Genomic DNA, 57,671 nt, shown 5'->3' with positions numbered 1-57,671 from the left:
GCCCTGAGGTTACATACAGGTTTTTATGGCCGATATGCGGTGTAATCACCTGCTCATATCCCGCTTTCACCTGTGCCTTTTGCAAAAAGTTAGTCAGGCGCTCACGCAAAGCAGCTCCTTTGGGTAACCATAATGGTAAACCCATACCTACTTTTTCAGAGAAAGCGAACAGTTCCATTTCCTTACCTAATTTACGGTGGTCACGCTTTTTAGCTTCTTCCAGCAAATGCAGGTAATCAGTGAGCTCACTTGCTTTAGGGAAGGTAACACCGTAGATCCGGGTTAGCTGCTTGCGGCTTTCATCACCGCGCCAGTATGCGCCGGCAACGCTCATCAGCTTTACAGCCTTTATGAAGCCTGTGTTGGGGATATGCGGCCCGCGGCACAGGTCGGTAAAATTTCCTTGTGTATAAAAAGTGATGGAACCATCGGGCAGGTCCTTTATCAGGTCAAGCTTGTATTCATCACCTTTTTCGGTAAAATATTCAATGGCAGCGGCTTTGCTAACGGGCTTGCGAACAAATTCCTCTTTGGTTTTTGCCAGTTCAAGGATCTTATCCTCAATCACTTTGAATTCATCAGACGAAAATTCGCGGTCGCCAAAGTCAACATCGTAATAAAAACCGGTCTCAATAGCCGGGCCTATGCCGAATTTGGTACCCGGATAAAGCGCTTCCAAAGCCTCGGCCATTAAGTGGGCAGATGAGTGCCAGAAAGTGGCCTTTGCCTGTGTGTCGTTCCAGGTCAATAGTTTTACATGCGAATCTTTTTCAATTGGGCGACTTGCGTCCCAAACCTGGCCGTCAACTTCGGCTGCTAATACGTTTCGTGCTAATCCTTCGGAGATCGACTGTGCGATCTGCATGGATGATGTTCCCTTGTCATACTGACGTACGGAACCATCGGGGAGCGTAATGTTAATCATCTACAACTATGATTTAAAGTTTATAAAAATGTATTTTATTAAATCACCTACAAAGTGATCTGTTAGTTATGCCGCAAATTTAGAATTTTTTATGATGATTGAACCGATTCCTCCGGAATGATTGCGTCGTTTTTTATAACGGTCACTTTAACCCTATCTTTCCAAATCACCAAAAATTTAGCAATCACCATAAATCACCGGTTAAACATTCCCCTGCGCCATTGCCAACACATCAGTAATACTATAGGTTTTTATGGGCAGTTTATTTTATAGATATAGCTCTGTGGATGCATTAAACATGAAGTATATATCTACATGGTAATTTGAGAGTTACAATCCGTTATCCTGAATATATTTTATGATGTATGCTTTTACCACCGCTTTTTTATTAACATCCGTAATCAAATCATATAATGGAATTAATCCATCTTTTGCCACACCAATAAACCTCGCCTTTTCTTCAGTTGAACTACCAAACCAATCAGTGGGGTTAACGATTGTCTTATTGTTGACGATAATTTCCTTCAATTTCGATTGGTCTCCGCCAATTGCATAAAAATAAATCTTAGCAGACGTATTGGCGTTCAACGCAACCAAATCCATTGGGTCTAATTCTCCGGTAGAAAGTCCGAATGTTGTCTTAATGGCATATCTTAAACCTGTTGAGCTTATTTTCCCCCTATTTGTATTAGGCGCTTCAGCCTGGTAAACCGCATTAAGACGTGAACCCAGCGTTATATTTCTTAGCACATGTGTGCCGTATTTTTTCACTAATTCGGCAGCGGTTAATGTGTTTGCATCTTGTAAAAAAGTGCCGGTAACGTAACTATTCAGCGCATTGTTATAATCATTTATGATTTTCATTCTCTTCCATACTGCAATGGCTGAGTAATAACCGTAAACATACTTACTATTGAAGGCGTCAGTACCCGGAAAAGCACTTGCTATTGTGTTTTTAAATACTTTTAAACCGTTTGCTTCGTCAAATTGGGTTGATAGCTGATCAGCTAAATCTGTTGCGTTTTCTCCGCTGAAATTTTCCCAATAACTTGTTGTAGATCTGTTTAAATCAAATCCACCTGGATTACCCTTTGCGAACGATGGAATATTTATAACTGCCGATCTTACTGAAGATGCATCATTATATTGATCGGTTATATCATATCCAAACCCTAAAAAGTTATAGGTAGCGTCTCCTTGTACGTTTAAATCATTCGACAAATTACCATTAGTAATAGTAAGTTTAATATCTGTAGGGATTTTTCCATCATCCTTTTTTGGGATTTGGTCTGTACTTTTTTTACATGAACCCAATGCAGCAAGTAAGCCCAGCATCAATATTGTTCTTTTCAATAGTATAGTTTGTATTTTAAAAGGCATTATGGTATAATTAGTGGTAGTCGTTTTGTTCATTTCTGTTTGTGAGTGGTAGCTGATAATGGTTTCAGGTTAATAAATGGCCCTTAAGATTTGTGAGGGCAAATAAATACAAAAAAAGTGGTAAAGGAAATAGTTTCATTTTGATAAGTATAAGATTGGTTTTATTATATTGAGTAAGATATAAGTTTCACCATAAGGTTTAATCTTGAAACATTATATTTTATTCATGCAACTTGTATGCGCTTGTCAATAATTCCGAAATCGGGATTTAGGAATCGAAAATCAAACAGGTATCGGAATAAAAATTGCCGGAGGCCATTGATACTAATCATTCGGCTGGAGCAGGGCGATTGCCTGATATTTTGAATATGAGTGTGAGTTATAGTCCTATTTGCCGCAATTTGGTTTGTACTTATTATTAAAGACGACCTTATTATTAAAAACTTATTTAATTATCTCCTTAATTTCAGTTGTATTTCGTACTATTTCGTGAATGGTTTTATCAAGATTTTCAGCAACCAGTTTGAGCATATGAAGAACCCTTCCGTTCTCGGGATCAGCGGGATCGTCAAAATTAAATAAGTTAAACAAACCTAAAATATTTGCTACCGGCACCCTTACCTGGTGCGATTGCAAAACAGCGACTTTAAGCAGCTTATCATACTGAATCCTTAATTCTTCATCAATTGTTCTTTTTATTCTCTTTTCTTCAGCATCTCTTAACGCCCTGCTTATTTTGAGAGGCAATGAAAACAGTTTATCCTTTAGTGCATAATCAGTAACACCGTCTCTTATTAACTCAACAGAACGCTCTTCGCCTATAGAACCAGATACAATAATAAAAGGGATATCGGGAGTTTTAATTTGCTTAATCCGGAATGCTGCAACTCCATCAAATGCAGGAAGCGTATAGTCGGATAAAATTATATCGGGATTATAAGTATCTAATGCGATCTCATACGATTCGCGGGTTTGTACAACCTCACTTGTAAATAGTAGTCCGTTTCTTTTTAATTCTCGTTTAAGCAAATCAACATCACTCTGATTGTCTTCGAGGATTAATATTTTGTACACGCCATTCATGATACTTATGGTTTAGGGGAATCTGTTCTGTAAACAGGCGTCATGCTTGTCTACACCTGGTATTATTACGGGACGGCTAAATTTACATTAACGGGATGACGAATAAGTTAAATTTCATTAGGGCAGTTGGCTCAAAACCATCCAGTATAAGCCGATCTGTTTAATTGCATTAAAAAAATTATCACTTTCCACAGGTTTGGCAATATAGCTGTTTGCACCCAGCGCATAACACTTTTGAATATCAGGGTCCTCTTTTGAGGAGGTTAATATCACCACGGGTATGGACTTGAAATTTGCATCAGCCTTTATTTTTTCCAGCACTTCCAACCCCGAAATTTTTGGCATCTTCAGGTCCAGCAATATCAACTTTGGATTTTCGTATATATTCCGCAGTGCATAAATTCCCCTGCAATAAATAAAATCAAGGGCCTGCGCCCCGTCACTAACATGATGCAGATTGTTGGCAAACCCGCTTTTTTTGAGCGCTCTTATGGTTAACATCGCATCGTCCGTGCTGTCTTCAACAAATAAGATCTCTACGTTATTGTAAGGCATATTTTTAATTTAAGAATTGATACCAGGTAAGCTGAAGTAAAATTGTGACCCTTCATTTAGTTTCGATTTTGCCCAAACTGTGCCGCCATGCCGGTGCACTATTTTTTGCACAATAGCCAGGCCTATCCCGGTGCCCTCAAACTCTTCCTGCAGGTGCAATCGTTGAAAAACCCCGAAAAGCTTATCATAATACTGCATATCAAAACCAGCCCCATTATCTTTAACATAATATATCACGAGGTTACCTTTCTCATAAGCCCCTATCTCTATACAGGTCCTGGTTTTATTTTTTGAATATTTTATGGCATTCGAGATCAGGTTTATCCACACCTGTTTAATCAACGATGGATCGCCTTTTGCCGGCGGCAACACCTCTGTTGTAAATTCAGTTCTTTTTTCCTTATCCTCAAATAGCAACTCGTCTTTTACAGAATTTACCAATGATGTCATGTTGATATCTCCTAAGGTGACCTGCTTTCTACCCAATTTTGAAAATGCAAGCAGGTCATCTATTAACTGCCCCATTTTCTTTGAGTTACGCATAATAGAATGAAGGATTTTTGTGCCCTCCTGATCAAACTTGTCGCAATAATCTTCTTCGAGGATCCTGGCATAACCATTAATTGCTCTTATCGGCGCCCGTAAATCGTGAGATACTGAATAAGAAAAAGATCCCAGTTCTTTGTTCGCCATCTCCAATTGTGCAGTACGTTCAATCACCTTCTGTTCTAATTTTTCATTAAATTTCCGGACCTCTTCCTCCGCTTTTTTTAACTCCATATTAGCAATGATTAATTCGCCCGCGCGCTTTTCCTTCTCCTCATTTTGAAAAACAAGCTCCTTGTTAGCTATGATTAGTTCTGCTGCACGGTCCTCCTTCTCCTGGTTTTGAAAGGCAAGTTCCTTATTGGCTATGATCAATTCGGCTGCACGATGTTCCTTCTCCTCATTTTGAAAGACAAGTTCCTTATTAGCTATAATCAGTTCTGCTGCACGGTTTTCCTTTTCCGTATTTTGAAATGCCAATTCCTTATTGGCGATAATTAACTCAGCCGCGCGTTTTTCCTTTTCCCTGTTTTGAAAAACAAGTTCTTTATTAGCTATAATTAGCTCAGCTGCACGATTCTCCTTTTCCGTATTTTGAAATGCCAGCTCTTTGTTAGCTATAATTAATTCGGCCGCACGCTTTTCTTTTTCCTTATTCTGAAAAATTAATTCTTTATTGGCGATGATGAGTTCTGCTGCGCGATTTTTTTTCTCTTTAGTCTGAAACGCAAGTTCCTTATTGGCGACAATCAGTTCTTCGGCCCGTTTGCCTTTTTCCTTTGTTTGAAATGCGAGCTCCTTATCTGCAATTATCAACTCATTTGCACGTTTTCCCTTTTCTTCTGTTTGATAGGCGAGTTCCTTGTTGGCTATAATTAACTCTTCGGCCCGCTTCCCTTTTTCCTCGGTTTGATAAGCAAGCTCCTTGTCCGCGATAATTAATTCTTCGGCCCGTTTGCCTTTTTCCTCGGTTTGATAAGCAAGTTCCTTATTGGCTATAATTAACTCCTCAGCTCGTTTACCTTTTTCCTCGTTTTGGAAAGCCAACTGTTGATTTGCAATAATTAATTCGTTCGAAGTAGTTCTTTCGTCCATCTTTGTAAGGTGAGGATAAGGTGATCGTTACTTTATAACACGTAAAATATTATTTTGTTTTATGTATTAAATTAAAAATTTTTGCGCACAAAATAAATTTATTCGAAATATTATTTTGAATAAATTGCATAAACTTATACTATTCTTAAATGGAATATGTGGCTGAATTTATGACGTGCTCTTTAAGGTAATTCGTCTCCCCCCGGCCGGAGTAGTTGGGTTTTACAACGATATATTTATAAAGTCAGTTATCGCCGGCGATTAAATGTTTCCCCACCCCAATGCAAGCACATCGGCAATATGGTAGGTTTTTAAGGGAATATTGTTTTTGTCGATATAGCTTTGGAGGTGCATCAGGCACGATGCATCGGTTGAGATAATATAGTCAGCATCGGCGGCAATGGCGTTATCCACCTTTTGTTGGGCCATGGCTGTTGAGATGGCATCAAACTTAACTGCAAAGGTGCCACCGAAACCGCAGCAGGTTTCTCCATCCTTAATATCAACAAGTTCCAGACCCAGCACTTTTGATAAAAGCTGGCGGGGCTCCTCTTTGATCTTGCATTCACGTAATCCGGCACAGCTATCATGATAAACCGCGCGACCGTCCAGTTCAGCGCCGAAATAATCGAACTGGAGGATGTTTACCAGGAAATCAGAAAGTTCATAAATGTTCGACTGGATATTGCGACATTTATTATGGGAGGTGGTATTGGTAAAAAGATCATTATAATAATTTTTCACCATTCCGGTGCAAGATGCGGATGGCGATACAATTACGGTATCGGCCGAAAAATCATTTAAAAATTTACTTCCAACCGTTTTCGCATCATCCCAAAAACCCGCATTAAAAGCAGGCTGACCACAACAGGTTTGCTCCGGGTTATAAACAACCTCGCATCCCGCCTTCTCCAGCACCTTAATAGTGTTAAAAGCTGTTTCAGGAAATAACTGATCAATAAAACATGGGATAAATAACTCAACCTTCATCTTGCTCTGGATTAAACGCTGCTAAATTGCGGATTGCTCAATCTTTTTTTCAGCTTTCAGCAAAGAAAGCAATAAAATTAATCCTATTAAAAAGAAAACGCATAAAGCCAGGGCTGAGTTACGCATGCTGCCGGTGAGTTCCTCAATAAATGCAAAGCTGGCCATCCCTCCTACTATAGCCAGCTTTTCCGTAACATCATAAAAGCTAAAAAACGATGCTGTATCAGGAATATCCTGCGGCAGGTATTTTGAATAGGTGGATCTCGACAAAGATTGAATCCCTCCCATTATCATCCCCACAATTATCGCAAGGCCATAAAATTCAGTAACCGTACGGGTAAAATAAGCGCCGATACAGGCCGCTATCCAAATTGTTACGGTGCCAGCCAGCACCTTTATATTTCCGTAAATACCAGACAAACGCGACATTAACGTTGCCCCGCCAATGGCCACCAACTGGATAATTAAAATAATTTCAATCAATCCGCTGGTTTCCATGTGCAGCTCCTTTGCACCGAAGCCGGCTGCCACCAACATAATGGTTTGCACCCCCATGGAATAAAAAAAGAACGCAGGTAAAAAGCGTTTGAGTAAGGGCATCTGCTTTACCTTTGCCCACACATGTCCAAGTTCAATAAAGCCACCTTTTATAATATTGGAATGGCGGGGCTCGGCATTAGGGCTGCCTTTGGGTAATACACTGAACGGAATATGTGCGAAGCCTATCCACCATAAACCGACCAGCAAAAACGACAATTGCGCCGCATCTCCCGATGTTAAATGAAAGGTTTTAGGCATCAATACAAACACCAGGCATATTACCTGTAATATGACACTGCCGATATATCCGTAAGTGAACCCCTTTGCACTCACGCTATCCTGCATATCAAGTGTGGCAATTTCAGGCAGGTATGAGTTATAAAAAACGAAGCCACCGCTATAACCGATAGCAGCCAGCGCAAAACAAATAATGCCGAATTCAAGGTTGCTTTTATCGAAAATGAACAAGGCACAGCAGGCCAGCGCACCCAGCCATGTAAAGAAGCGCATAAAGATCTTTTTATTGCCCCGGTAGTCGGCAATTGAAGTTAAGATCGGCAGCAGCACCACCATCACCAGGTAAGCGGCAGCCAGGGCATAGTTAGATAACGCAGTATTAATGAACTGGCGGCCGAAAAAGGTAACGCGATCTCCGTTTTTTGGATTGGCTGTTATGGCCACATAATAAGCCGGAAATATTGTGGATGTTATAACAAGGTTATACGCTGAATTGGCCCAATCAAAAAAGGCCCAGGCCCGGATGGTTTTCTTATCGTTTTTAGGTTGCATTGTGAGTTAAAAGTATGGAAAAATATAAAGAATTATTAAACTTTTACAGATAACAATTCTAATAACCTATAAAACATTATCCCGGTAATAGTGTATTGTATATTACATCTCCACGCCATGAAGTTTAGAAGTCTTGCAATAATTGGGTTCATAATTGCTGTCATCCTCTTTATAAGCTGTAAAACCCATTTTGAAACCACAAAGAGTGATTATAAAGCGGTGGTCTCTACTGCAAATTTTAACCATGGTAAAAATCTTGTATTTAGTATTTGCGCCGGGTGCCATTATAATCGTGGCCTTAAAAAGTTGGCAGGCAATCCAATGGATGATGTGCCGGGGATCGCAGGCAAAGTATATTCAGCAAATTTAACCCAATCAAAGACAAATGGCATTGCTCCAAAATATACGGATGCCCAGTTGAAATATTTACTTAAGACAGGTATTTCAAGAGACGGGCGCTTTATGTCGTATATGCTGCGTCCAAACATGGCTGATGAAGATATAAATGACATCATCGTATTTCTGCGGTCAGACGATCCGGCGGTTAGCGCGGCCGATACTACCGTGGGGCTTACTCATTATTCATTTATTGGCAAAGCCTATCTTGGCTTTAAGGCTGATCCGGCATCCTACAGATCCAATGTAAAAAGGCCATCAGATAATGATCCTGTTGCATTGGGCAGATATTTGGTTGATAATGTGGGATGTTACCACTGTCACTCAAAGAGTCTGAAGTCATTAAATTCCATCAATCCTGAACAAACTAAGGGCTACCTGGCGGGTGGGGCAACGCTGAAGGGTGAACAAGGCTCGGAAATAGCAGCATCAAATATCACCCCCGACAAAAACACAGGAATAGGTAATTATACCAAAGCGGACTTTCGCCGGGCTTTAAAGGACGGTCGCTCCCCTACCAGAACGTTAAGACCGCCAATGGAAAAATTTGATCACTTAACAGACAAGGAAGTTGATGCCATTTATGCTTACTTAATGACTGTGCCACCAAAATATCACGCGGTTAAGCACATATAGGGCATTAACGTAAACAAAGGGTAAACTCAAACCAGGATTAATCACTAAAAGTAAGCTTCTTTCTGGACGATACTGCGTTCCAAAGCGTTCCATTTTTACACGTGGAACACCCGGAACACTATGAAACATGTTGATTATCAGTATATTTAGTTTTAGTGAGTTTAAATATCTGATAAGTAAGCGCTACGCCACCATCCATTATGCCGAACTCACATTAACTTAACAAATTGTCAATCCTGATTGCTATTTTTGGTTAATATAACCCTGGTACCTCTTAAATCAACCTAAAATGAAAACGTTTTTTTGCCTGCTTCTGCCTGCGCTATTATTGGCTAATACTGCTTTTGCGCAATATCCAACCGTTCCTTTGTGGCAGGGAGAGTATCATGGCACCTACAATAAAGCTACAAAAATTGAAAGCTGGAAGGGAATTCCCTATGCACAGCCGCCCGTTGGTGACCTGCGCTGGAAAGCCCCACAGCCTGTGTTAAAAGCCCCAGGTATTCATGAAGCTACAAAGTTCGCCCATATGCCCATGCAAAAGCGGGTGTTCAGCGATATGATTTTCCGGGCGGACACGATCAGTGAAGATTGCCTTTATTTAAATGTCTGGACACCCGGTAAATCGCCATATGACCATTTACCCGTACTGGTATATTTTTATGGCGGTGGCTTTGTCGGCGGCGATGGGTCAGAGCCGAGATACGACGGGGAGAGCATGGCTCAAAAAGGCATTGTCGTTGTAACAATCAGCTATCGGCTTGGCATTTTTGGTTTCTTTTCTCATCCCGAATTGACGAAAGAATCTCCCAATCATGCTTCCGGTAACTATGGTTTGCTGGATCAGGTTGCTGCGATAAAATGGGTTCATGAAAACATCAGGGCATTTGGCGGCGACGAGAAAAAGATTACGATTGCCGGGGAATCAGCAGGATCTATATCGGTGAGTGCGCAGATGGCTTCTCCCCTTTCAAAAAATCTTATTGCAGGGGCTATTGGCGAAAGCGGCGCAATGATAAAGCCTACGCTGCCCGCTATTCCTTTAGCGAATGCGGAAAAGAACGGCTCGAAATTCGCCGAAAAAATTGGTAACAAATCATTAGCTGATCTGCGTGCAATGTCTGCAACTGATTTGCTCGACGCGGCGTCCAAATATGGAGCATGGTCGTTAGCGCCAACCATCGACGGTTATTTTCTTCCTAAATCCCTCGTGGAAATTTTTGAGGCCGGAGAACAAGCGCATGTGCCATTATTGGTTGGCTGGAACTCCGCAGAGATTCCCTACCAGTCATTTACCGGCGGCGATATGCCTACTCCCGAGAATTATACCAAAAAGGTAAAGCAACAGTTTCCCGGTAATGCGGATGAAGTATTGAAATTATATCCCGGCACTACACAAGACGAGGTGATCAAATCTGCTACAGCATTAGCCAGCGACAGGTTTATCGCCTACAGCACCTGGAAATGGGCAGATTTACAAGCCAAAACAAGTGGTAAACCCGTTTACCGATACTTGTTCGCAACCCCGAGGCCACCGGAAGTAAATCCAACGAATAATCCGAATGAGGGGAAAATGCCAAAACAAATGGTTGGCGCATCACATGCGTCGGAAATTGAGTTTGCTATGGGCAACCTGCCCTACAACAAGGTTTACGCCTGGACGGCCGATGATTATAAGGTATCTGCAACCATACAACAGTACTTCGCTAATTTTATAAAAACGGGGAACCCAAATGGCAAACATCTGCCTAAATGGGAGCCAAACGTTAACGGTGGTGCTGTTAAATTTATGAATATTGATGTTACCAGTCAACTCCAAACTGAAACTGACCGCGGGCGATATTTATTCCTGGATAAGTCGTATGTGAAGTAAAAAACAGGAAGATATTCGATAAAGAGTATCTTCCTGTTTTTATCGCGATTTATTTAATGATCTTATAACCCAATCCAATATTAAAGGAAACAAATACGGCGCCCTGCTTTTGATTTGGGCTGTTCTGCAATTTATAGCTATCTATCTTCCAATCACCAGCATAAGCGTTAATATAATAGCCCGCCCGGATGCCTATTGGAATACTGCGTTCAACAGTAAAACAGTCCATTTTTTTAGACTTTAGTTTGATCCCATAATCGAAGCCTGCTCCCAATTCGATACCGAAATTTGGTTGCCAGAATGTTTTGCTTGCTGTGCTGTTAAGTAGTTCATCTGTAAAGTTGTTTGTGTTCCTGATCCCGGATTTGTCCTCAACCTTTAACATGGCTGCCGAGAAATTAACGCCAGCAAACGGATATAACCTGAAATCTGAATTAGTCGACACGTTATAACCCATTCGCCAGAATAATTGGTATTGATTATACCTAACCTTTACCCCGTCCATCTGTGAACTTGCAAACGGTGTAAATCCAATACCGTCCTCAACCATCCATTTGTTGAAAATATGGCTCATAGAGGCGTTTATCCAAATGTTGGATTGTTTTATTGAGGGAATCCCATTTGCATTCAGCGCACTGTTTAATTGACTGATATCTCCTTTGCGATAAGTAACCTGGATCTGCATTGCACCCTCGGGCTTGTGCTTCATCCATCCGTGAGTCTTAACTGTATCGGTGGTCTGCGCCATCCCTTTGGCGGATCCAAATAAAACCACGAGGAAGAATAGTGTTTTGGTAAGTTTTTTCATAAGATGCTTTTTAACTAACAATAAAAAAATGTAGTTCTTGTTTTAGGCAACTTACGATATTAAACAACCGATGGTTGTAACCCTTATGATTCTTTATCCGAAGCATAATGAATCCCGGCTATCTCCCTGATTTTATCCAGGGTTTCCATCAGCAACAAAGTATCCGCAAAAGGAATAACATCACTTTCAGTTAGCCCACGTTTTAAACAGGCATTCACATGGCGGGCCTCATATTGGTAACCAACCCCAGCCTCTTTTTCTACTTCAATAATTTCCTTGCTATCCACATATTTTGGATAGTACTCAACCGTGGCTGACGGCTCATAAAATCGTGAAGTCAGCCTTATTCGCCCCTCTGTCCCTGCAATATCGGCTTCAGTAGCAAGATTTGATGAGAAGGTAGAAAACAACTGCGCCATTGCACCGTTATTATATTTAAACAGGATGGCGCATTGTTCGTCAACACCGGTAGATGCCGGGGTCATACTTGCTTCTATCTTATCGGGCTTGCCCAATACACTCATCGCCATAAAAACATTGTAAATACCAATGTCCATTAGTGTGCCGCCGCCGAGAGCAGGGTCAAAAATGCGTGCGGGGACAGGTGGCGCAGGCTTAAAGCCAAAATTTATCAATACCGACCTTACGTCGCCCAGTAGCCCCTGCCCTATCATTTCGTGCAATTTTTTATAATGCGGGTGAAATACTGTCCACCTGGCCTCCATCAAAAATAATTTCCTTTCACGCGCCACATCAATCATTTCCTTAGCCTGACGGGTATTCATGGCAAAGGGTTTCTCGCATAATACAGCTTTGTTGTGGTGCAGGCAAAGCAGTGTATTTTCATAATGCAGGTTATGCGGCGTAGCAATGTAGATGACATCAACTTCCGGGTCGTTTACCAACGCTTCATAACTGGCATGGCGATTTTTTATATTGAATTCAGCACCGAATTTATCTGCAGATTCCTGTGTGCGCGAGCCTATTGCAATTAATTCGGCATCGGCAACAAGCTTAAGGTCCGAGGCAAATTTGCCTGCAATCCGGCCGGCGCCTAAAATTCCCCATTTGATAGTTTTCATGTTGCTAAGATAGGGAGATGGAGCCAAGAGTCAAGAACCAGGAGTCAAGTCAGAATGTTTAATTTTTTATCCTGATTCTTGTATCTTGCTTCCTGATTCCACTTCATATGTATCCCGAACTTCTCACCCACATAAAAAAATACACTTCACTAACTCCCGCCGAAGAACAACTGCTTTGCGAGAAGCTGGAACTCAAAAAGCTTAAAAAGAAGGAATTTGTGCTGGAAGCCGGGAAATATTGCCACGGAAATTATTTTGTGGTTAAAGGTTGTCTGCGGCTGTATTTCGTGAACAATAAGCTTAATGAACAAATAATCCAATTCGGCATTGAAAACTGGTGGATCACCGATTATGACGGATTAATGAGCAAACAGCCATCGACTTGCTATATCCAAACCGTTGAGCCGTCCGAGGTACTGTTTTTAAGCGAAAAAGACCAGGCGATTTTGTTTGAACAGATTCCGCACCTGGAAAGTTACTTCCGGATAATGATGCAAAAAGCCTATGTAGCCTCACAACGGCGGATAGGATTTATATTTAACCAGACCGAAGAAGAACGATATCGCCATTTTTCAAGCCGGTTCCCTGAATTTATGCAACGGGTTCCGCAGTATATGCTGGCGTCCTACCTTGGCTTTACGCCGCAGTTTTTGAGCAGACTAAGGGCGAAAAAAATTTAATAAAGCGTTCCATTTTTCACAGCGGAACACCCGGAACGCTATGAAACACGCTCATTATCAGCGCTTGTATTTTTATCAAAGATCTGAATAGTTGAAAATTCTATCAACCTTTATGCCGAACTCACGTTAATTTCTTAACCGTGGTTCATTTTTTTGAGGGTGTTTGATCTGCAACTTTGTCTTATCAAAACAACAAGATCATGAGCAACAGAATTAAAATCAACCAGGCAGATCCGGCAGCATACAGAGCCATCATGGCCATGGAAAACTACATTGAAAGTACAGGCTTAACCACTAAACACAAGGATTTGATAAAGATCCGCACCTCGCAAATTAACGGTTGTACCTACTGCCTCGATATGCACACCAGCGATGCCCGTAAGTCCGGCGAAACAGAACGGAGAATTTATGGATTAACCTCCTGGCGGGAAACGCCGTTTTTTGACGAGCAGGAACGTGCCATACTTGCCTTAACCGAGGAAGTAACCCTCATCAGCGGCAAGGTGTCCGACGAAACCTATGATAAGGCAGCAGCGTTATTTGACAAGGTATACCTTGCCCAACTGATAATGGCCATTATAACCATGAATGTCTGGAACAGGGTTGGCGTAACAACTAAATTGGAGCCTGCATTATAAATATCAAAAATCAAACTGGCAGCGTTTTAAGCTGCTGGTTTGATTTTTCTGCCGTTTTTTTGCTGCCAGACCTGTGTTTTATCGGATGCTTTAAAAATAAAGTATTGGCTGTTAACCCGATACAGGTAAAAGCAAAAAACATTTTATAATTTACTATTTTAAGCTATCTTTGCAACCTCATAAAAATCCTAACTGCGGAAGTGGCGTAATTGGTAGCCGCACCAGACTTAGGATCTGGCGCTTCACGGCGTGGGGGTTCGAGTCCCTTCTTCCGCACTACATTTAAACCCGGTCAATTTGGCTGGGTTTTTTGTTGCTGTAAAAACTATATTTGCGCTATGCAGCAAAAATTTTATTTCGATACTTATTAATTTGTAGGTTATGAAAATGAAGAATAAGGAAATCAAAGATTTTGATACCGTAAAAACCTTTAGAGAAATAAAGGAAAAAATATCCAACGAAATTCAAGGAATGAATTTTGAACAACTGACTGCATATCTTGGGAAAGCGAAATTAAAAGTTCAAAAATAAATATTCCGAATTGTGGCGCTTCACGGCGTGGGGGTTCGAGTCACTTCTTCCACATATTCTTTGCAAAGCCGTAAATGGCGGGGAAAGATTTTTTATTAATCTTTTCCCGCCATTTCGTTTTTGTTTCTATTAGAATATGTCAAAACACTTTGGGATAAAAAATGATCGTTTAAATCAGGTATATGAAATGCGCAATTCAAAACCGTACGGTCTGCTGTCCGCTATTGTTACATAACTTATTTGCAAATAAACTTAAGTTTGCTTAATATCAGTAAGATAACGATTTGGAACACGGATTGAAGTACTAAAACCGCTTTGAACGCCTTTACATTACATATCAACGTTTATGACCTGGCGTTCGTGGGGGCGATATTTATTGGGCTGACTTTTGCTTTGCAGTTGGGATTCACCAAAGGGGTTAAACGCGCTGCAAACCGCTTTTTGAGTTTGGCCCTGGCTACGATGGTGCTATGGCTACTTTGGGTACTGGGCAGGGACATTGATCTTGGAGCTTATTTTTCTCATTGGAGCTGGCTGCCGCTGCAATTTTCGCTGGCGCTTGGCCCGTTCATTTATTTTTATGTGCTTAAAACAACCCGGCCGGAACTTAAATTCAGGTTCCTGCACCTCCTGCATTTCAGCCCATTACTACTGCAAACTGGCGCGTTGGTATTGGAGATAGACGAAAGCATAAAAACGGGAGCAGCTACTTATGATACACCGATTTTTCAGCAACTGAACTCCGTGTTGCAATTGCTAACCTTTATTTCGGTATGCGCGTACCTCTACCTGTCCTACAGTTTGATTGAGCGCTTTTACAAACGACTAAAATTTAGCGGCGGCGATCGATACCGATATGAATTTTGGTGGCTACACCGCTTGCTGAGGAGTTTCGGTTTGTTGTGGCTATTATGGATCCCTTATACAGCCATTGATTATTTTGGTTATCATTACCGGCCAGGCATACACGCTTATTATCCGTTGTACCTCCTTTTGGCAGGGATGGTCATCTGGATAGCGGCTGCAGCTTATGTAAGGGCATTGGCTGGCGGGCCGGCTGAAACGCCCGCATTTATAAAACCATTGCTCCCCACCGAACTGAAGCAAAAAGGTACCTGGCTGAAGCAAGTCATGAAAGCCAACCCGTATTACCAGGACCCGGAACTCAATTTGAACTCGCTGGCTGACAAGCTTGGCCTGACCCCTCATGAATTGTCCCGGATCATCAACACGGCGCTCAAAAAAAACTTCCATGATTTCATCAGCGAATATCGCGTTGCCGCAGTAATTGAGAAAATGCAGGACGCCAGATATGATCATATCACTTTACTGGGCATTGCTTACGATTCCGGCTTCAATTCAAAAAGCACCTTTAACCGTATTTTTAAAGAAATGACGGGCAAAAGCCCGGCGGAATATAAAAACGATCTGAAAAAAGAGTTCCCAGTTTATAAACTGGGACGCAGCGTCCGGTTTGCGGCGGTAATTTCGAACCATGAAACCACACAGAAGTGGTCTTCTAAGAAATTTAACCGCAGCTTTATGTTTAGAAACTATTTCAAAATGGCCTGGCGCAATTTGGTACGCCAAAGGCTTTTCAGCCTGATTAACATATCAGGCCTGGCCGTCGGGTTATCTGTTTGTATGCTGATCATGATCTATGTAGCACATGAGCATAGCTATGACCGTTTTCACAAAAATGCCGACAGGATATTTAAGCCAAAAGGGCGCGTTATAACGGATGGTCCGTCGAGTGACCTGAATCCAATGACCTACGCATCCGGCCCTATCCTAAAACAATCGCTCCCGGTCGTGGAGGATTACATGCGTACGATGAATTATTTCGGGCCGGCAGTGGTGGTAAGTAACCCTAAACTACCTCAAAGGAAATTTACCGAAGACAAACTATTATTTGCTGATGCGGGCTTTTTCAATTTCTTTTCGTTTAAGCTGCTTTCCGGACAGTCCTCACAGGTTTTGTCAAAACCATTTTCGGTGGTAATAGCAAAGGATATTGCTAAAAAATATTTTGGTGATGAAAATCCGGTAGGACAAACACTTACTATCAAGACCGATAGCGCGCATACCTATCTGATTACAGGAGTGTCAGAGAATTGCCCCTCCAATTCGTCCATTCAATACAATTTTGTAGCATCCGTATCAGGTTTCGCAGCAACCAAAGAGGCTAAACCTTATTTAGGAGATCAAAAATTGGGCGGTGGTAATTTTGATGTCTACTTGTTATTAAAACACCGCTCCGATACTGCGGCAGTAGCACGCGGACTTAAATCGCTTTTTATCCACGAAAAGGATCATGCCAAAACGATATATTCAGCGTTACCCATTGTTGATCAGCATTTGAATAGCAGATCGCGGGACGATGCAAACTTAAAATACCTCACTATATTTCCCTTAGTGGCCTTATTGATCTTATCGCTTGCCCTGGTTAATTACATGAGTTTGTCTACCGCCAGAGCCACGGTGAGGGCGAAAGAGATAGGCGTGCGTAAAATATCTGGGGCGAGCCGCAAGAGCGTTGCGCTGCAATTCTATATCGAATCGGCTGTCTTTGCAACTATATCTTTCCTGTTAGGGTACACACTGTGTTACTTATTTAAACCGGTATTTTTTAATGTCGTTCAACTGAAAATAGATGATTCATTCCTTTATAGTCCCCTGATCCTGTCCCTGCTATTCATATTATTACTGGTTACTGTGGTAATCTCTGGCAGCTATCCTTCACTGGTGCTGTCAGCTTTTAAACCTGTTGTCACACTTAAAGGCAAAATGGGTAAACAATCAGGCGGCGTTATGATCCGAAAAATATTTACGACCCTGCAATTCACTATATCCGTTGCGTTGATCATTTGCGGAATTATTATAGACCGGCAGCTTTACTTTTTCAGACACACAGATATAGGTGTCGATCGTGAGAATGTTGTAATGATCCCTGTTGGCCCTAATTTCAAAAATTATGCTGGTTTTAACCATGAAATTAGGGCATTAGCGGCTGTCAGCACCGCAGCAACGTCACGATACGGCATGTTTAGTTATATCGACAGGTTCGGAATACCCGGTAAAACCAAAGACGAAACGGTATCGCTTCCTTCGCTTGTTGTCGACAAAGATTTTTTCCAGTTACTCGGACTTAAATGGAAATATCCGCCGTTGGCTCATGCCAATTTGAGCACAGGAAATAAGGTTGTGCTCAATGAGCTGGCTGTTGAAGAACTGCATTTGCCGTTAAACCCGGTTGGCAGTTATATTAAATCAAACCCCAAAAATACTGAGGTGGCAGGTGTCGTTAAAAATTTCAACTTTAGCTCCCTTGAAGATCCGATTGAACCTATAGGCCTTTGGATCCTTCCCGACACTGCGAAATATTGGAAAACCCAGGGAGGATCGTACCTTTTTGCGAAAATAAAACCCCATACTAATTTGCCAACATTGCTTGGGGCAATACAAAAAATCTATAAAAAGCATGACGCCGATATGCCATTCGATTACACATTTATGGATGACGCTTTTAATGCCCGGTACAAAGCTGAAGACCGGCTGGCCTCCATATTCAGCATCTTTACGGTTATCACTATCGTACTGGCAGGCATGGGACTATTCGGATTGGCAGCGTTTACTATTGAGCAACGCACCAAGGAAATAGGCATAAGAAAAGTACTCGGAGCAAGTATATCGTCGATTAACGGTCTCCTTTCAAAAGATTTCCTGAAGCTGGTATTCCTTTCCATTCTCATCGCTTCGCCGATCGCCTGGTACGTGATGCATAGCTGGCTGCAGGGATTTGCATACCGCATCTATATCCAATGGTGGATGTTTGCCGGGGCAGGGCTGCTTGCGGTTACGGTGGCTGTTATTACCATCAGCTATCATGCGGTAAAGGCGGCGATAGTAAACCCGGTGAATAGTTTGCGGTCCGAATGAACATTTTATGCCGGCAGTGAGATTGCAGTCATTACATGTCCAAACAAATTAGCAATTTTATCATAATTTTGAGATCATTTCTACTGCTAATTATATTATTGATTATCAGAAAAATATCTTCAAGGTGTTCTAACTCCTGCACTGGTTCCGCACAAAAGCCGATAACTAACAGTTATCGGCTTTTGTGTAGGCCATCAAATGGGTTATGAAACGTCAATTTTAAAACAGGTGGTTGCCGCTTTTAATCGTATAATTGTGTGAAATATTGTAACCCGGAAACCCCGGCAAACGTTTAAAGCCACGGATATAATCTTGACCTGCTTTTCCCCCTCTAAAATCAAGTAATTAAGATCCAGTTTACCATTATCAAACTAAAAATCAAACAAACAAATCAAATGAAAAAATTAGCAATCCTGTTTATTGCAGTGATCATTGTTGGTCATGCTTTTGCGCAAAAGATCGACTATAAAAACAACGTGATTAACGTGGACGGTAAGGACCTGGCGAGGGTTAACAAGATCAAAACAAATTTTGGTCTTACAAGCAATTTTGAACTTTACTCCTTATCAGGAAAAAAACTGATCATTGCCGTCCTGGCGACAGATTTTGTACCCCCTCATGGTGATAACTCATTTTTTTATTATCGCTTTACATTTTTAACGGCGAACCAGGTGGCCGTTTTTCCGATATCAAGGTTAGGGGCCGAAAAATCGTTCGCAAAGCTTATAGGCGGTGCCAATATAATAGCTAATGATGACCTCGATGCTGGAAAGGTAACCGAGTTTATTGCCTATAAAAGCATGAACCCTCCGATTGCTGCTGATTATACGGTGGTGGGTCGGGACAGGGGCTGGCCGATAGTGATGAAGGAAGACAAGTCAATTGAACAGAACGAAAAATTAATAGGACGTTTTAAGGACGTCAGTGCAAACACTGATGTTGACAGCTATGACTTTAGTTTGCCCAACGGTTTGACCGTGGTGAAAATAAGCTTCACAGGCGGCAACAACGCTCAGAATTTTGAAGTGTATACAGTAAAAGATAATCAAAGACGGGTGGTGCCGATACCTACAAAGGATAAAGTTATTATGGCGTCTACACCGGCAGACCGGAATGAAATTGCATTGGGAAGAATTTTAAAGTGGATGGTTTCAAAAGATTATTTGTAAGCGGTCAGTACGCCAAATTAACAACGGCGTTTCCGTCTTCCACACAAAAAACCGCTATAGATAACAATATAGCGGGTTTTTTGGTTAAAAAAGTAAAGGGGGCGTCACACGATCTGTTGAACCCATCGATTTCGCCAGGCTGGTGCCTCGAAGGGATCTGCGAAATATTGTGTCTCGTGTACAACCTTACCGTTGCGGAATTCCATAATGCTTACGGTATACGACGATTGCCCCTGGTAGTTGATGGTGTATTCCGTGACCCAAAGATCACCCTTCCCTACAATTCGCCTGACATTGAAGCCTGATGGCTTACCCGGATGATGACTCCGCAAGGCCTGCAAATTGCTTCGTCCCAAGATCCGCTCACCCGACTGTGGATAATCGCAAATGGCATTTTCATCGTAAATATCATGTTCTGCATTTGTATCGCCGACTGCTGATGCGTCCCAGTGTGCATTCAGGGCTTTAAGTATTTGTTCTTCTTCCATGGGTTATTTTAGCTGGATGATTTAGTAAAATAAATATCATCAATTGATTTTAAATCTCCGCTAGGTGTATAAAGATGTCACGCTGTGATTAAACGATGTTAATTTGGCTGGGTTTCTTGTTATTAGTTTTCCTAAATTGCATGTTATGAACACAATTGAGGCGCAAATAGACAAAAGCAATTATGAGATATATGACGATTTCCTCAATATTAAAATTGACGGCGAATGGCTGGATGAAAAATTGGATCAGTTTTATCCGGGAGAAATGTATAAAGGAACAATCCCAACTTTGCTTTTTGCCATTGAAATTGATACTGAAAGCAAAATAGTTTGGAATCGAATTTTGCCTCATTTAAATACTACAAGCATTTGTCCGATCTTAATGTGTCCGGATGATCGTGATTTTTCGTGTACGCTAATTGTTGCCGAAATAGAATGCATTAATGATGTGGTAAAATGGCGCAGAATTGGTTTGGATACAACAAAGGACTGGCAACCAGAAAACATTGGCTCTGAAGTCAAATGGTTTGTGAAAATACCACCTTATGAATTTGCCAAATTTGAATATTTAAAAATGATAAAATCTTTTGAAATTCAATTTCAAAAAGATAAATCAGCATGGGATATTCGAAACGAGAATTTTAAAAATAAAACATAGGTATTTTCATTTTTAAATACGCCTTAACATAAAAATCGGGGTCATTAGCTAAATAATTCAGCGCTTTCTTTTTTATTACTTCAAATATCTTCCCCCCTGCTGACATAGGGTTGTCACTCCCCCCTCTTTTCTTTGTTATGAAATCAATTAAAGTAACACAACAATGGAAAACAATCAAATCAAACAACAAACAAGCAATGTGGTTGAGGGATTCACCACATCTGTTTCCATATTAAATCATTGGCAGGGCCATCGCCGGTTAACAAGGCAGGTGATTGAAGCCTTCCCAGAGGATAAGCTATTTAATTATTCAATAGGCGAGATGCGTTCCTTTGGGATGATGGTAAAGGAGATCATAGGCATTGCGGATGCCGGCCTCCAGGAACTCTTCCAGGATGAACCTACGCCTGTAGAAAAGATCAGTCAGCATTCCGGTACTACAATGGCTTGCACAAAAGACGAAATTTTGAGTTTATGGGATGATGTGACTTATAAAATCGACACCCTTTGGCCCCTGATCCCTCAACAGCGTTTCCAGGAAGTTATGCTGGCTTTTGGCGCATATGAAGGAGTAACGTCCGACATAATTCTGTATTGGATTGATAACGAAATCCATCACAGGGCGCAGGGTTATGTTTACCTGCGGTCGTTAGGAATTGAACCACCTGCTTTTTGGAACAGGAATTAATGTTAAGTCTGCAGTCGATAGTAGTAAGCCTTAAGTCGAATCCATGCCCCTCTTCACTTAGTCCTGGTGTCCCACCGGACTACATTTAAAGCCTCCAATTTGGGGGCTTTTTTGTGAGCGTTTTTTGTATGGGGCTAACCTTATCGACATCTTGGAATATTTAAAATACATTATTTGTAATTAATCTAAATAAGAATAACTTTGCCAAAAAATAAAAAAGCCGGGTATTCTGCGTCGAAACTTCATACCCGGCAAATAACAACGATCTGTTAACCATCATCATTTTGTGCAATTTATGTATTTCTCTTTTACATGTTCATTATCCCGGTCACGCATCCATTCTTCACTTATTTTCCTGTTTTTACTTTTTTTCGCCGGCGCTGCTTTTGCGCAAACAGCCGGTACTTTAAAAGGCACCGTTAAAACATCAGACGGTAAGCCTGCTGAATTTGTCAATATTCAAATCAGGGAAACCGATCAGGGTACATCAGTTACCCAAAGCGGGCATTATACCATTCATAATATCAAGCCGGGCACTTATACTATTGTGGCCAGTTTCATCAGCCTCAATACACAATCGAAACAAGTAACCATCACAGCCGCCAAAACGGAGGTGCTTGATTTTGTTTTAACAGAGAATGAGAAACAATTGACCGAGGTATATATCAAATCCTACAAAGCCAATAAATTTCTAAAAAAGGAAACTATCGATGTGGCCAAGCTACCCTTAAAAAACCTGGAGAACCCGCAAGTTTACAGCGTAGTTACCAGTGAATTGATGAAGGAACAGTCCGTAACCAATTTTAACGATGCTTATAAAAATATCCCGGGCGCTGGCGTTCCGCTGGTGTATAATAACGGTCGCAGTTCATTACTTTCCCGGGGCTTTACTACAGAAAACCTGGTAAGGAATGGCATTTCAGGGTTTGACTATAACAGTGTCGACCCGGCCAATATCGAAAAGATCGAAGCCATCAAAGGCCCTTCGGGTACTTTATTCAGCAGTACGCTGGCTTCATTCGGCGGCTTATTTAACCGGGTAACCAAAAAGCCGTTCGATACCTTTAAAGGCGAGGTAACTTATTCAGCCGGTGGTTTCGATCTGAACCGTTTAACTGCGGACATCAATACCCCGCTAAATGCAGATAAAACTGCCTTGTTCAGGATCAATACCGCCGTGCACAGCGAACACAGCTTCCAGGACCAGGGTTTTACACGGAGCATCTTTTTCGCACCAAGTTTTTCATATAAAGTGAACGATCGCCTTGATCTTCAGCTGGATGCAGAAATTAGCAATTACAATGCTACATCAGCTTACCGTTTTGCCCCTTTTACCGGTGCATCCAGTAAGGTGCATAGTATCAAAGATTTGGGGATCAACTATAACTTGTCCTTTATCAATAACAGCCTGGATTACAACAGTCAGCAGTTCGACTTGTTCGGGCAGATAAATTATAAACTATCTGAACATTGGAAATCGCAAACTGCCTTTACGCGTACATTTTCGACCACCAAAGGCTTTGTAACGCAGTTAACCGGTGTGTCTGATTCTACTTTAAAGCAGAGTTTACAAAAGGAAGATTTCCCCTATTATGGTACCGATGTGCAGGAAAACGTGATCGGCGATGTACAGGTAGCCGGTTTACGCAACCGCGTTGTGATAGGTATCGATGTCTACAACCAGAAAAGTAACCGTGATTACGCCACTGTAACCATGCCGACCATCAACTTTAAACATCCGGGAGCAGCATACGATAATTACAACGTTGATAAGGTAAATTCATTAGCAGCTACCGCCCCTTATACCTATTATCAAACTAACCAAACCATTTATGCCGCTTACGCATCCGATGTAATCAACCTTACCGACCAGCTTAGCATGATGGCCAGTTTGCGGGTAGACAGGATTAACAACAAGGGAACTTATTACCCGAAGGTTGACTCTGCAGCGGGTAAATACGGCCAGACCTCCCTTTCGCCAAAATTTGGGTTGGTATACCAGGTGTTGAAGGACCGGGTTTCGGTCTTTGGCAACTATATGAACGGATTTAGCAATGTGGCAGGTACCGATTTTACGGGAACTACCTTTAAGCCCCAATACGCCAATCAATGGGAAACCGGGGTAAAACTAGATATTTGGGATCATAAGATCAGCTCGACCATTAGTTATTACCACATTTCGGTAACCAACACACTCCGTACCGACCCTGATCACCCGGCCTTTAGTCTCCAGGACGGTACCCAGCTCAGCAAAGGTGTGGAGGCAGAGTTAATCGCCAACCCCTTGCGGGGATTGAACATCATTGCGGGCTATGCCTACAATAACAGTGTTTATACAAAGGCAGATGCCAGTGTTATAGGTTTGCGCCCCGCAGCATCCGGCCCGGATAAAATGGCCAACCTATGGATCAGTTACCAGTTTATGGATGGTAAGGTAAAAGGTTTGGGCTTTGGGATGGGCGGTAACCACGGCAGTCAATCCTACCAAACCAATACAGCTACAGCTAAGTTTACCATCCCAGCATACACCATTATTGATGCCACTGCTTTTTACGACCAGCCGAAATACCGTTTTGGCCTAAAGCTGGATAACCTTACCAACCAGCAATACTGGTCGTTCCGTTTGGCGCCGCAAAACCCGGCGCGTTTAACGGCGAGCATGAGCATTAAATTCTAATTCTAAAATCAACTGATCAAAACAATGACAACCAAACGCATCACCTTTAAATATTTAATCCGTCAACTGCATTTAATACTGGGTTTGGCCAGCGGGTTGGTTGTCATTGTTGTGGGCATCACGGGCTCTTTGTACGTTTTTGAGCAGGAAGGCCGGGAATTGTTTCAACACGATTTTTACCACGTGCACCATGTTGGAAACAGCAGGCTGCCCTTTAGCCAGCTGGCAGATACAGTAAAGAAATATTATCCAAAGGAAAAGATCACCAGTATCCGTTTTAAGGAAGATAAAGATGCAGCTATCATCTTCTACAGTAAAAAGGACAAAGCCATAAGCATTGACCCCTACTCCGCTAAAATTATCGCTATAAACAACCTCGACCACGATTTCTTTGAAATTGATCAGGATCTTCACAAGCACTTATTATTGGGTAATGTTGGCTCAGTGATCATTAAATGTAACGTGCTCATATTTTTTGTTATGTGTATCAGCGGTCTGGTCCTATGGTGGCCCAAACAGCGGCGCTTCTTTAAAAAGGCGGTCATCATTAATTTTCGGACAAAAAATCGGAAGCTGCTGAATTGGGAACTGCACAGCGTATTGGGCTTTTACGCGCTGATTGTCTTGCTCATTATTTCGATGACCGGGATCTTTTTTGTTTATGACTCAGCGAAAAGTACGGTAGCTTTCTTAACCGGGCAATCAGTACCTAAGAAGGAAAAGAAGGTGAAATCAAAGAAACCTGCCGGAGACAAACATTACAGTTTGGATGCAGCCTACAACTACCTGGCCAGCTCTAATCCAGGGGCGAGGGAGACTATTATCACGCCTCCGGCAGACAGCCTTTCCCCCATCCGCGTTTTGATGCGTTACCCGTCGGCAATCGTGCGGCAGCAAAACTCAGCATATTTTAACCAGTACACGGGTAAAGTCTTAAAAAAGGACCTTTATGAAAACTATACAGCGTATGACAAGGTTGCCCAAAGCAACCGTAATATCCACATCGGGAATTTTGGCCTGGGTATCGGCGGCAAGGTCATTTGGTTTTTGTCGGGTTTAGTAGCGGCATCACTACCTATTACCGGTTTTATGGTCTGGCTGGGTAAACAGAGGAAGAAAAAACACGTGGTTTCCCCCTTATAAATAAAGCTGGACCATTTGTTTCCAATAACGGGGCCGGTGGGCGTAATTATCCCAAATATACAATTGATTAGGCACGCCCTTATTCCAAAGCATATCACTAAACTCAAGGTTATTTGATAAAAACGGGTCGGTTTGGCCTACTGCCATTACAATTTCAACCTTGCGGATGGCGTCTAAAATACAGGAATCATCAAGGTTCGAAATAAATTGCTGTGGCATGTTGAAATAAACATTTTCATCATGATAGCCGTCAAAAAGGTCTTTAAAGTCATGGATCTGCCGGGTAAGGTCATATCTTCCGCTCATGCAAACTGCCCTTTTAAAAAGCAGGGGATGTTTCATTGCCAGGTTAACGGCATGATATGCCCCCATACTGCAACCGGCAACTTCAAAATAATCCCCATCGTTTTTCAGCCGCATTAAGGGCAATACTTCCTGCAAAACATACTGTTCATATTGCAAATGACGATTAATCCGGGTTGAGGGATGTGCCCACTGGTTGTAAAAACTTTCAGCGTCAATACTATCTATGCAAAAAAGCTGCAGTTCTCCTCTGTAGATCTGATCTTGTAAGGCACCTACAATTCCCCAATTTTCGTAATCATAAAAACGGGCCATGCGGGTTGGGAAAAACAATACCGCGCGGCCGGAGTGGCCGAAAATCAACAGTTCCATGTCGCGCTGTAAACTGCTACTATACCATTTATGATATTCTCTATTCATTTGGGCATAGTGTTCATGCTGGAAAGATCAATACACTATGTTAATTGAATATAAACAAATAATTACCAGTTAATATGTTTCCTTATAATTTCTTTCCATAATTTATATCCGTTCTCACTCAAATGCAGGCCGTCGCTCATAAAATATTCTTTTTTCAGTCGACCCGCAGGATCGATCATTTCTTTAAATACATTGATAAAATGCCAGTTATCGTTACGCGTAATAATCTCGGTTTCTATTAAGTTATTGGTGTATTTAAACTGGTCGATCATTTTCCAGCGGCTTACACTTGGCTTTAATGAAACAAAATAACAAGGCAGGTCGCCAAAGCGTTTATTTACTTTTACAACAAGCTGCTGAAAAAAAATAAAGACTTCTTCGGGATTCCTACCGTCGCCAAGGTCATTATCGCCTGCATAAATTACTAGTCTTTTTGGCTGATAAGGGATCATCACCCTTTCAAAAAACCAGACACATGCTGCCAGTGTTGAACCACCAAAGCCCAGGTTAACGGGTTTGAGGTCTTTAAAATCATCATTAAGGCCTGTCCATAGGCGAATGGAAGAGCTGCCATAAAAAATCGTTTCAGCGTCATTCGCTGTTTTTGCATAATCTTTTTCGAGACGCTTGATCTCATCTTCGTACCAATACATTCAATTTTTTTATAAGATTACACGACTAAATCAGGGTTGAGGAACACGTTACCTTTCGATTTCGGCAACGATAACTCCTCAAACCTAAAATATTCTTGCTTAATCCATATAAAAAATTTCAATTAGTTTAAGTTCCATCTTCGACTCTTCAATATACCTCAATAACCTGCCCGGTAATAGCGCCCAAAACACTTTTCATATAGGCCTGCGTTACCCTATCCATTTTAACGGGGATATGACCCGGGAAATACGGAAAATAACCCGGCGACTCTTCAAATACGCCTGGGCTGATAGCATTTATTCGCACACCATTCTCCAATTCGATAGCTGCGGACTTAACAAAGCCGTTTATTGCACCGTTAACTGCGCTTAAATTAGCTCCCAGTATTATCGGATCTTCGCTCAATATTCCCGATGTTAATGTAAAAGAGCCCTTGGGATTAATATAATGCTGACCAATTAACACCAAATTGATCTGTCCCATCAGCTTGCTGTCTATCCCTTTTCTGAAATCTGCATCTGTCATAGTATTTAAAGGGCCAAAATGTGCGCTTCCGGTTGCGCTTACCATGGCATCAAACTTCCCGGTTTGCCCGTAAAATCGTTCAATTGATTCAGGCGACGAAATATCTACCTGCAGGTCGCCGCTTTTTGATCCGGCGGTAATTACCTCGTGGTCTTTTTGTAAGGCGGCAGTGATGTGCTTGCCTATGGTGCCGGTTGCACCTACTATTATTATTTTCATTTTTTAGTTGTATTTATAAATTGTGAGATTGAAATACTTCTTTGGCATGAGCCAGCGCATTGCTAACTGCCGCACCGCCTGCATAAAAGGTCATCTGTAAAATTACTTCAACTATTTGTTGTTTGGTAGCGCCCAGTTTCAGCGCAGCGTCAATATGTGCCTTTAATTGTGGCACGGTATGCCCAAGCGTGGTGCATGATGCGATCAGCAAATATTCGCGGGTAAGTAGATCCAGTCCCGGACGCGCCATTATACCCTGCATTGCCCACTCAATAGTCATATCCACAAAATCCGGGCAAACATCCCGTAAGTTATTTACCAATTGTTCACCAGCCTGTCCGCCGTGGAGCTGATTTAACAAAGCGAGCCCTTTTTGGTACGTTTCACTTTTATGATTTTCCATAGCTTTTTTTTGACAAACTTAAGTCAATGCTGTACTTTTGTCAAGTAATTACCTTTTTGTCAAGTATTGACAGAAAAGTAATAATTATTGATTATCACTATGTTAGAAAAGGAAATAATTGAAAAAAAATATCAACAGGCGTGCGATTGCCCAATAACTTCGGCAGTTAATGTTATAGGCGGTAAGTGGAAACCTATTATCATCTGGATCTTGATGACAGAATCCAGGCGTTTCGGTGAGATCCATAAATCAATCCCCGGCATTGCCCTAAAAGTTTTATCAAGGCATTTAAAGGAACTGGAGGCCGACGGCATCATCACCCGAAAAGCTTATCCGGAAGTTCCGCCGAGGGTTGAGTATACGTTAACCGAAAAAGGCCGGGCCCTTAACGGGATAATGGATCTTTTGGTAGTTTGGAGCAGGGAATATGTGATGGAAGCGGTTTAGTTAGTGCTATTCGGCTTTCGTGTTTTGTTGTGGGGCAGTCAAATGTTTCTCCTTCCACCTGGCTATGGCGCTATCAAAAAAGTACTTTGTTTCAGCACTATCGGCTTCTACATAAACCCTGAATTTTTTTTCGCCCGACGTAAAAACTTCAAGGTACGAAGCATCAGTTCGCGTTTTAACATAATGCGTTTTTATAGAATCGATATCGGGGTACAACGCATAATTAACGTAACTTCTAGCCGGGTCTTTTTCGTCGGTCCAATAAGCAGCGATGCGGCGGTCGGTAAAGAAATTGCCGGAAACCCTTATTTTATATTGTGAGTCGAACAGAATAATATATTCATTACCTGACAATAACCCCAAACTGTGTATATAATTAAGATGATTTCGCGATATAGATCCTCCATTCTGTATGCCTGGTTGGCAAGACAGTAAAGCACTCAGTATCACGGCAAAAGTTATCAGCTTTAGGTTTTTAATCAGCATCGGCATTGCAATCACGTACTAAATTTACGTGTTTTTTAATTCAATTCACTAATCAACCTGGTAAAATATGCGGGGGCTTCCAGTAACCGGCTGCCGTACCAGGAGAACATTTCACCATCAACCAGTTTTATTGTGGCAGATGGAACAATACGCTGAAGTTCGTTGATATGTTTTTCTTTAAATGGATACGGTTCCGAAGAAAGTAAAATAACATCAGGCTTGGATTCGATTAGCGATTGTTCATCAACTTCCGGGTATCGTTCCACATCAAATGCGTTTGTTAGACCGCATTGCTGCAGCATGCTATCGATAAAGGTATTCTGTCCAGTCACCATATAAGGCTTACGCCAGATAAAATAAGCAACCCGCAAAGACGATGCAGCAGGTTTTAGGTCAATAAATTTTTGAATGATCTCATTACTAAGATCGTTTGCCTCGGTAGTTCTGTTAACCATTACTCCTACCCTTTCAACCATCTCAAGTGCGCCGGGCAAATCGTAAATGTCACTAATCCAAACCGGGAAATATTGCATTAACTCTTCCAGCTGACTACGTTCGTTTTCTTCTTTGTTGGCGATGATAAGGTCTGGCTGTAAAGATTTTATTTTCCCGATGTCGAGTTGCTTGGTACCCCCTATTTTTGTAGTGGATTTAAATTTTTCGGCGGGGTGAATGCAGAATTTTGTTATGCCGATGATTTCTTCATCCAAACCTAAATAAAACAACAGTTCCGTTTGCGAGGGAACAATCGATATGATCCTTTTCGGTACCTCCGGTAAATTTATTTCCCTGTTAAGCTGATCGTAGTAAATGGGCATCTAATAAGATTGTTTTTTGAATGATTGAACCCTGTAAATCGGTTGCTTTAATTCCTAAAACAGATAACAAAACTAAATCAACTTAATCCAACTCAATAAACCTAATCAACCATTATAAATCTGGTAAATTCCATTCAGGCTCCTATCATCCGATGATCCGACAAGTATCGTAGTGATCTTTTTTTCCATCATCAATTGCTCGGCATGATTTATGAATTCTTCCTCGTTAATAAAAACCGGGGTAGTGGTCATCATTTCTTCGATTGACAATTGCGAAGTATCCGGATTTTTAACGAGGGCACGACGAAGATCACCATCGGTAATTATTCCTTTAACAAAATCGCTATCCCCTACCACAACCATTCCAAGCCGACCTTCCGACATTTTGAGCAACAAATCAGTAAATGAAGCATCTTCATTTATAAATGGCAACTTATCAGTCCGCATTAAATCCTTTACCCTCACCAATAATTTTCTCCCAAGGCTGCCGCCGGGGTGAAACCTGGCAAAATCCTCATGCTGAAACTGGCGCGACTCCATCAATGCTACAGCCAGCGCATCACCCATAACCAACGCAGCCGTGGTTGACGATGTAGGCGCTAAAGCCAAGGGACATGCCTCTTGTTTGATACAGATATTAAGGTGATAATGGCTGTTTTTAGCAACTGTTGAGTTAGGATTACCGGTTATCCCGATAATTACATTTTTATTCCAGTCAAGGAAGGGGATTAGCTTTAATACCTCATCAGTCTCGCCCGAGTAAGAGATCAGGATCACCATATCATCCGCCCCAACCATACCCAAATCGCCGTGAAAGGCCTCCCCGGGATGCAGAAAGAAACTTGGGGTACCCGTGCTCGCAAACGTGGCAGCAATTTTTTTGCCGATAATCCCGGATTTTCCTATCCCGATAACGATAAGCTTGCCGGTTGTATTCAATATCGCTTCAACTACCCTGGTGAATTCATCATCAATAGCATCGGCAACAAATCGTAACGATTCGATCTCGGTATCAAAAACTCTTTTGGCGATATCCTTCATTTTGTCTGAATCAGAATTTACAGGATTTTAGAATTTCCTGAATTTTAAATTTTGGGTTGGCTATTCTTTATTGCTGGCAGGATTCTGTTAATTCTTTAATTTTGTGAATCCTGATTTAGCTTACTAGCGGGGCCATAACCTTATCCAAATCCTGTAGTTTTACCATGTTAGGTCCATCGCTCAAGGCATTATCCGGATCAGGATGAATCTCCATGAAATAACCATCGGCACCAAATGCCTTGGCGGCCAGCGCCATCATGGGCACAAAAGTACGGTCGCCACCGGTTTTGCCGCCTGCGCCACCCGGGCGCTGTACCGAATGGGTGCAGTCCATACAAACCGGGTAGCCGAATTTCTTCATATCATAAATATTCCTGAAATCAACAGCAAGGTTGTTGTAGCCGTAAGTATTGCCACGTTCGGTTAAGATCACTTGCGTGTTTCCTGCCTCTGCCACCTTTTGTGCCGGGTAAAACATATCCTGGCCCGAAAGGAACTGTGCCTTTTTAATGTTAACTATCTTGCCGGTTTTAGCAGCGGCAACCAGCAGATCGGTTTGCCTGCATAAAAATGCGGGGATCTGTAAAATATCAAACACCTCGCCGGCAATCGCAGCCTGGTAGCTTTCGTGGATATCAGTTATCAGCGGTAAACCAAAGCGCTCCTTAACCTTCAGCATCATCTCGATGCCTTTTTCCAGTCCCGGGCCGCGGTACGAATGAATGGAAGTGCGATTAGCCTTATCAAACGATGATTTAAAAATAACAGGTACGTTATATTTCTGACCTGCTTCGGCAACTTTTTCAGCCACGGTGTATAAAAGCTCCTGGCTTTCCATAACACATGGGCCCAATATAAAGAACGGCTTCTGCCGCATTTGTTCAAATAACATAGTGATGGGATATAATGTGCAAAGATGAGAAATTTTGTGTAGTCCGGAAAGTCGGAAAAGTCAGTAAAGTCCGAAAGAAGCTGCAATCCGGTTTTAATGCTCATGATGTGTCATAATTTTAGCGTTAATCTCGTTTTATCCTTACGGTCTTTTCCGACTTCCGGACTTTCGGACTAACTTTACACCATGAATTATTTTGATTTCTACGGCATTCCTGAATCGTTTACACCCGACGCTGCTTTTTTAAAGAAGAAGTTCTACGAGTTGAGTAAAAAATACCACCCGGACTTTTATGCCAATGAGGACGATGCCAGGCAGCAGGAGATCCTGGAGTTATCAACCTTAAATAACAAGGCACATCAAACGCTTTCGGATCCATATAAGCGCCTGGAATACATTTTACGCACCCATAATTTGCTGGAAGAAGGCGCAAAACCGCAACTTCCATCAGATTTTTTAATGGAGATGATGGATTTGAACGAGCGGCTGATGGAAGTTGACGACGCGAATGAATTAGGCCACATAACTGCAGAAGTACTTGCTATTGAGGGAGATATTGACGAAAGCATTGCGGGATTTACCGCAGGTTATGAGCAGTTGGACGATACTGCGAAGGAAGATCGATTAAATAAAATTGCAGATTGTTATTTTAGACAAAAATATCTGTTGCGTATTAAAGAGAGTTTAAATACATTTGCATCCCGATTCTGAACGGCTAATCCATCGTTCATGTCTTAAAAATGCCCAGATGGCGGAATCGGTAGACGCGCTGGTCTCAAACACCTGTGGTCGCAAGGCCGTGCCGGTTCGACCCCGGCTCTGGGTACAAAGCCTCGATACTATGGTATCGGGGCTTTGTTGTTATTAAGCAAATCATTTAATCTTAGTTAAAGTCATGATATTCCCTGCAATGTCTCCTCTTATCGACATTATTCCATTATTAAACAATATGTGAGCGAACATAAATTGTTGTTTTCTTGGACCCTGAAAATTCAATTCGATTTCTTTGTTGCTTTTTAAAACCTCGGTAACGATTTTTCTCACATCTTTATTTTGTCCGTATTCCAGTAATTCACTGTATGAGTACTCATAAAAACCTATGTTATCCAAAGCAGGTTTTGTGTTGAAATAAAAGTGTTGCGATTTGTAATTTTGAGATTTTTCTTTTCCCTTATTTCTGTCAACACCTCCCTCAACGAATGGAGCCTCTGTACATATTTCTTTTGTAACACCAGTTATTTGATTTGTAGCAACTATTACTACAAAGTTTGGCGCTGTGCTGTTGTTGGCAAAAGCACTGTCGAGCATTCTTCTTTTTGTTTTAATGTCCAACCTTGGGTTGAAAACAAAAAGGCTATCGCTTTTACTGAATTTTTTTTTCGTGCTCTGCCCAAATGAGTAATTGGATAATATTATGAAAAAAGCTCCAAGTGAAATAAAACGCAAAATATTCATAAGGATTTATTAAAGATCACATCCAAATTAGCAATTATCTTCAAATCTTCAATAAATTGGTTTGATCTTTCAACAGTTGGGAGTACAGGAAAAGTTAGCTAGTACCTAATTTACCGTAATAATTTAAAAACCCTCTTTACGATTAAGTAGAGCGGGGTTTTTGTTTAATTTTGCATGGTCGACTATTTATGTACCAATTGTTATGCGATCATATTGAACAACATGTCCATCTTACAGAGGCGGAGCTTTCCGGCTTTACGACATTGTTTGAATTAAAAACCGTCGGTAAAAAACAAATACTTCTAAAAGCGGGCGAAGTTTGCAGGTTTGAGGGCTTTGTTACCAGGGGAATGTTCCGGGTTTATCATATTGACAAAAACGCAGCAGAACAAATACTTTATTTTGCTATAGAAAACTGGTGGATCACGGATATTGACAGCTTTACCAATGAAAGGCCGTCACAGCTTTTTATTGAAGCAATTGAAGATAGTGAGGTGCTTTTAATTTCAAAAAAAGATAAGGAATTTGCTTATGCTAATTTACCAAAAATAGAGAAGTTATTCCGGGTAATGACCCAAAAGACCCATGTCGCCCTCCAAAGAAGAATGATTGATAATTTAGGTAAAACTGCCGATCAACGGTATGCCGAGTTTATAGAAAGATACCCCCAACTCTTTAGGCGCCTTTCTAATCTTCAGATCGCAGCTTACCTGGGCATCAGTCACGAATTTTTGAGTAAAATAAGAAATAAGATCGCTCACAAAAAATAAGCTGAATTTCATTTATTGAACTTGTTCAACCTTTTTAGGCTTTTGATGACCGCATCTTTGCAGCGTCATTAAAAACAAAAAAAATGAAACCTTTTATTTCAGCAGCTTTTTTAATTATTTTAATCTTATTCAAAATGGACGTACAGGCACAAAGCTTCAAAACTATTGAAGCAAACAATCTTAAACTACAGGTTTACAACGCATCAGAAAATAGTTTTGGTGTAGCTTCGGTCATTGTATCCGGAAAAACCGACGCGGTTCTGATCGACGCACAATTTACCCTGTCAGACGCTGAAAAGGTAGCGCAGGAAATCAAAAATTCAGGTAAAAAATTAACCGCTGTTTATGTTTCTTACGGCGACCCTGATTTTTACTTCGGATTGGAAGTATTTAAAAAATATTTCCCGGAAGTAACCGCTTATGCTTCACCGGCAACCGTAGAGCACATTAAAGCGACTGCTCAGAAGAAATTAGATGTTTGGGGCGGCCAATTGGGTAATAAAGTTACGTCAAACGTTGTTTTACCACAGGTTTTAAAGGGAAACAGCATTGACCTGGAAGGCCAGAAATTAGAGATCATTGGCTTAGAAGAATTTCCGGCTAAAACTTTTGTCTGGATACCTTCCATTAAAGCCGTGATCGGTGGTATCAATGTATTCGGAACCACTTTCCACCTTTGGATGGCAGATGCGCAAACAGCGGAAGCCCGTAAAGAATGGATCAACGTTTTGGACAAAATTGAAGCATTGCATCCGGCTATTGTGGTTCCTGCCCATGCGAATTCTGCAAGTCCGTTCGACGAGAGCGCTGTGAAGCATACCAAAGATTATATCCAATTCTACGAAGAAGCTTTGAAAACTAACAAAACATCAGCGGCACTGATAACCGCGTTAAAAGCAAAATATCCTGCGCTTACCTTCGACATCGCCCTGCAAATAGGTGCAAAAGTAAACACAGGCGAAATGAAATGGTAAAATCATCAATCCTGTTCAACCTGGCAGTGCTTATTACGCTGTCAGGTTGTTCTTTAAATAAAAACAATATGACAAATTTGGAGATCGTAAGGAGCACCTACGAGGGTAAGACCTCTGAGGAAAATGGTAGAAATCTTGCCAAGTATGTTGCCGAGGATATTAGTTGGACGGAAGCCAAAGGATTCCCATACGGGGGAACTTATATTGGCCTGGAGAATATCACCAAAAATGTTTTTAGTCGCTTAGGCAGCGAATGGATGGATTATAAATTTACGCCTGAAGACTATGTTGCCAGCGATGATAAGGTAGTTGCGTACGGCACTTACACAGGTACCAACAAAGCTACCGGTAAGTATTTTGAAGCAAGGGTTGCACACGTTTGGAAATTGAAAGACGGGAAAATTACAAGCTTTGAGCAATTTGTTGATAGCCAGCCGGTAAACAATTCCATGAAGTAATAAGCATATTCATTGCTTTAATTGCTTTTGAGTATCTAATAAATTACCGGGCTAAGGAGTGTCCTAATTTTAATTTATATCGAACTGATATCCCAAAGTGAACGCCAGTTTGTACCTAATTACAAAAACGAGAGATCTTCTGGCGGATCTTCTCCGGCTGAGGATTAAATGGAAAAACGCTCTAAATGCCGAGTCGAAGTAACTTGCATTTTAACTGAAATTCGTGATATCATATCAAATCCTCTCTAAATGGGTTCGACCCAACTAAGTCGAGGAGTACAAAGCCTTGAAACTATGGTATCGGGGCTTTGTTGTTATTTGATAGGTTCGTGTTACTCCTTCCTAACTTATTTCCCGGAAATTTACTATCCTTGTTTTATGAAGAACGTCATAGTCCTTGTCTTTTTAGTCTCCATATTTTATAAAGCTAACGCGCAAAATTCAATAAGCGTCGCTGACACAATCGTAACAGGTAGCGTCGAAAAAAATTATCCTGGTGGTTTTAAAGCTTTTAATATATATGTTGAAAAAAATGCCCGTCCGCCAGTTATAGCCTATGAAAACCGGAAAGTGGGTACAACTTACGTAAGCTTTATCATTGAGCCAGATGGCAGCATTAGCAATATTTACACCATTCTTGCAGCCGGTAGCGGTATGGATGAAGAAGTAATAAGGGTGATAAACGACTCAAAGAGCTGGTTACCAACTAAGTTAGATAACAAATTAGTAAGAACTTTTTGCAGAGCCGGTGTGCAATTTTTTGCCGATTTTGACAAAAAATCGATGTGGGTAGAAGCCAAACAAATAGATTAACTAGTCTATTTCCCACTATGCTGATTAATTAAAGTGCCCGAAATGTTTGGACAATTTTGCTATGTTTTAAATTAACTGCCGCAAATGCCAAATGGACAAAAAACGGCTGATGACGATTTATTCCTCGCCAAAGTAAAAGATGGATAATTACTTACCTTGTCTTTCTCGGTCTTTTTCCTTTCACAATGCTAGTCACCTGCTGGCTAACCACATTTTTTGTTTCAGCTATCCGAACACTCATTTGCCGGTCACCAAATTCTGCACCGTCCAGCGCTGCAATAGCGCGGTCTGCGCCGGCCTGGTCGGTCATCGTCACAAAACCATAACCTTTGCTTGCGCCGGTATGCTGATCTGTGACAATCGTAATCGTATTCACCGTTCCATGAACGCTGAACATCTCCAGCAGTTCTACTTCTGTCTTGTCCTTCGGGAAACCAACAACGAATAATTTTGCCATAACCTTTTATAATTTCGGAATTTCCGGACCACTATAGGGTGTTTCCAGTGCCTTTTTTATTTGCAGCAGGCGGTTCATTGCGCGGCCGCTGTCGGAATTTAACAGCATCGTTTCGATATTACGCTTTACCGCGGCTTCAACCTCCAGCTGTGTAGATGCCCGGTCAAGGCGCAGGTTTTCCGGTAGCGTTGCGCTTTCAAAATAAGCAATCAGTTCCTGTGGATTCATCAAGCAAAGTTACCAAACACTTTGAGATTCCTGCCACTTTAACAATCATGGACTAAAATTTGGCCAACCTCGCTTTATTGCGAAGTAAGCTGCCCCTACCTTAACGCTAAAAAAATCGATGGAAAGTAGTTCTGTACCCATAAGCTGAGTTGATAAAAAGCCATCCCGCTTACCCGAGTGTGCCAGAAATATTTCGACGTATCCGAAATCAATTATACAAATACCGCAGGCTTTCTCCTGCTGTAAATAACAACTGCCAGCATCAACCCTATCAACACCATTATCATACTAAAAAGAAATATGTACGTCATTCCGAAGTGACTCGCTACTCCCCCAATCAAAGGGCCTGTCAATCCTAATGACAGATCAAGAAATAGGCCATAACTACCTAGTGCCGCGCCTTTATTAGAACCGGGTACACGTTTAACAGCTTCGACACCTAAGGCCGGGAAGATCAATGAAAACCCGAGTCCGGTAATTCCTGCGCCTATCAGCGCTATTTGGGGAGTGTTGGCAATCCATAGTACCAATAGTCCCATCGATTCTAAAGAAAGGAAAAAGATCGCTGTTTTAATACCGCCGTAACTATTTATTGCTCTCGCAAACAAAATACGCCCCGCAATAAACATAGTACTAAAAACGGATAAGCATAAAACTGCATTCGTCCAGTTTAAATATGCATAGTAAAGCGTAATGAATGTTGAGATTGTACCGAAGCCCAGACCTGCCAGGGTAAGGCAAATTCCGTATGGCGCTACTGTTCTTAATACCTTCAAAAAAGATTCGGGCGGGGCAATACTGTTTTCCTTCAAAGCTGTTTTGCTCCTGGCATAAAACAACCCTGCTACAGCTGCCGCAACAATAAGTATCCCCATGCTGCTCATTCCAAAGGCATTATTAATAATTATACCAATAGGTGCTCCAATTGCCAGTGCCCCATAACTCGCAATACCATTATAAGAAATTGCTTTGGCCGTATGTGTATCGCCAACGGCAATAATTACCCAGTTAATGGGGCTGGAACCAATTAAACCCTCACCAAAGCCTGTCATTAACCGCGTTAGCACAATTATACCTAAGCAAATTGGAGGGTTACTTTTAAGCAGATAAGCTAAAAATAACAACACGCCACTTATTGCGAAACCTATCATGCCTGAAATTACAGCAGGTTTAGGTCCCTTTTTATCAACTATTCGTCCTGCATACCCCCTGAAAATAAATGTGGTAATATACTGCAGGCTGATAACTATCCCGGCTATCATGGCGCTATATCCCAATTGCCTATGGATAAATACAGGTAAAATACCGAGCGATAAACCTATTATAAAATAACCGACAAATGTGAAGATAACATATCCGGCTATTGTTAAACCAACTTTGGATGAAGAATTGTCGGCGCTGATCTCTGCTTGCATGATCTTATTAAATGAGGGTAACGAGGCAAAGATAAGTACAATTTAAAACGGAGCATAGTGTATAAATAACACTTTACTTTAAAAACACAATAAATAAACCGGCGTGCTAAAATAAATAACGCCAGGTAACCATAGGCCGGGAATATATGGTAATTTACCTGTGATGGCCTAAATTGTATAATTTATGTCCTTTGAGACAGGAATACAATGTTTTAATTTTGACTTATGGATAGAAAGAAGATCGCGATCGCGGTTATGTCCGGTAATTTACTGATGGATTTCGCCGGTCCGGTGGATGTATTCAACCATGCGGACAGGCTCCGGGGGATTTACGATGTCGTATTGGTTTCGCCGGGTACAGGACCGGTGCGCGCTTCTTCAGGGATTGAAATCAATTGTTTACAGTTAACAGATCTGGAGGGAACTATAGATACGTTGTTAATTGTTGGGAGCGATTCAGGATCAAACTACACGGAATTTTATGAATGGCTATCAGTGGCGCATAACCGAATCCGCCGGATAGGTTTTGTGGGGGTCGGCAGTTCCGTTCTGGAAAAGTCAGGCATGTTGCCAGATCGGAATTTCTTTCACTCAAGAGATGGGCAACTGTTCACATCCGGCGGCGTTTCCTCCGGGATCGACCTCGCGTTAGCAATGGTGGAAGAAGATTGCGGGCGGGCTGTGGCAGCGGAAATAGCCCGAAGACTTATCTTTTTTCACCTGAACAAGCAGGCTTACCAGGTACAGTTTGGTAGCTTGGTTGATACTTCACCCGTTGCAATACAGCTAAAGGAATGGCTGGCAGAACGTTTGCATGAGCCACTGGATGTAGGGCGCTTAGCGGAAAAAATGAACATGAGTCACCGGAACTTCACCCGGGTCTTTACCAGGCAAACCGGCATCTCCCCGGCAAAATATATTGAAAAACTTCGTGTGGAAGCGGCCCGGCTCTGTATTGAGGAAAGCGATGTTCCCCTGGAACAGATTGCTTTGCGTTGTGGCTTGGGTAGCCTGGTATCCATGCGAAGGTTATTTTTAAGACACCTGGCTGTTACGCCATCTGATTACAAAAGACTTTTAAAACTACAGAAATATGAAAATTGCAATTAATGGATTTGGCCGTATCGGGCGCATGACGCTTCGGGCCTTACAGGATAAACATGATATTGAAGTCGTTGCGATCAATGACCTGACGGACCTCCAAACCTTGATTCACCTGCTGAAATATGACAGTGCGCACGGGCGTTTCCCGGGAACCGTAGCCGAAGAAGATGGCGCTATGCTGGTGAACGGAAAAAAGATCAAATTATTGAGCGAAAGAGATCCCAAAAATCTGCCATGGGGAGAATTTGGGATCGATGTAGTGATTGAATCGACCGGGCGCTTTACGGATAAGTCTGCAGCACAGGCACATATTGACGCCGGCGCGAAAAAGGTTTTGATCACTGCCCCGGCTACAGGTGGGATAAAAACTATCGTTCACGGCGTAAACGACCAATTGATAGGTGGCGACCAGATTTATTCTACCGCATCCTGTACCACGGGCAGCATAGCTCCTGTATTATATATCCTGGATAAGGAATTCGGTATTGAATCTGGTTATATGGCGACTGTTCACGCCTTTACCGCCGACCAGCATTTACAGGATGCACCACATAAAGACCTGCGCAGAGCGCGGTCTGCCCCGCATTCAATAATTCCAACCACAACCGGCGCAGCAAAAGCCATCGGCGACGTTCTGCCGGAACTGAAGGGCAAACTGGACGGGTTCTCCTATCGTGTTCCCGTGATCGATGGATCGATTGTTGACTTATCAATCAATTTAAAACAGGAGGTTTCAGCTAAAGATCTGAATGCCATAATAAAACAATATGCAGACAATTCGCTAAAGGGTATTTTGCAATATACTGAAGAGCAGTTTGTTTCGGCTGATATTTTAGGCAATACCCACAGCTCAATTGTAGACGGCAACCTGACTAAATCAATTGGAAAACTGGTGAAGGTGGTGGCCTGGTATGACAATGAGGTTGGCATTTCCAATCGCATAGCCGAACTGGTATCCATACTTTAAGTTTTTCAGTTATACACACTTAATTCTCAACTCTGAATTAAGTGTGTATTCAATGAAATGTGGTAGGTCAAATATTCATTACAATTTTGGAACAAAGTTTTGATTTGGCCATCCGTAATCAGTGCGCATCCGGCAGCTCTACCTTACCCACCTTTGCGACCGGTCTCTTTTTGATAGTAAGGATCACTAACGGGATGCAGCATGCATTTAAAATTGCAAGCAGCAGGAACGCATCCATATAACTCAACAGAAAGGTCTGCCTGACTACTGTATTTTCCAGCGCTCCTAGTGATGCCTGGAGTGCACGAAGATAGGTCGCGCCGTGAGCCAGGAAATTGCTGATATAGGACTGGCGGCGCGCAATAGTAAACGGATCAGATGCAGTGACATGGGCGATGAGGGATGTACGGTTTGCTGCTTCACGGTGAGCGATATAAGTATTGATAAGTGCTATTCCAAATGACCCGCCCATTTGCCGCATCATATTATTGAGGGCCGCCCCTTGTGGTATTTCAGCCGGTTTCAATTCGGAAACGGCCAGCGCCGTTAATGGCACGATTAACAATGCAGCGCCAAGTCCCCGGCATATCAGCGGAATGAAGAAATATGCACCACCGGTTTCCAGGTTCGAGCCTGACATCATATATCCAAAGATGGCTGACAAACCAAAGCCAAGGATGATGAGGTATTGCGGGCGAATGCCGCTCTGTAGCATTTTACCTAAAAAAGGTGAGATCATTGCGGCCATCAATGTTCCGGGTAACAGCATAGTGCCCGTCTGGAACGCCGAATAGCCTATAATGCGCTGAGAATACAACGGGAAAACAAAAACCGCGCTGAACAAGCCAAAGCCCAGCACAAAGGTCATAATCGCTGAAATAGACAATGTGGTGCTTTTTAAAACACGCAAGTTAATTACCGGGTGTTCGATGTTGAGTTCCCACCAAACTAAAATAGCAAGAGAAAGAGTCGAAATTATTGTTAGTACAATGATATATGTCGCTGCGAACCAGTCATCGGTCTCCCCTCTTTCCAATATAACCTGAAGGGAGCCGACACCAACTGCCAATAGAAAGATGCCGAGCCAATCGATACTTCGCCCGTCTTCAGTTTTTTTTGTGGGCTTAAGGTAAATATAGGATAAAACTGCAGCTAAAAGCCCGATGGGAATATTCACATAAAAAATCCATTGCCATGATAAATTGTCAACGATATAGCCACCCATCACCGGCCCTATGGATGGACCGATAATTATCCCCAGGCTGAAGATCCCGCTGGCGGTTGCACGTTCCTTTACCGGAAAGGTTTCGAAAAGAATGGACTGCGAAGTGGACAATAAAGCGCCACCTCCAATTCCCTGGAAAAAACGGAAAGCTACCAGTTCCCATAAATTGTGGGAGAACCCGCACATAGCGGAAGCCAACGTAAATAATAATATAGATCCAATGTAGTATTGCTTTCTGCCGATCTTTTCCGCAAGGAAGCTCGTCATCGGGATAATGATCACATTCGCAATGGCATAAGAGGTGATAACCCAGGCGGTGTCCTCCAGCGAAGCACCCAGGTTCCCGCTCATGGTATTGATCGATACATTGACAATAGTGGTGTCAATAAGCTCAATTATAGTGGAGGTAATGATCGTAACAACAATGATCCATTTTCTAAAACCGGTTTCCATAGCGCAAAAGTAGCGGGGCTCGGCTGTTTCGCATTTATAGTATTCAAGCAGATATTTATAATATTCAAACAATTTGTTTTTTGTATATCATCAAATCGTCATATTGCTTATAATAATCAAATAATGGATACCTTTGAACATGCTTAACACGGAAACACTCGAAGAATTCTATCGTCGCCACCCCGTTGAGAACCAAAGGGTATTTGCTGAGAACAATACCGGGCAGGGACATTTCAACGTTTTTTTGCGTAAACCCTGCCTCACCAGGACGCCGTTCAGCCGTCGGGATTTTTATAAAATAGCATTGGTGATAGGTAATGGAATAATGCACTATGCGGACACGAAGGTGGTGGTTAACCAACCCGCGCTGGTATTTTCCAGTCCCTCGGTACCGTCATCATGGGAATCCGGACCCGGACCGCAAACGGGGTGCTTTTGTTTGTTTACCCAGGATTTCATCGAATCACATGAACATAAAGGCGCCCTGCAAGACTTCTCCCCGTTTAAGGTAGGCAGCAACCACATTGTTTTTTTAAACGACGAGCAGCTAACCTTTTTCTCGGGGACACTTGGCAGGATGATGGAAGAAATGGATTCAGATTATGCCAATAAGTACGATCTGTTACGCAGTTACCTGCGCATTCTGATGCATGAAGCCTTAAAGATAGCGCCGGTTACTTTGTACGAAACCAATACCAGCGCAGCGGCCCGGATCACCAACTTGTTTTTGGAGCTGCTGGAAAGACAGTTTCCTATTGATTCGCCCGAACAATTCCTGAAATTAAAAACAGCTAATGATTATGCGAAAAACCTCTCTGTACATACAAATCACTTGAACCGGTCTGTTAGGGACGTTACAGGGCAGACGACTAGTCAGCATATTTCGGCGCGAATTTTAAAGGAGGCTCACGCCTTATTGAAGCATACAGACTGGAGTATTGCACAGATAGCCAATGGCCTTGGCTTTGAAGAGCCTGCTTATTTCGCCAATTTTTTTAAAAAATATACCGGTTCCTCACCCGTAATGACAAGGCTGGCTAACGGGTAACTGCGCTAACTATCGACAGCATCGCTAGGTGAATTTAGCAACTGCGGTTTAAAGACAAAAATTCTATTCTCCCCGCTTTATAAGCGATTAAAAGTATTAAATATTTGCACTTTCTGGCATTATGGCCAGTATATTTGATGTTGTAAGTTATAAGGCCTACAGGTAACCAATTATATAATTATATTTCAACTCCCCGGATTTGACAACTGTCTATTTCCGGCGGAAATAATATTTGTAGATGCAAAACTATCGTAAGTATATCAATGTAGGGGAACCCGAAAAGGAATGGGGATTTTTTGTCAACACCGTCGGCTCTGCCAAAGTGGGCCCGAACAAAAACTACCCTAACAACCGTGAACATCCCATGGACCATTCCTTCACCTGGGACAAGGGAAGAATTCTTGACGGGTACTACGTTGTATTTATTACCAAAGGTGAAGGGATTCTTGAATCAGCCAAAACCAAGGCAAGAACGGTAAAGGCGGGGACCTGTTTTTTTCTCTTTCCGGGCGTTTGGCACCGGTATAAGCCACATCCCCAATCCGGATGGGAGGAATATTGGGTTGGCTTTAACGGAAGTTATCCCAACGAACTTATGCAAAAAGGAGTATTTAAAGCTGCCGATCCCTTTATTGATGTTGGTATGAACGAGGATCTGTTGCAGCTTTTTCATTCACTCATTAAAACAGTCGCATTGGCTGAACCGGGCTACCGGCAGCTGATCACCGGTATTACGCTGCAAATATTAGGTTTGTTAAATGCTGTATGTAAATACCACGCCTACCCTATCGATAACCAAACAAGGCTTATTTCCAAGGCCAAATTTCTTTTGCAGGAATCAATTGAGAAACCTGTAAACTTAGAAGAAATGGTAAGGGAACTTCCGATGGGATACTCGAAGTTCCGGAAGGTTTTTAAAAGTGTCACCGGGTTATCGCCCAATCAATACCAACTTAACCTGCGATTAGACAAGGCAAAGGAATTGCTCACAGGCACCAATTTAACAATCAACGAAATTGCCTGGCAAACAGGCTTCGATTCTATATTTTACTTCTCACGTTTATTTAAAAAGAAGAACAATATGCCACCCAAGGAGTTCAGGAATCAAAATACGTCGCTGCACTAACATTTCCAATTAAGCAATAAGCCGGCGATATCTTTCCGCCATCAGGTTCTTCATAAAGCAATTAACTTCAAATTGATCAGCAGACTTCCATCTTATTACTAATTAAAAACATCGATTTTGACTGGCCCCAATAATCCTGAGGATTCCAAACCATGCCCCGGATCAGGGAAAAATAAGGTTGATGTTTTTCTTTGATCTGCCGGTAAGAGTTTATCTCCCATCAAACGATTGGTCCACGTATTCACAATTTTTATTTCCAGCTTGTTTTCGCCTGGTTTAAGTGCCCTGGTAATATCAAGCAGGTAAGGTGGTGTCCATACTCCGCCCACTTCAATACCGTTTACCGTTATTTTAGCAATGTCCTTTGCCATGCCAAGATCAATTACATAGTTCGCCCCTTTTTCTAGTTTATCTATTTTGAATATGTTGCGGTAATACGCTGCCCCCGAATAATATTTTATGCTGTCATTTGCGTTAACTGACCAATCCGTCAATGTGTTAAATATTACAGGTTTTTCAGGGCCCCGCATCTTGTTATCGAAGGTTACAGTCCAGTGCGTTGATATATCGATGCTTTTTTTCGCAACCGGATAATTTGATTTTGTCGTATCTCCGGTTGTTCCCTCCTTTCTAAAAACAATAAATTCACTCCCGTTTGCTGCAAGTTTGATCGGAACCAAAGTGGTGATACCCGTTTGATGAAATGACGGGAGGTCGCGAACGTCGCCTGTCACTGCATCCCATAGCTCTGGTTTTTTACCCACACTTCGAAAATCAGCCGTAATGCTAATGGGTTTGTTTTTCTGGTTAGAGATAAAATAGATCGAACCATCCTTTAGTTGCCTGTGGATGAAAAGGACTGAGTCGCTGTTAACCTTAAAATCAGGAATAGCTTTTACCAGATCTAATGCCTCCTGCATATTCATGCCGCTTATAACCAGTCCCTTGCCGTAGTGATTTACTTTATTCTTTGTGCTGTCGATATTGCCCCACAACTCATCGGCCATTGATTTTATCTGCTTATCAACCTGCGGGTAGCCTTCTAAACTTGGCGATCTTTCGGGTTTTGGCCCTAACACCACAGCACCGTTTTGCACCAACTCTCTGATTTTTGACAACAGTTCCGGGCGGATGGTTGTAAGCTTTGGCAATACCAGGATGCTGTAGCTGATACCATTTGGCAACATAAGCTTACCGTTTTTTACTGATAGCTTGTTCTTAATTACGTCGCCGTTTATATAATCGAATGAATAACCCTTAGGAAGTGCAGGATCAGTACCACCCATCAACCTGGGAGCGTCTTCGCCGATAAAATAGGCAACGTCAGCAACATATTGCCCTTGCTGAAGCATCAGGTTACATCGCTTAAGGTATTTCAAAAATATATCCATGTCAAAGAACCACGTATTTGCCCTGTTAAATTCTGTTCCAAACCAGGCGCTTATACCGGGCTTAGCGGTGCTGTCGGGTTGGTGAATGAAGACGTGTAACAAGGTGTTGTTTACGCCATCGGTAAAAAAGCGATCCCCGCGTGGTTTCAGCATACCGGGATACGCCCGCCAGGAATTGTCGGCCGATGTGAAAGACTCTGATGATACCTTGATCTTCCCATAAATATGGGCCGCTGATGAAGCCGCCCTATTCTCCACTGTGCCAAGTCGTCCCCCACCCCAAAACTCCCCGGCAACTTCGTCCGATTGACCGCCGTACTGCAGGAATTCCGCAGGAAAACCAAAATAGCCGTAGTTTTCCAGCCAGGTGGTCAAGCCGTGCTTATGACTGACTTCCGTTAACCCGCCCACATAATTAAAGGCGGCGTCGTCCGCTATGAGCCGCCGCAAATCCCATAGAAAACGGTCCGAAACATCCGGATTTCCAACTACCTTACCCTGTAAAACGGGAATAAAGGGTGTTGGATCATAGTTATATTTCCTTTTAAATTCCGGGATCAGCAGATCGGTCCAGTTTTGACTGCCCGTTTCATAACTGTCAGCAACTACCACGGTAAATGTTTTCCGATCCTCAGGGGGGATTCGTTTTAGGATCTGTCCGATGTAGGCGTCAAAATGTTCGCTGATATGCTGCTTGCTCATTTTGTCCGTTTCATAACCCGTGGCTTCAGGTGTTGCAGGCTCATTATGCATATTTGTGGGTACCATGCCCGAACGCTCAATCATCCAGTTTCCAGCGGGCACCTTCCAGTTAAGTGTACCATCGGCGGCCATATACTTTGAAACATCAATAACCTTCGTTGGATCGATCACATATTTTGAATGTTCATTAGATTGCATTCCCCATACGTAAGCGTTCCAGATCAGATCTTCGGTTTGCCAGGCTTTAGCCAGCGTTTTTTCCATATAACTATCAACCATGGAAGTTGACGATAACTTTAATTCTGATATACCTGAATTACCTGAAATTTTTGTGAGCGACAACCTGAAATTGGCGGATGTTGTAACAGGAACCGAAATTGCCGATTCTGCCCACGGTAAAAAGCCAAAATTCAGCGCGGGGCTTCTTCTATCAACCGTAAAATGCTTAACAGTAACGTAGGCGTTATTCACTTTTACCTGGATATCACCCTCAAAATAAACCGCCTGGTGTAAGACTGATATCGTAACGCTGCGTAGCGTATATGGCTTTGTTGTATTTATATCTATTGAAAATGGTTCATTGTTTTTGAAATGGATGCCGGTCGTTATGTTATTATCCATTAAATTATTAAGCGAATCAATGGGTTGCTCTGATGAAAGTTTAGGTTTTAGCACACTAATATCTGTGTTATAATCCGCAGGAACAGGATAAGCGAGAACTTTTACATCATGGAAGTTTACCTGTGGTTTTACCAATTGTTTATTAAATAAAACCGGCCCTTTCACCATTACCTGTGACGAAGTGAGATAACGCATAGTTTGATCAGACCGAACCCATGGACCGCCCGATTGGCTCCATCCCGGGCCATTAAAAATTCCAATCTTGATGTTTAATCGGGTAGCTATTTTAAGGGCGGTGTGCAAAATATCCCACCATTCATCCGAGAGAAATTTTACTTTTCCCTGCTGCACATCGTTTAACCCGATATTCCCTATGAACGCCCGGTTGATCCCAACCTTCTTCATAGCTTCAAGATCCTCAACGACACCCTGTTTTGAAACGTTACCTGATAACCAGTACCAGTAAACACTGGTTTGGATGGAATCCGGTGCGGTGATAAACCCGGCTTCAATCGTTTTGAAATCTTCAGATCTGTATGGAGGGATAGCGCTGTTTTGACCCGAAGAAATTTTACAGATGACTAAAAAGCAAATGATAAATGGGAATATTCTCATAGTTAATGTAATATGCAATCAGTTATAAGCCATTGATTTGATTATATTTATAACAAGCAAAGCATACCCTTCTAACCGGCTATGCTTTGCTTTTTTTTACTTACCTATTCCTCCCTTAAAAATAAGGATTAAGTGCTACTTCCGATGCCGGGATCGGGAATAAGATCCGAATATTAGTATACGCTGTAGGAGCCGGGCTAAAACCAACAGGGAAATAATAAGCCTGCGGATTTGCCTTAACCTTTGCGCCATACGCTTTCATCACCTGGTCTGCAAGTCCAAAATGCACAAGGTCAAGCCATCTTTTATTCTCAAATGCCAACTCAACTCTTCTTTCCTTGATGATCGCATTTCGCACGTCCGTTTGTGATGCGGCAGCAGTTGCGGGTAAACCGGCGCGCGCCCTAACCTGGTTGAGGTAAGGGATCGCTTCTGAGGGTTTATTTTCCTCATTGAGCGCTTCGGCAAGAAACAGCAAAACTTCAGCATACCTGTAAACCGGCCAGTTATCATTTGTATTACCTGACAAGGCATGCGGATGATTGTATTTATTGATAAAAGGATAACTTACACCACTGGCAGTTATATAAGCAATTGACGCGTTCTTCCGGGTATCGTTAGGTTCATAAGCACCAATGATATCGGGCGTTGGAATATTATACCCTTCACCAGTGTGGCCATTTTCAGGAATTCCTGTAACGGCCGTAACTTCCCCAGCAGTAACTGGTTCTACCAAAAAAGTGTAAAAAAAACTGCTGGCAAACCCCTCTGTACCTTCTTTATACTGAATTTCAAAAATAGATTCCGCGTTATTTTTATTGGAGACATTATAAATATCAGCATAGTTCGGTAGCAATGAATACCCTGTAATTGTTTTTAGTATAGTTTCCGCGTCGGCCCATTGTTTTAATACGATGTATACGTTGCCAAGCAGTGTTTTTGCAGAACCGGATGTTACTCTTCCTGGCTCCTGTGTTGCTTTACCGGGGAGCAATGTATTGGCTTGTTGTGCATCAGCGATGATCTGTTTATAGATAACATCCGCAGAACTTAAAGGCAGCGCTGTTTCGGCGAGTGTGCTTACCGGCTTTAAATGAAGCGGAACGCTTCCGAAATATTGCACAAGGTCAAAATAGCAAAAAGCGCGTAGGAAATAGGCCTGACCTTTGATGTTATTTTTATCGCTGGCATCGAAAGGCACCCCGTCAATAAGTGCCAGGATCTGATTTACCCTGGCGATAAGCTGGTAATCAGAGTAGTATTTATTAGGCGTAGTTCCGCTAGTGTTATCGTCCAGGAAGTCACAGACATATTCTCCCTGAACATTTCCCCGGTCATTGGGGTTGTATACGTAGGTCGTATTATCCGACCGCAACTCACCCATTGCCCACGCCCCGCTCGATCCGTTGTAAGCACCGCGCAAAGGCGCGTATGCTCCGTTGATGGCTTGTTGGAAATCGCTTTCAGATTTGAAATAAACAGTTGTACTCAGAGCGGTCTTGGATGGGATTTCCAGGAAGCTTTTTTTACAGCCCGCCAAACTTACCAGCAGGACAATTGCAAATATTTTGATTTTCATAATTATCTTTTTTATAATGATAAAATGGCTTTAATTAAGATTAACATTCAGTCCGAATGTTATTGTTCTTGGCACAGGATAAGCGGAGAAGTCGAAACCCTGAATCAGCGCGTTCGGCGGGTTGCCACCCACATCTGTTCCAATTTCTGGATTTGCACCATCATATTTAGTGAATACAAAAGCCTGATGAACGCTGCTGTAAAGGCGGATGCTTTTTACGGGCTTCCAATTTTTCACAGGAACGCTATAACCTAAAGTGATATCTTTTATGGCCAGGTAGCTTCCGGGTTTTATGAAAAGCGAACTAAAACGATCTCTCGCATCGCCTGTAGCCGCAGTAGTTTTACCGAACACACCTGCGCCGGGGTCACTTGGTGACCGCCAGCGGTACTGAACAGCTTTCAATACGTTGAAAACCCCATCAAGATTGGTAGTCCCTTGTTCACTTGTTTCTGCAACTTGATTACCGTAAGATCCGGTAGCAACAATGGACAGGTCGAAATTTTTATAGGAGAAACTGTTGGTAATGCCATAAGTAAATTTAGGATAAGGGTTTCCTATGACCGTCTTATCACCAGAGGGGCCATCACCAAATGTGATAACTCCGTCTCCGTTAACATCTTTATATTTAATTGTACCTACCTGTGAATCGACATTTTTAGGTGAATTATCGTAATCCGCCTGATTTTTGTACACGCCTTTCTGGACAAGTCCATAAAACTGGCCAATTGGCGAACCCACTTTTGTAATCGTTTCACCAACGCCGGTATAGGTATAGATCGCATTGGTTAACCCGGAAAGTTTGAGCACCTTATTATTGCTGAAAGCAATATTAAAACCGGTATTCCACTTAAATTTTCCAACCATGTTATTAGAATTAATTGAAAATTCATGTCCCCAGAATTTTACTTCACCGATGTTACCGGGGAAAGAAGAAAATCCTGATTCAAGAGGCACAGGAAGTGAGAATAAAAGATTTGATGTTTTTTTATTGTAGTAATCATAAGTGAAATTTACCCTGCCTTTAAGGATGCCGATCTCTACACCCAAATCCAGTTCATTGGTGTTTTCCCATCCTAAATTGCTATTTCCAAGGCCGGTAACTGCTATACCGCTTTCTGTTGTAGCGCCGAAAGGAGAATTGACCCCGCTGTTGACGGTGGCGTATTGTGTATAATTTCCGATATTATTATTACCTACCAGGCCGTAACTTCCGCGAATTTTCATGAAGGACAATGCGTCGATCTTTTTGGCAAAAGGTTCTTCGCTAACTACCCAGGCTGCTGAGACCGCTGGAAAATTTCCATATTGGTTATTGATCCCGAAACGGGAAGATCCGTCGCGCCTGATACTGGCGCTGAAAAGATACTTGTGATCATAGTCGTAGTTTAAACGCGCCAGATAGGAAATAAGTGCCCATTCCTCGACATCCATCGAAGATGGGTTTTTAACAAGTGCTGCATCAATGGTCTGTATCCTGTCATCTGGAAAATCTGATCCGCTTACATTTGTCGCGTCACTTCTGAATCGTTGAACAGTATAACCTGCAAGTAAGTCAAACTCGTGTTTGTTAATCCGCTTTGTATAGGTTGCGGTGTTTTCAGAAGTCCATGAATAATAACCACTATTGTTTTGACCTAAACTCGCATTAAGAGCACTGGGCGTTGACGCGAAACCCAACGATGCGGTCGAAGGCTGGAAGTAGTTATGGGACGTTTGTCCCAAATCAAAATTGATACTGGACTTAAGCGTTAACCCTGCGATTGGCTCGTACTCCGCATATACATTGGACAATAACCTGTTTGTATTGACCTGGTTTTTTATATCCTGTATAGATCGTACCCAGTTTGGGGTATTAAATGCAGTAATACCTGGGGTTGTCACCGTAACCGGCAGTGAACCATCGGGGTTTTTATAATTGAGAATCGGGGGGGTTAATCCTGCATTGGCTAACAAGCCATTGCCGCCGGCAAAAAAACCGTCTGTCAGCGCGACATTACCGTAATTAACAACCGGTGCGATATTCACTCCTATTCTGAAATTATCCGTTACTTTATATACTGCATTATTCCGGAGAGAAATTCTGGTATAGTTGGAATTCAACACAACACCATCCTGTGTATAATAGCCAGCCGTGAATGAGTTGCTGAATTTATCTTTATTTGTACTTACCGACACGCTATAATCACTTATTTTACCTGTGCGAAGCATCGCTCCATACCAGTCGGTTCCCTTTCCATATTGCGAAGGATTCTGAAAGGCAGCCGGAACCGGTTGTCCGAGATCTTCATATGATTCTTTTTTAAATTCCGCCCATTCTGCGCCATCCATCATATCCGGACGGCCTTTTTGAGGCATTTTTTGAAAACCACTGTAAGCATTCACACTAACATTGGTCTGACCAGCCTTTGCGCTTTTAGTTGTGATTAGCACTACACCAAAGGCAGCACGTGATCCATACAATGCGGTGGAGGCCGCATCCTTCAAAACGGTTACGGTTTCAATTTCGTCCGGGTTAATATTGCTTATATCACCAGCAATCGGTGCACCATCAACTACGTATAAAGGTACCGAAGAGGTAGAAATAGAGGCCGAACCCCTGATTCTTACCTGTAATCCCTGTCCTGGTGTTCCTGAAGTCTGTGCTATTTCTACACCCGCTAATTTACCCTGTAACTTTTGAGTAAATTGTGAGGCAGGAATATCTTCCAGTTCCTTTGAATTTACGCTTTGTAATGCCCCGGTTGAGCTTCTTTGCGTAGTTTTACCGTAAGCCACCACAACAACCTCATCCAGGTTTTTAGCATCTTCGAGCATGGTGATGTTAATGGTTCCACGACCAGAAACCACCACTTCCTGGGTAAGATACCCCAGGTATTTAAAAACCAGCACGGCGTTATCGTCCGGAACTGTAATTTTGTAGGCTCCGCTTGCGTCGCTAACGGTGCCGCTGGTTGTTCCTTTGATCTGTATGCTAACACCCGGTAACGCCAGCCCTTTGGTATCCATAATTTTACCGGATACCTCTATGGCAATCGTGTTTATTGATGATGGCTGTGCCTGGTTATTTTCAATTCGCGATGCCGTCTTATTCAATACGATGTAATTATTAAAATAACTATAGCTGATGTTAAGCGGAGGTAAAAGTTTATCCAATACGTAGGATAATCTTTTATTGCGCTCAACAAGCGTTACTTTTCTTACAGCCTGAATTAGCTCCGGGCTATAGCTGAATTTTACCCCGGCAGCTTTTGCAATCTTGTCGAGGGTGAATTTAATATTCTGTTCTTTGGCAGCCACGCTTATTTCCTTGTTGTAAATTTCCTGGCCTACAGAAACTGTTGAGTAGGCACAGAGCGAAAAGGAAAAAATGAAGGCTGATACAAGCGAAATTTTCATTATAGCAGTAGCTAGTGAAAAAGGTAATCCTTTTTTCATATTTTTACTTGGTTTTGTTCGGTTTAACAATTGGTTCAAAACTTTCCGCGTCCGTGAGAAGATCTGCGGTTAAGGGCGGTTAATGTTAGTTCATTAGCCGCCTTTTTTATGGAATGTGGGTTGGTCTGTTTTTATCTCATTTTTTCTCCTTCCTTAATAATTTAGGTTATTCGGTTTATTGGTTTACCCCGCACCCGGCCCCGGAAACATATACATCTCCGTTACGAACCTGGTACGATGCGTTAATTGTACGGCAGATAAGGTCTAGTTTTTGATAAAAGTCTTCCTTTCCCATATTTACAGAAAGCGAACATGAACTGAATTTAACCTTGTCATATACAATAGTTATCCCATAGTTGTCCTGCAGTTTTGAAAATACCGCCGGAATTGGCGTGTTGTCAAAATCAAAGCTTTCTATCTTTACCGGTTTTAATATTTCAGGTGATGTGGATAGCTTTTTCTCTAGCTGCTTCGCTACTATATTCAGATCAGCAGCATGGTTGGGCAGCAGTACTACACCCTCGTTTAAGTTCGATGTGATATTCTCCTTAGTAAATTCGGTTGCCTTAAAAACAGCAACCTTTCCCGTTTTTACAATTACGCCGGCAACTGTATTATTTAAACCGCTTTTAACAATAAAGCTTGTACCCAAAACCTTAGCTACCACTTTATCGGTATAAACTATAAATGGTCTTGTGTGATCCTTCGTAACCTGGAAAAACCCCTCACCCTCCAGGTATACCTGCCTCAGCGATCCTGAAAAATCCCGTCCGTATACAACCTTGCTCCCAGCCTTCAGATCAACAAAACTGTTGTCCGGAAAGGTTATCTTTTCGGTTGCCCCGGTATTATTAATGTGGGTAATTGGATTTTTTAACTCGTTAAAGGCAAAAATCGCCTTGGTTTTGGTTGTGTTTTTATTGAACCAGAATAGTCCAATGCTTAAAAAAACAAGCAGGATAGCAGCAATCCGGATGACTAAATCCTTATTGAAATAATTCCTGATCGGTTTAACATTTTCGAATTCATCGGCGTTCGCTGTTTGCTGGATTGAATTCTTAAAACGCCGGATCAGCCTGTGCTCCAGCTGATCGAGGGTTTCCATTTCATCTGTGCTCCATTCGTACTTATCTTCCAAACGCTGGTATACGTCAAACAAAAATTGCTCCTCCTCATTTGAGGCATTACCGGCAAGATACTTGTCTAAAAGTTCGAGAAATTCTTTTTTGTTCACAATTGGGTCTTTAATCCAAGAGTAGAAAAACGGTGAGATGTCCTAGTCGAAAAAATATTTTTTTTTCTGATGGAGAATACCTGTGCGTGGGCGGAAAATAGCTACCTGAAGAAAATAAATGACAAAATAATCAGTACTATTTGGGTTAGGCCGATTCGCAGTTGATGTAAGGCTCTTGTAAGGTGATTGCGGACAGTATTTGGTGAAATTGAAAGCTTTTCTGAGATCTCCTTATGACTTAAAAGCTCGTTGCGGCTAAGATGATAGACCTCTTTACATTTTTCAGGCAGTGTATCAATTACCTGCGATATTTGGGTTTGTAATTCTTTGTATTCCAAGAGGTCGGAAACTGAGAGATCAGCAACGATCTCCATGAGATCGTTGATAATAGGTTCGTGTTTTTTTACCTCCCGAATTTTCCGGTATACCTCGTAACGTACCGATGCGGAAAGATATCCCTGCACGGATGATGTAATATTTAAACTATCACGATTATTCCAAATTTTAATAAATAAGTCCTGGATAATATCCTCACAGGCTTCCTTATCCTTTAAAATCTTAAACGCAGATATGTACAGCCCCCGCCAATAATTTTGGTAGAGAATGATCATTGCGTCCTCGTCGTTATTTTTTAATTTCCTGACAAGTTCAGCATCATCATTTATTTTATCGGGCTTCATCTTTTATCGTTCAGAAAATTAAAATGCCGTCGGTTTTATTGCCGAAAAAAATGTCGCACGTAAACAGCAATTGTAATTGGTATAATTTCAATTATAATTTATCCTCAATTTATTACGAACAGATTTATTCAGGCTTTTCCCGGGTCGCCGGGAAAAATGGTTCGCAAATCTAACCAATCAAATTTACCAACTGTCCTGACCTGTCTGCACCTACTTCCCTGGTATTTACTTAACGTTTTTTGTTGAAGTTGGATCAAAAAATATTCCGCTCAATACAGGATTATCGCCACGTACCACATTGATCCGGAATTTTACCGATTTGTTATATGAATAAGTAACGTACGCACCACCAACACAATTTTCCACAATTTTTACAGGTGCAACCAGGTTGGATGTTTCCGCATCGAACATTTCAACTGCAATTTTTCTTCCCTTTTTATCCCAATCAACAAAATAGAGCGATACCTTATAATCATGCGTACCTTTTATAGTGATGGTGGAAGTGAAAGTATATCCTATCTGATCTGCGTCCATGGCATATAGACAGGCTGCCGCCCTGGGGAAGCTGTTAGCTGCATCCGGCGCCGGTGCCCTGCGATCATTAGTATTTGAAGCCCAAACAGTATTACGGGGCAGGTTGTTGCCCTTTACCTTATAGTAGTTGATGGATGAGACGTATGATGGCAAGCTTGTTTTATCTTTTCCGTTGTCGTTATAATTGCACAATGCGAAGCCATCCTTTCCGTACACCCCACCCCAATTCCCGCTGGTGGTTGTATCAATTCCAATATAACTGGCCGCATAGGATGCAACAGGCTCAGTATATTTTGGTGTAGTGCCGCTATACTTTGCAATAATCTTATAATTTCCGGGCAACATACGTGTAAAGTAGATAAACTCAGCATCCTCACTTGCACCACTGAAACCATGAACAGAATGAAAAGAACCATCCCATGCCAATACCCCGTTAATTTTAACACTGGTAATAGCCTTTCCTGCTTTTGGAATACCAATCCTGCCTATAGTTCCGGCGGGAGAAGACACCGAACACATCCCGGTAGAAATATTAAAACTTGCATTTATATTCCCCTTTAAAGTTGGTGTCTTCCCTGAAACGTTTGTAAGCGTACGGCCCAGGTGCGGAATTATATCAAAAGTGGCAAAACCGGGCGCGGTCGGTTTTATCCCGAGCACTTCCTCGCTAAGCCATTTCGTAACACCCGCCCCCCAGGGATGGCACAAGCTGGTAAAGCCGCACTGGTTGTTAGGGACCGGGCCATTCTTACCAACGAGTGCATTCCAGGAAGGGCGGTAATCTTCAAAAAAAGAAGTGCCTCCATATTTTACCTGGCCTCCCCATAGATCGCGAACGGAGCCCAATGCGTCGTCATATTTGTTCATCAGGGCAAATGCCTGGATCACAAAATACTGATTGAACGGGGAATATGAAATGCGATTTACCCTGTCGGTAAAGCTCTTTTCGTAAATCGCATCTTTTTCGCCAGTGTTGAGTAGGCCGGTTGTGATTGCATCCGCACCTGCGTGAAGACCAAAATCCCGGTACCACATCCCGCTATTCCGCAAGGCGCCAATTTTTTCAGTTGCGTAATTATTGTATTTGTCACGCAGGTCGGTCCTGCCACACATGCCCATAGCTACCGAAAATTCCTTCCAGGCGCGTATGGAAAGCATTTTATATGAATTTTGCGGTTCCGGGATATTGGGATGTTCAAATCCCGCCCCCAACCGCTCATCCCATCCGTAATATTCCAAATTTGGGTTGGTTCCATAGACTTTGTATGCATCATCAAGCTTCGCACATGCGTTGTCAATGTAATTCTTAAGTGTTGCGGTGTCGCCGGTGTATTTATAATAATCAATCAGGCTTAATACCCAATAAAGCGCATAGCTCCTGATTCCATTACTTTGCGTGGAGGTATAAGCGATGTTTTTCTTTATGAAATCATAATTTCCAAATGCCACCATCGAAGCTGCCTGCGCCGGATGTGCATCACCGGTCCAGGAAAACCTGTCGCCCCGATACATTAAAATTGCACCTAAATAGTCTTTAAGCAGGTTCAGCTTTACCGTATATGCACCCGTGTACCAGATTCGCGTAAGCAAAGTATCGCTGCACGAAAAACTTCCGTTATAGTTGGTGGGCCTTACCTGGCAAATCAATCGCAAGTTGGTAATATGCCAGGTTTTGGAAAATGATCGTACGTGGATCCAGCCAAACCTTACCCCTTCATATAACTCAGTGTTCAATTCCAGTCGATAAGTGTTTCCATGCTTTTTAGGGGGCAGTGTTTTTGGCGGATAAGTTGATGAATAAATGGGCGGTTGATTATATTCACTGATACTCATTGTTATGCTGTCAGTCAGATCAGCGCTATCAAATTCCAGCCAGCCGGCATTTTCCTGGCCAAAATCAAACCTGATGTCACCCGTACCGTTTACAGTAATGACATTGTTCTTTTTAAAATTTGTCGTGTTAAAGCTGGCCGCGTTAGATGCTGTCCAACTCCTGGGCCGTAACTGGTAGCTCTCAAGGCCGTCGGTCGCTTTTGGATTTTTCCATTTATAATTCATAACCGGGTCGGGTGAATGCGGGTTAAGCACCCCGCTCTTCGTTGCTGTTACCGGCGGATAACCTGTGATTTGTGCGCGGAGCGATCCAGGGCAACCGGCGAAGAATATAAATATAAGGATCAGTGTAACCGTTAAGAAGGCACTCTTGCGATTTTGTTTTTCAGCAATTGGCAGCACACGTACATGAGTTTGATAAATCATTAAGCAGTAAAATTACCAGGTTGTTTATAATTGGATTATAATGGTGAAATTACAGGCTTCCTATCGAAACGCACTTGCTGAAAAATGATTTTTTTTTGTAGTTTTTGATATCTGGGGGGCATTTGAATGAAACGCACCCGAATGTTTCGGCTATTTATTGAACTCACCAAAGTGCCAAAGGATTCCTGACGGGTCGTGCAGAAAGCATTCCCTGCCCCAGTAGTCCACCCGAATCGGGGTTAGTTTCACTCGCTTATATTTACCTGGAAGATCTAAGGCCACAAGTTCATTCCAATGCCGTTCGACATCTTCAACTTCCAGAAAAATCATCGAATTATCTATCCAGTCTTTGACGTAAGCATCCTGCAGATAAAATCCGAATGCTCCGGTTTTGAAATACGACATGTTATGAGCCAAAACACTTTCTGTGAACCCCAGGTCACGATAGAAACTTCTTGATATTTCATAGTTCTCAGCCCCGATAAATGGCCGGATTGATTTTGCCTTATGTTCCATAGCGTTCCTTTTTCGTTGATGATTTTAATGAAATTTACGACGGTAAAGTTTGTTTAACGCAGTAAATTTTAATAAAGATAAAAAGTTTAATG

General features: G+C 42.1%; 51 protein-coding genes and 2 tRNA genes (1 of these 53 running past the window's edge). 23 read left to right on the top strand and 30 right to left on the bottom strand.

Going from position 1 to position 57,671, the window contains the following annotated elements:
* From thrS to KXD93_RS03875, 7 genes are all read right to left on the bottom strand, one after another.
* Nucleotides 1–925, bottom strand: partial view of a threonine--tRNA ligase gene (thrS, locus tag KXD93_RS03905; protein WP_258135555.1) — the beginning only. The gene continues 1,001 nt to the left of window position 1, outside the view; 925 of the gene's 1,926 nt are visible here — the first part of the coding sequence; its start codon is at nucleotides 923–925; its stop codon lies off the left edge, out of view.
* Nucleotides 926–1,255: 330 nt separating this feature from the next.
* A complete protein-coding gene (locus KXD93_RS03900) occupies nucleotides 1,256–2,338 on the bottom strand; it encodes an MAC/perforin domain-containing protein (RefSeq protein WP_258135554.1) in 1,083 nt (360 codons plus the stop codon).
* Between the two features lie 411 nt (nucleotides 2,339–2,749).
* Complete coding sequence (locus KXD93_RS03895; RefSeq protein ID WP_258135553.1) at nucleotides 2,750–3,388, bottom strand: response regulator; 639 nt, start codon at nucleotides 3,386–3,388, stop codon at nucleotides 2,750–2,752.
* A gap of 117 nt (nucleotides 3,389–3,505) precedes the next feature.
* On the bottom strand, nucleotides 3,506–3,943 hold the full coding sequence (locus KXD93_RS03890) for a response regulator (RefSeq protein ID WP_258135552.1): 438 nt from the start codon (nucleotides 3,941–3,943) through the stop codon (nucleotides 3,506–3,508).
* Between the two features lie 9 nt (nucleotides 3,944–3,952).
* On the bottom strand, nucleotides 3,953–5,584 hold the full coding sequence (locus KXD93_RS03885) for an ATP-binding protein (protein ID WP_258135551.1): 1,632 nt from the start codon (nucleotides 5,582–5,584) through the stop codon (nucleotides 3,953–3,955).
* A gap of 261 nt (nucleotides 5,585–5,845) precedes the next feature.
* Complete coding sequence (locus tag KXD93_RS03880; protein WP_258135550.1) at nucleotides 5,846–6,574, bottom strand: (Fe-S)-binding protein; 729 nt, start codon at nucleotides 6,572–6,574, stop codon at nucleotides 5,846–5,848.
* Between the two features lie 21 nt (nucleotides 6,575–6,595).
* Nucleotides 6,596–7,903 (bottom strand): MFS transporter, encoded by a 1,308-nt coding sequence (locus KXD93_RS03875; RefSeq protein WP_258135549.1) that lies wholly within the window; start codon nucleotides 7,901–7,903, stop codon nucleotides 6,596–6,598.
* 117 nt (nucleotides 7,904–8,020) lie between these two features.
* Here KXD93_RS03875 and KXD93_RS03870 point away from each other — a divergent pair, with 117 nt between their 5' ends.
* Together KXD93_RS03870 and KXD93_RS03865 are read left to right on the top strand one after the other, a co-directional pair.
* Nucleotides 8,021–8,935: a cytochrome c gene (locus KXD93_RS03870; protein ID WP_258135548.1), complete on the top strand. Its 915-nt coding sequence runs from the start codon at nucleotides 8,021–8,023 to the stop codon at nucleotides 8,933–8,935.
* A 289-nt stretch (nucleotides 8,936–9,224) separates the two neighbouring features.
* Nucleotides 9,225–10,808 (top strand): carboxylesterase/lipase family protein, encoded by a 1,584-nt coding sequence (locus tag KXD93_RS03865; protein WP_258135547.1) that lies wholly within the window; start codon nucleotides 9,225–9,227, stop codon nucleotides 10,806–10,808.
* Nucleotides 10,809–10,857: 49 nt separating this feature from the next.
* Here KXD93_RS03865 and KXD93_RS03860 read toward each other — a convergent pair whose 3' ends face one another.
* Complete coding sequence (locus KXD93_RS03860; protein WP_258135546.1) at nucleotides 10,858–11,616, bottom strand: hypothetical protein; 759 nt, start codon at nucleotides 11,614–11,616, stop codon at nucleotides 10,858–10,860.
* A gap of 83 nt (nucleotides 11,617–11,699) precedes the next feature.
* Nucleotides 11,700–12,698: a Gfo/Idh/MocA family protein gene (locus tag KXD93_RS03855; protein ID WP_258135545.1), complete on the bottom strand. Its 999-nt coding sequence runs from the start codon at nucleotides 12,696–12,698 to the stop codon at nucleotides 11,700–11,702.
* Nucleotides 12,699–12,805: 107 nt separating this feature from the next.
* Here KXD93_RS03855 and KXD93_RS03850 point away from each other — a divergent pair, with 107 nt between their 5' ends.
* From KXD93_RS03850 to KXD93_RS03825, 6 genes are all read left to right on the top strand, one after another.
* Entirely contained in the window at nucleotides 12,806–13,378 is a 573-nt protein-coding gene (locus KXD93_RS03850) for a Crp/Fnr family transcriptional regulator (protein ID WP_258135544.1), read from the top strand.
* Nucleotides 13,379–13,578: 200 nt separating this feature from the next.
* Entirely contained in the window at nucleotides 13,579–14,016 is a 438-nt protein-coding gene (locus KXD93_RS03845) for a carboxymuconolactone decarboxylase family protein (RefSeq protein WP_258135543.1), read from the top strand.
* 194 nt (nucleotides 14,017–14,210) lie between these two features.
* A tRNA-Leu gene (locus KXD93_RS03840) sits at nucleotides 14,211–14,292 on the top strand.
* A gap of 111 nt (nucleotides 14,293–14,403) precedes the next feature.
* Nucleotides 14,404–14,547, top strand: a complete 144-nt coding sequence (locus KXD93_RS03835) for a hypothetical protein (RefSeq protein WP_258135542.1) — start codon at nucleotides 14,404–14,406, stop codon at nucleotides 14,545–14,547.
* A gap of 315 nt (nucleotides 14,548–14,862) precedes the next feature.
* Nucleotides 14,863–18,486 carry an ABC transporter permease gene (locus KXD93_RS03830; RefSeq protein ID WP_258135541.1) on the top strand — a complete coding sequence of 1,208 codons (3,624 nt, stop codon included), beginning with the start codon at nucleotides 14,863–14,865 and terminating at the stop codon, nucleotides 18,484–18,486.
* 395 nt (nucleotides 18,487–18,881) lie between these two features.
* Complete coding sequence (locus KXD93_RS03825) at nucleotides 18,882–19,655, top strand: hypothetical protein (protein ID WP_258135540.1); 774 nt, start codon at nucleotides 18,882–18,884, stop codon at nucleotides 19,653–19,655.
* Nucleotides 19,656–19,759: 104 nt separating this feature from the next.
* On the opposite strand, the gene KXD93_RS03820 is transcribed toward KXD93_RS03825, so the two are convergent.
* Nucleotides 19,760–20,143: a nuclear transport factor 2-like protein gene (locus tag KXD93_RS03820; protein WP_258135539.1), complete on the bottom strand. Its 384-nt coding sequence runs from the start codon at nucleotides 20,141–20,143 to the stop codon at nucleotides 19,760–19,762.
* A 145-nt stretch (nucleotides 20,144–20,288) separates the two neighbouring features.
* Between KXD93_RS03820 and KXD93_RS03815 the strand changes: the two genes are divergently transcribed.
* The 4 genes from KXD93_RS03815 to KXD93_RS03800 all read left to right on the top strand — a co-directional run bounded on the left by KXD93_RS03815 (nucleotide 20,289) and on the right by KXD93_RS03800 (nucleotide 25,309).
* A complete protein-coding gene (locus KXD93_RS03815; RefSeq protein WP_258135538.1) occupies nucleotides 20,289–20,801 on the top strand; it encodes a hypothetical protein in 513 nt (170 codons plus the stop codon).
* A 163-nt stretch (nucleotides 20,802–20,964) separates the two neighbouring features.
* Nucleotides 20,965–21,489: a DinB family protein gene (locus tag KXD93_RS03810; RefSeq protein WP_258135537.1), complete on the top strand. Its 525-nt coding sequence runs from the start codon at nucleotides 20,965–20,967 to the stop codon at nucleotides 21,487–21,489.
* A 295-nt stretch (nucleotides 21,490–21,784) separates the two neighbouring features.
* Nucleotides 21,785–24,166, top strand: a complete 2,382-nt coding sequence (locus KXD93_RS03805) for a TonB-dependent receptor (RefSeq protein ID WP_258135536.1) — start codon at nucleotides 21,785–21,787, stop codon at nucleotides 24,164–24,166.
* A 24-nt stretch (nucleotides 24,167–24,190) separates the two neighbouring features.
* Nucleotides 24,191–25,309: a PepSY-associated TM helix domain-containing protein gene (locus tag KXD93_RS03800; protein ID WP_258135535.1), complete on the top strand. Its 1,119-nt coding sequence runs from the start codon at nucleotides 24,191–24,193 to the stop codon at nucleotides 25,307–25,309.
* On the opposite strand, the gene KXD93_RS03795 is transcribed toward KXD93_RS03800, so the two are convergent.
* From KXD93_RS03795 to KXD93_RS03780, 4 genes are all read right to left on the bottom strand, one after another.
* Nucleotides 25,304–26,032 (bottom strand): esterase family protein, encoded by a 729-nt coding sequence (locus KXD93_RS03795; RefSeq protein ID WP_258135534.1) that lies wholly within the window; start codon nucleotides 26,030–26,032, stop codon nucleotides 25,304–25,306. The genes KXD93_RS03800 and KXD93_RS03795 overlap by 6 nt on opposite strands.
* Nucleotides 26,033–26,094: 62 nt before the next feature.
* The gene (locus KXD93_RS03790) at nucleotides 26,095–26,685 is read right to left on the bottom strand and encodes an SGNH/GDSL hydrolase family protein (protein ID WP_258135533.1); all 591 of its coding nucleotides are present in this window, start codon (nucleotides 26,683–26,685) and stop codon (nucleotides 26,095–26,097) included.
* Between the two features lie 148 nt (nucleotides 26,686–26,833).
* The gene (locus KXD93_RS03785) at nucleotides 26,834–27,430 is read right to left on the bottom strand and encodes a short chain dehydrogenase (protein ID WP_258135532.1); all 597 of its coding nucleotides are present in this window, start codon (nucleotides 27,428–27,430) and stop codon (nucleotides 26,834–26,836) included.
* Between the two features lie 13 nt (nucleotides 27,431–27,443).
* Nucleotides 27,444–27,833, bottom strand: a complete 390-nt coding sequence (locus tag KXD93_RS03780; RefSeq protein ID WP_258135531.1) for a carboxymuconolactone decarboxylase family protein — start codon at nucleotides 27,831–27,833, stop codon at nucleotides 27,444–27,446.
* 99 nt (nucleotides 27,834–27,932) lie between these two features.
* Here KXD93_RS03780 and KXD93_RS03775 point away from each other — a divergent pair, with 99 nt between their 5' ends.
* Nucleotides 27,933–28,280: a winged helix-turn-helix transcriptional regulator gene (locus KXD93_RS03775; protein ID WP_258135530.1), complete on the top strand. Its 348-nt coding sequence runs from the start codon at nucleotides 27,933–27,935 to the stop codon at nucleotides 28,278–28,280.
* A 6-nt stretch (nucleotides 28,281–28,286) separates the two neighbouring features.
* Here KXD93_RS03775 and KXD93_RS03770 read toward each other — a convergent pair whose 3' ends face one another.
* The 4 genes from KXD93_RS03770 to kdsA all read right to left on the bottom strand — a co-directional run bounded on the left by KXD93_RS03770 (nucleotide 28,287) and on the right by kdsA (nucleotide 31,517).
* The gene (locus KXD93_RS03770) at nucleotides 28,287–28,643 is read right to left on the bottom strand and encodes a hypothetical protein (protein ID WP_258135529.1); all 357 of its coding nucleotides are present in this window, start codon (nucleotides 28,641–28,643) and stop codon (nucleotides 28,287–28,289) included.
* Between the two features lie 158 nt (nucleotides 28,644–28,801).
* A complete protein-coding gene (locus tag KXD93_RS03765) occupies nucleotides 28,802–29,584 on the bottom strand; it encodes a helical backbone metal receptor (protein ID WP_258135528.1) in 783 nt (260 codons plus the stop codon).
* Nucleotides 29,585–29,689: 105 nt separating this feature from the next.
* Nucleotides 29,690–30,625: a KpsF/GutQ family sugar-phosphate isomerase gene (locus tag KXD93_RS03760; protein WP_258135527.1), complete on the bottom strand. Its 936-nt coding sequence runs from the start codon at nucleotides 30,623–30,625 to the stop codon at nucleotides 29,690–29,692.
* A 115-nt stretch (nucleotides 30,626–30,740) separates the two neighbouring features.
* Nucleotides 30,741–31,517, bottom strand: coding sequence for a 3-deoxy-8-phosphooctulonate synthase (kdsA, locus tag KXD93_RS03755; protein WP_258135526.1), 777 nt, complete (start codon nucleotides 31,515–31,517; stop codon nucleotides 30,741–30,743).
* 186 nt (nucleotides 31,518–31,703) lie between these two features.
* Here kdsA and hscB point away from each other — a divergent pair, with 186 nt between their 5' ends.
* Together hscB and KXD93_RS03745 are read left to right on the top strand one after the other, a co-directional pair.
* Nucleotides 31,704–32,228 (top strand): Fe-S protein assembly co-chaperone HscB, encoded by a 525-nt coding sequence (hscB, locus tag KXD93_RS03750; protein WP_258135525.1) that lies wholly within the window; start codon nucleotides 31,704–31,706, stop codon nucleotides 32,226–32,228.
* Nucleotides 32,229–32,259: 31 nt separating this feature from the next.
* Nucleotides 32,260–32,343: transfer RNA gene (locus tag KXD93_RS03745), tRNA-Leu, on the top strand.
* Between the two features lie 47 nt (nucleotides 32,344–32,390).
* On the opposite strand, the gene KXD93_RS03740 is transcribed toward KXD93_RS03745, so the two are convergent.
* Nucleotides 32,391–32,972 carry a hypothetical protein gene (locus tag KXD93_RS03740; protein WP_258135524.1) on the bottom strand — a complete coding sequence of 194 codons (582 nt, stop codon included), beginning with the start codon at nucleotides 32,970–32,972 and terminating at the stop codon, nucleotides 32,391–32,393.
* A 188-nt stretch (nucleotides 32,973–33,160) separates the two neighbouring features.
* Here KXD93_RS03740 and KXD93_RS03735 point away from each other — a divergent pair, with 188 nt between their 5' ends.
* The 4 genes from KXD93_RS03735 (at nucleotide 33,161) to KXD93_RS03720 (ending at nucleotide 35,987) form a co-directional block, all read left to right on the top strand.
* Nucleotides 33,161–33,742 (top strand): Crp/Fnr family transcriptional regulator, encoded by a 582-nt coding sequence (locus KXD93_RS03735; RefSeq protein WP_258135523.1) that lies wholly within the window; start codon nucleotides 33,161–33,163, stop codon nucleotides 33,740–33,742.
* Between the two features lie 83 nt (nucleotides 33,743–33,825).
* Entirely contained in the window at nucleotides 33,826–34,716 is an 891-nt protein-coding gene (locus KXD93_RS03730; protein WP_258135522.1) for an MBL fold metallo-hydrolase, read from the top strand.
* Nucleotides 34,710–35,174: a nuclear transport factor 2 family protein gene (locus KXD93_RS03725; protein WP_258135521.1), complete on the top strand. Its 465-nt coding sequence runs from the start codon at nucleotides 34,710–34,712 to the stop codon at nucleotides 35,172–35,174. Before KXD93_RS03730 ends, KXD93_RS03725 begins: the two co-directional genes overlap by 7 nt.
* 378 nt (nucleotides 35,175–35,552) lie before the next feature.
* Nucleotides 35,553–35,987: an energy transducer TonB gene (locus KXD93_RS03720; protein ID WP_258135520.1), complete on the top strand. Its 435-nt coding sequence runs from the start codon at nucleotides 35,553–35,555 to the stop codon at nucleotides 35,985–35,987.
* Nucleotides 35,988–36,138: 151 nt separating this feature from the next.
* Here the strand turns inward: KXD93_RS03720 and KXD93_RS03715 are convergent, their stop codons facing one another.
* The 3 genes from KXD93_RS03715 to KXD93_RS03705 form a co-directional block, all read right to left on the bottom strand.
* On the bottom strand, nucleotides 36,139–36,444 hold the full coding sequence (locus tag KXD93_RS03715; protein ID WP_258135519.1) for an RNA recognition motif domain-containing protein: 306 nt from the start codon (nucleotides 36,442–36,444) through the stop codon (nucleotides 36,139–36,141).
* Between the two features lie 6 nt (nucleotides 36,445–36,450).
* Nucleotides 36,451–36,672 carry a DUF6965 family protein gene (locus KXD93_RS03710; protein WP_258135518.1) on the bottom strand — a complete coding sequence of 74 codons (222 nt, stop codon included), beginning with the start codon at nucleotides 36,670–36,672 and terminating at the stop codon, nucleotides 36,451–36,453.
* 212 nt (nucleotides 36,673–36,884) lie between these two features.
* Complete coding sequence (locus tag KXD93_RS03705; RefSeq protein ID WP_258135517.1) at nucleotides 36,885–38,087, bottom strand: MFS transporter; 1,203 nt, start codon at nucleotides 38,085–38,087, stop codon at nucleotides 36,885–36,887.
* Between the two features lie 225 nt (nucleotides 38,088–38,312).
* On the opposite strand from KXD93_RS03705, the gene KXD93_RS03700 reads away from it, so the two are divergent.
* On the top strand, nucleotides 38,313–39,197 hold the full coding sequence (locus tag KXD93_RS03700) for a GlxA family transcriptional regulator (RefSeq protein WP_258135516.1): 885 nt from the start codon (nucleotides 38,313–38,315) through the stop codon (nucleotides 39,195–39,197).
* Entirely contained in the window at nucleotides 39,181–40,158 is a 978-nt protein-coding gene (gene gap, locus KXD93_RS03695) for a type I glyceraldehyde-3-phosphate dehydrogenase (protein WP_258135515.1), read from the top strand. Before KXD93_RS03700 ends, gap begins: the two co-directional genes overlap by 17 nt.
* Before the next feature lie 118 nt (nucleotides 40,159–40,276).
* Here the strand turns inward: gap and KXD93_RS03690 are convergent, their stop codons facing one another.
* Nucleotides 40,277–41,836, bottom strand: coding sequence for a DHA2 family efflux MFS transporter permease subunit (locus KXD93_RS03690; protein WP_258135514.1), 1,560 nt, complete (start codon nucleotides 41,834–41,836; stop codon nucleotides 40,277–40,279).
* Between the two features lie 139 nt (nucleotides 41,837–41,975).
* Here KXD93_RS03690 and KXD93_RS03685 point away from each other — a divergent pair, with 139 nt between their 5' ends.
* Both KXD93_RS03685 and KXD93_RS03680 read left to right on the top strand, forming a co-directional pair.
* Nucleotides 41,976–42,884 carry a helix-turn-helix domain-containing protein gene (locus tag KXD93_RS03685; protein WP_258135513.1) on the top strand — a complete coding sequence of 303 codons (909 nt, stop codon included), beginning with the start codon at nucleotides 41,976–41,978 and terminating at the stop codon, nucleotides 42,882–42,884.
* Nucleotides 42,885–43,122: 238 nt separating this feature from the next.
* Nucleotides 43,123–44,010, top strand: coding sequence for an AraC family transcriptional regulator (locus KXD93_RS03680; RefSeq protein ID WP_258135512.1), 888 nt, complete (start codon nucleotides 43,123–43,125; stop codon nucleotides 44,008–44,010).
* A 98-nt stretch (nucleotides 44,011–44,108) separates the two neighbouring features.
* On the opposite strand, the gene KXD93_RS03675 is transcribed toward KXD93_RS03680, so the two are convergent.
* The 7 genes from KXD93_RS03675 to KXD93_RS03645 all read right to left on the bottom strand — a co-directional run bounded on the left by KXD93_RS03675 (nucleotide 44,109) and on the right by KXD93_RS03645 (nucleotide 57,579).
* A complete protein-coding gene (locus KXD93_RS03675; protein ID WP_258135511.1) occupies nucleotides 44,109–47,339 on the bottom strand; it encodes a glycosyl hydrolase in 3,231 nt (1,076 codons plus the stop codon).
* A 115-nt stretch (nucleotides 47,340–47,454) separates the two neighbouring features.
* Nucleotides 47,455–48,918: a RagB/SusD family nutrient uptake outer membrane protein gene (locus tag KXD93_RS03670; RefSeq protein WP_258135510.1), complete on the bottom strand. Its 1,464-nt coding sequence runs from the start codon at nucleotides 48,916–48,918 to the stop codon at nucleotides 47,455–47,457.
* Nucleotides 48,919–48,948: 30 nt separating this feature from the next.
* The gene (locus tag KXD93_RS03665) at nucleotides 48,949–52,356 is read right to left on the bottom strand and encodes a TonB-dependent receptor (protein ID WP_258135509.1); all 3,408 of its coding nucleotides are present in this window, start codon (nucleotides 52,354–52,356) and stop codon (nucleotides 48,949–48,951) included.
* Between the two features lie 175 nt (nucleotides 52,357–52,531).
* Nucleotides 52,532–53,590 carry a FecR family protein gene (locus KXD93_RS03660; protein WP_258135508.1) on the bottom strand — a complete coding sequence of 353 codons (1,059 nt, stop codon included), beginning with the start codon at nucleotides 53,588–53,590 and terminating at the stop codon, nucleotides 52,532–52,534.
* A gap of 101 nt (nucleotides 53,591–53,691) precedes the next feature.
* Nucleotides 53,692–54,270, bottom strand: coding sequence for an RNA polymerase sigma factor (locus tag KXD93_RS03655; protein ID WP_258135507.1), 579 nt, complete (start codon nucleotides 54,268–54,270; stop codon nucleotides 53,692–53,694).
* Nucleotides 54,271–54,495: 225 nt separating this feature from the next.
* The gene (locus KXD93_RS03650) at nucleotides 54,496–57,063 is read right to left on the bottom strand and encodes an alpha-L-rhamnosidase C-terminal domain-containing protein (RefSeq protein WP_258135506.1); all 2,568 of its coding nucleotides are present in this window, start codon (nucleotides 57,061–57,063) and stop codon (nucleotides 54,496–54,498) included.
* A gap of 150 nt (nucleotides 57,064–57,213) precedes the next feature.
* Nucleotides 57,214–57,579 carry a VOC family protein gene (locus tag KXD93_RS03645; protein WP_258135505.1) on the bottom strand — a complete coding sequence of 122 codons (366 nt, stop codon included), beginning with the start codon at nucleotides 57,577–57,579 and terminating at the stop codon, nucleotides 57,214–57,216.
* Nucleotides 57,580–57,671: the final 92 nt, after the last annotated feature.

The organism is Mucilaginibacter phenanthrenivorans (assembly GCF_024721155.1).
In the GTDB taxonomy this organism is placed as follows: domain Bacteria; phylum Bacteroidota; class Bacteroidia; order Sphingobacteriales; family Sphingobacteriaceae; genus Mucilaginibacter; species Mucilaginibacter phenanthrenivorans.
The sequence above is the reverse complement of the archived record's forward strand: the minus strand, read 5'-3'. Positions and strand labels throughout refer to the sequence as shown.

Coding starts and splice junctions, on each gene's coding strand:
- KXD93_RS03735 (WP_258135523.1), top strand. CDS start 33,161: ATGTACCAATTGTTATGCGATCATATTGAACAACATGTCCATCTTACA.
- KXD93_RS03665 (WP_258135509.1), bottom strand. CDS start 52,356: ATGAAAAAAGGATTACCTTTTTCACTAGCTACTGCTATAATGAAAATT.
- KXD93_RS03690 (WP_258135514.1), bottom strand. CDS start 41,836: ATGGAAACCGGTTTTAGAAAATGGATCATTGTTGTTACGATCATTACC.
- KXD93_RS03845 (WP_258135543.1), top strand. CDS start 13,579: ATGAGCAACAGAATTAAAATCAACCAGGCAGATCCGGCAGCATACAGA.
- kdsA (WP_258135526.1), bottom strand. CDS start 31,517: ATGTTATTTGAACAAATGCGGCAGAAGCCGTTCTTTATATTGGGCCCA.
- KXD93_RS03875 (WP_258135549.1), bottom strand. CDS start 7,903: ATGCAACCTAAAAACGATAAGAAAACCATCCGGGCCTGGGCCTTTTTT.
- KXD93_RS03740 (WP_258135524.1), bottom strand. CDS start 32,972: ATGAATATTTTGCGTTTTATTTCACTTGGAGCTTTTTTCATAATATTA.
- KXD93_RS03820 (WP_258135539.1), bottom strand. CDS start 20,143: ATGGAAGAAGAACAAATACTTAAAGCCCTGAATGCACACTGGGACGCA.
- KXD93_RS03865 (WP_258135547.1), top strand. CDS start 9,225: ATGAAAACGTTTTTTTGCCTGCTTCTGCCTGCGCTATTATTGGCTAAT.
- KXD93_RS03675 (WP_258135511.1), bottom strand. CDS start 47,339: ATGAGAATATTCCCATTTATCATTTGCTTTTTAGTCATCTGTAAAATT.
- gap (WP_258135515.1), top strand. CDS start 39,181: ATGAAAATTGCAATTAATGGATTTGGCCGTATCGGGCGCATGACGCTT.
- KXD93_RS03815 (WP_258135538.1), top strand. CDS start 20,289: ATGAACACAATTGAGGCGCAAATAGACAAAAGCAATTATGAGATATAT.
- KXD93_RS03795 (WP_258135534.1), bottom strand. CDS start 26,032: ATGAATAGAGAATATCATAAATGGTATAGTAGCAGTTTACAGCGCGAC.
- KXD93_RS03825 (WP_258135540.1), top strand. CDS start 18,882: ATGAAAAAATTAGCAATCCTGTTTATTGCAGTGATCATTGTTGGTCAT.
- KXD93_RS03800 (WP_258135535.1), top strand. CDS start 24,191: ATGACAACCAAACGCATCACCTTTAAATATTTAATCCGTCAACTGCAT.
- KXD93_RS03790 (WP_258135533.1), bottom strand. CDS start 26,685: ATGTATTGGTACGAAGATGAGATCAAGCGTCTCGAAAAAGATTATGCA.
- KXD93_RS03685 (WP_258135513.1), top strand. CDS start 41,976: ATGCTTAACACGGAAACACTCGAAGAATTCTATCGTCGCCACCCCGTT.
- KXD93_RS03650 (WP_258135506.1), bottom strand. CDS start 57,063: ATGATTTATCAAACTCATGTACGTGTGCTGCCAATTGCTGAAAAACAA.
- KXD93_RS03700 (WP_258135516.1), top strand. CDS start 38,313: ATGGATAGAAAGAAGATCGCGATCGCGGTTATGTCCGGTAATTTACTG.
- KXD93_RS03655 (WP_258135507.1), bottom strand. CDS start 54,270: ATGAAGCCCGATAAAATAAATGATGATGCTGAACTTGTCAGGAAATTA.
- KXD93_RS03900 (WP_258135554.1), bottom strand. CDS start 2,338: ATGAACAAAACGACTACCACTAATTATACCATAATGCCTTTTAAAATA.
- KXD93_RS03645 (WP_258135505.1), bottom strand. CDS start 57,579: ATGGAACATAAGGCAAAATCAATCCGGCCATTTATCGGGGCTGAGAAC.
- KXD93_RS03775 (WP_258135530.1), top strand. CDS start 27,933: ATGTTAGAAAAGGAAATAATTGAAAAAAAATATCAACAGGCGTGCGAT.
- KXD93_RS03895 (WP_258135553.1), bottom strand. CDS start 3,388: ATGAATGGCGTGTACAAAATATTAATCCTCGAAGACAATCAGAGTGAT.
- KXD93_RS03860 (WP_258135546.1), bottom strand. CDS start 11,616: ATGAAAAAACTTACCAAAACACTATTCTTCCTCGTGGTTTTATTTGGA.
- KXD93_RS03870 (WP_258135548.1), top strand. CDS start 8,021: ATGAAGTTTAGAAGTCTTGCAATAATTGGGTTCATAATTGCTGTCATC.
- KXD93_RS03725 (WP_258135521.1), top strand. CDS start 34,710: ATGGTAAAATCATCAATCCTGTTCAACCTGGCAGTGCTTATTACGCTG.
- KXD93_RS03760 (WP_258135527.1), bottom strand. CDS start 30,625: ATGAAGGATATCGCCAAAAGAGTTTTTGATACCGAGATCGAATCGTTA.
- KXD93_RS03885 (WP_258135551.1), bottom strand. CDS start 5,584: ATGGACGAAAGAACTACTTCGAACGAATTAATTATTGCAAATCAACAG.
- hscB (WP_258135525.1), top strand. CDS start 31,704: ATGAATTATTTTGATTTCTACGGCATTCCTGAATCGTTTACACCCGAC.
- KXD93_RS03850 (WP_258135544.1), top strand. CDS start 12,806: ATGTATCCCGAACTTCTCACCCACATAAAAAAATACACTTCACTAACT.
- KXD93_RS03680 (WP_258135512.1), top strand. CDS start 43,123: ATGCAAAACTATCGTAAGTATATCAATGTAGGGGAACCCGAAAAGGAA.
- KXD93_RS03880 (WP_258135550.1), bottom strand. CDS start 6,574: ATGAAGGTTGAGTTATTTATCCCATGTTTTATTGATCAGTTATTTCCT.
- KXD93_RS03810 (WP_258135537.1), top strand. CDS start 20,965: ATGGAAAACAATCAAATCAAACAACAAACAAGCAATGTGGTTGAGGGA.
- KXD93_RS03780 (WP_258135531.1), bottom strand. CDS start 27,833: ATGGAAAATCATAAAAGTGAAACGTACCAAAAAGGGCTCGCTTTGTTA.
- KXD93_RS03785 (WP_258135532.1), bottom strand. CDS start 27,430: ATGAAAATAATAATAGTAGGTGCAACCGGCACCATAGGCAAGCACATC.
- KXD93_RS03765 (WP_258135528.1), bottom strand. CDS start 29,584: ATGCCCATTTACTACGATCAGCTTAACAGGGAAATAAATTTACCGGAG.
- KXD93_RS03730 (WP_258135522.1), top strand. CDS start 33,826: ATGAAACCTTTTATTTCAGCAGCTTTTTTAATTATTTTAATCTTATTC.
- KXD93_RS03720 (WP_258135520.1), top strand. CDS start 35,553: ATGAAGAACGTCATAGTCCTTGTCTTTTTAGTCTCCATATTTTATAAA.
- KXD93_RS03855 (WP_258135545.1), bottom strand. CDS start 12,698: ATGAAAACTATCAAATGGGGAATTTTAGGCGCCGGCCGGATTGCAGGC.
- KXD93_RS03805 (WP_258135536.1), top strand. CDS start 21,785: ATGTATTTCTCTTTTACATGTTCATTATCCCGGTCACGCATCCATTCT.
- KXD93_RS03705 (WP_258135517.1), bottom strand. CDS start 38,087: ATGCAAGCAGAGATCAGCGCCGACAATTCTTCATCCAAAGTTGGTTTA.
- KXD93_RS03890 (WP_258135552.1), bottom strand. CDS start 3,943: ATGCCTTACAATAACGTAGAGATCTTATTTGTTGAAGACAGCACGGAC.
- KXD93_RS03715 (WP_258135519.1), bottom strand. CDS start 36,444: ATGGCAAAATTATTCGTTGTTGGTTTCCCGAAGGACAAGACAGAAGTA.
- KXD93_RS03835 (WP_258135542.1), top strand. CDS start 14,404: ATGAAGAATAAGGAAATCAAAGATTTTGATACCGTAAAAACCTTTAGA.
- KXD93_RS03670 (WP_258135510.1), bottom strand. CDS start 48,918: ATGAAAATCAAAATATTTGCAATTGTCCTGCTGGTAAGTTTGGCGGGC.
- KXD93_RS03710 (WP_258135518.1), bottom strand. CDS start 36,672: ATGAATCCACAGGAACTGATTGCTTATTTTGAAAGCGCAACGCTACCG.